This is a genomic window from Floridaenema aerugineum BLCC-F46, assembly GCF_041929345.1.
Taxonomy (GTDB): Bacteria; Cyanobacteriota; Cyanobacteriia; order Cyanobacteriales; family Aerosakkonemataceae; genus Floridanema; species Floridanema aerugineum.
This window is the reverse complement of record NZ_JBHFNQ010000255.1, coordinates 1-57,671: the sequence shown is the minus strand read 5'-3', so window position 1 is coordinate 57,671 and position 57,671 is coordinate 1. Positions and strand designations below refer to the sequence as shown.

The window sequence follows — 57,671 nt, the reverse complement described above, 5'->3', positions numbered from 1 at the left end:
ACTTAACAGCATCTGAAAAGACAAATACCCAGAAAGCAAGGTACTGGGGTTGAGTAAAGCTAGAATACGATCGCTACAATATACCTATCACTAATTGTGCCATTGTGCGATCGCCTCTCCCTTGCTTCCATCAAGTAAAATTGCTCGAAAGCTATAATAACTTAGATTCAAGTCAAAGATTTAAGTAAACAGGAACTTTATTATGTTATGGGTAATTCAAGAAAACTTATTTCAAGAAAGGGAATATGAAAATTTCTTGGATGCCTGCCTTCGACAAGGCATCAATTATTGTCAGGTTAAAATAGTTCCTTTCTCCCATAACCTAGTTCCAGAAATTACTGAACCAAATCCCATTTTAGCATTCGGTTCTACTGCCTTAGTGCGAATTTCCCAAGAGCGAGGCTGGTATCCGGGAGTATTCCATAATCAGAATTTTCACTTTAAAGTATGGTCGGAAGCTTGGGGGAAAAACATCTTAAATTACCAAGCTAAAATCTTTCCTATTTCTCAAATTGAAAAGGGGATAAGTGAGCTAAATAAATTTTTTGTGCGACCTTGTGAGGATTTAAAACATTTTAACGGCACAGTAATCGACAAAGAATATTTAAAGTCTTGGAAAGAAGAAGTATTTAGTAAATCAACTTATTTAACAGAAGATACAGAAGTAATGATTTCTCCTGTGCAAACTCTTTATAAAGAGTATAGATTTTTTGTAGTTGATAATCATTTAGTTACAGGTTCTCTCTATAAATTGGGTGGTAAGTTTTGTTTAGATGCAAATGTTGAGCCAGATGCTTACCAATTTGTCTCACAAATGATGGAAATTTGGCAACCTTCAAGGGCTTTCGTAATTGATATTGCTTTAACTGAGGAAGGTTACAAGATTGTGGAAATAAATTGCATTAATTCGGCAGGTTTTTATGCAGCAGATGTGAGTAAAATAGTAAATGCTATACAAACAATGAAATTTTAGATAGGACGCTAGAGAAAAATTTCATCCTGGTTTCATTTTTATGTGGAACACTTAAAGTTTAGTTGCTCCCTTGTAGTCAAGGACATTTCCCATGATGCGCCGAGCTAACCGTTCCCAACTTTATGCACCGCTTTTGAGCTTTCTGATACTAACTACTCCCGCAATTGTTCTAGCACATCCCGGACATGGTGGGCATGAATTTGAAACTGGAAATGAAGCCGCGCCATCTTCTGAGGCGATTCAAGTTGATGCAGAAACAGCAAAACGGCTGTCAATTAAAGTTGAACCAGTGAAACGGCAACTGTTAGCTGTTAGCATTAAAACCACTGGGCAAATTGAAACTTTGCCTAGTAAAAAAGTTGAGGTAACTACACCAATTTCTGGGGCAAAAGTTGTTGAGTTGTTGGTTGAGCCTGGTGCTTTTGTGAAAGTAGGGCAACCTTTAGCTGTTTTAGCTGCACCTGATTTGGTGGAACTGCGGGTGAACTCTCAGGAAAAACAAGTTGAGGCGCAAGGGGATTTGCAAAAAGCGCAAGCTGATTTAAAACTGGCGCAAGAAAACTTAGTGCAACAACGTCAAATCGCTGCGGCTGAAATCGAACAAGCTAGCACTGAAGTTAGGGTGGCGAAGGAAAAGTATCAGCGCGATAAAGATTTGGCGAGTGCGGGGGCGATTCCGCGACGCACAATGCTGGAGTCGGAGGCTCATTTGCGAGAGGGTGAGGCGCAATTGGTGAAAGCGCTGAGTCGTCGGGAAGTTTTGGCTGGGGAAGCGGAACTGAAACGATCGCAAACTGCGGTTGAGGTGGCGAAGTCGCGTTTGGGGTTGAGTGAAACTGCTTATCAGACAAGGTTGCAACAACTGGGAACTCGCCCTAATGAGAAAGGTTTGGTGGTGGTGACGGCGCGGATTTCTGGTGTGGTGGTGGATAGGGAGGCTACACTGGGTCAAGCTTTTGAAGATGCGGGTGGTAAACTAATGACGATCGCAGATGATAGCCAAGTTTTTGCCACTGCAAATATTTATGAAAAAGATTTAGATAAAGTTAAATTAGGTCAGCGTGCAATGGCAAGATTTGCCAGTTTACCTAATCGCACATTTAACGGCAGAATAACAGTTATTGGCTCAGTTGTGGAAGGGGAAACACGAGTTTTACCTGTGAAAATTGAACTAGAAAATCCTAGCAAAGAGTTAAAACCGGGAATGTTTGCAGAGTTAGAAGTTTTCACAGATCAAACAGCGAACCCTATTTTAGCGATTCCTAGTTCTGCGGTGGTTGATGCTAATGGAAAAAAACTTGTTTATGTGCAGAATGGTGATGCTTTTCAAGGTGTAGAAGTTACTTTGGGTGAAACTTCAGGGGATTTGGTGGAGGTAAAAACTGGTTTATTTGAGGGAGATTTGTTAGTTACTCAGCGTGCGCCGCAACTTTATGCTCAATCTTTGCGCGGTAGTAATTTGAAAGCTAAAAGTCAAAAGGAAGAAGTTAAAAGTAAAGCGGAAGATTCAGGAAGCAAGAATTTAGAATTGGATATCAAAAATGTTGCGCCTTTTTGGTGGATGATTCCGGGGGTTGGTGCGATCGCATTTGCGGCTTTTTGGTTAGGTCGAAGAACCAAACCTCAGATAACATCGCCATCTCATACAATAGTTTATAGTAGCAATAATGAGAAAGGTGAATTATCTGTGTTGGGGAAGGGGGAGAGCGATCGCACAGTATGATAGAGAAAATAGAAGCGATCGGGTAATCAGATGTCTTATAGCCAGTTTACCTTAGAGACAGTCGAACAAGCTTTTGGATTGAGTATTATCGAAAAGCTTGACTTGTTCACGAACGTTCCAGAAGCATCCATTAGCGATTTCCTAAAGCAATCTCTGGAATATAACACGCCTCTAGCGTTAGAAATTGCTACAGAAAAAGCACGTTCAGAAATGATTATTGCGCCAATTTTAATCGAACTAAAAAAACAATTTAATTCTCATGAACAATACCTAGAATGGGAATCTCAGCAGGAAATTCGGCATGAATATGTTGATGGGGAAATTTTGGCTATGACAGGGGGTACTATTCCTCATAACGACATTACGCTATTTTTTATAGGGACTAATCCCGATGTTCTTGCTGTTCCAAGCAAGTCATTAAGCCTTACTTTGGCCGCGTTGCACTAGGTTCTCTCTGGTCTTTTTTGATTGATTGTTCATCTGCTACCTGACTAATCTGCTGTTTTAAACCAAACAAGATCAGAGATAAATTTTTCCGCTGCATTAACAGTACTGTAATTCCCCAACTAATCAATAGGACGATCATTGAAGCTAGAAGTAGAAATATAGATTTGGCTTCGTGGACATAATCAGGATACAAACGAATTGCTACCGATTGAAATATTTCAGTAAAAAAGAGATGAATAAGATAAATTCCAAAGGAGCAATATCCTAAGCTTTTAATTAAAAAATACTCGTTGAACATGGTTGAAGCAGCGAGCGCAGCTATTAAAGCTGTAAAACCTCTTGACACTTCATAGATAGACTGTGGCATTATAAGATCACCGAAAGTGTTAAAAACCAAAAAAGTAAGTATCCATAGTAAGGAATATCGGTTGATTAGCTTAAAACAGCGTTGATTCACAGCCGGATGTGCTAAAAGCATTGCAACCATGATGTAGGGTAAACATCTCAAAGTCCAGAAAATTACAACTAGAAGTAATCGTAACAGAGGATGAGAATTTCCTCCAGGGAAGACAACAGCTAATAATGGTTCAAATGCAACATTAGCAGGGGTTTTTAGCTCATTCCCAGATAGTAAAACCACTTCGTAAATTAGCAAACTCACTAGAGCAAGTATCCCTAATTTTCTTACAGAAATATTTCTAGCGCTCAAAAACTCCACCAGCTTTATTAGCAAGGTTCCTATTGATAACAGAGGAAGGAAGTATAAATGGAAAGCTGCTCCCCCAAAGAAAACAAGAGACAGAGGATCTCCGAAGAGTCCCAAAAATTTGCTGGATTCACCAGCAACCAAGTACTTAGCAGATTTATAAATTAAGTAAAAGATAGACCAAACCCCGTAAGGAATTAAAAGGCGAAGCAACCTTGAACGCAATGGGTATGAACTTTGGGAGAGATAAAGTTTGTTAATTGCCAGATAAAAAGACATAGCAAGAAAGAAAGGAACCGCAAACAGGGCAAAATCAGTAATCTTTGACCAACCCGGAGACATTACTTTCACACTTTCATCAATGTGAAGAATTATGACAGCATAAATTGCTAAACCTCGAAATAAGTCAATGCCACCTAATCGCTTATGCTCTCTCATAGTGATTAACTCCTTTGAGCGTGGTTGAACTAGCTAAGTACGCATCAGACCATTCAAATAATTTCCAGAAAATTTTGTTAAATCATTCAGATTTAATCAGCTTCCAAAGTTCAGTGGGATCAGATGGTACAGGACCTGGCGCTGGAAATTGAGCCATAATTTCTAAGCGATATTTTTGCTGTCTTAGCTCTTCCTTCAGATCTTTGGTCGGATTGAGCAGAAAAATATCAATACCCTGATTAAAGTTAGAGGTTTCTAAAGCTTCATCGCGAACAAATAGGAGTTTTACGTCTGAATCCAGGTTATAAAAGAAGACTGTTCCTGGACGTTTTCGGTTGACTACGATAAGTGGGTCTTTAGCTTGATGGATGATCCGAGAGACTTGATTAGTGGATTCACCACCATACTTATTCCACCAAGTATCTGCTTGTGAAATGATTGAACAGAAGATGATTCCACTAGTTACTAAAGCGGCTGTTGTTAGCAACCAAAACTTTCTTTGCCAGCGGTTTTGAGTGAAATTCAGAGATGAAATTTTATAGGTAAGCAGATAAGTAACACAAATTTGTACTCCTAAAAAGCAGGGTATTAAGTATCGAGGCCAAGTTTGGCGGTTTCCCCCTAAGAGCAAATCAATAGCAATTAAAGGCAATCCTGTCGAGCCAATCAAGGTAAACACAAACAGATAGACTTGTTTTGATGTTTTAATAAATAGAAAATAAATAGAGTAAGCAACTAAAACTAAAACGAATGGGATCAGGAAATAGAGACCAAACTTCCCAAAACCAAAGTACTCACTAGTTCGTGGATCAATAAAGGAAAGGCTAATATTTTCAGACCATAATCTAATTGCCCCTGCAAGGGTTAACGTATGCTTTTTCATCCAGGCAGATGAACCCTGGAAATCGGAAAAGTGTCTAAGAACCAAAATAGCCCAAGGGAAAAAGGCGATCAGGCTAGCAAAGGTTGCCAGAAGAAAGTATCGGAGTTTGCTTGTCAGTTGAAAAGATTCGCTCAAAACCACATAAACTAAATAACCAAATAAAACAAGTACAAAAAAGTACTGCGAGTAAAGACCTAAAATTGAAGAGATTGCATAGGTGAACCAAGCAACCTTTTTTTGTGTTCGGATTGCCCAGAGTAAAGAAGCACCTGAAAAAAGTACAACTAGCGTGAGTAAGCTATAAGGTCTTGCTTCTTGAGCATATATAACTTGAATCGGAGATACTAACAGTAATACAGTTCCCACTATGCCTGCTAACGAGGATCTAAATAATTCCAGGCAGAGCCAGTACATACAAGGAAATGCAAGGATGCTAAGAACAGCAGAGATACTCCGCAGCACTGAAACTGAGTGTCCAAAACTTTCAACCCAGGAACGTGCCATCAGAAAGTAAAGAGGCGGATGAACATCTGTGTAAAGCTTTTGAAGAGTATCGCCTAGATTTCTGTCAGGATTAGGGTATTGATATTTTAGGAAATCTCCAACGCTAACGATTCCTTTTGTAGAAAGCTTATCAATCACTTCTGATTCAGACTCGCCTAAAATCACAGAAAAGGAGGAATAACCCGAAATTACAGAAAAGGTGTGAGTTTCATCAGCCCAGACAGGTTTTTTGTCAAGATTGACAACGCGAAAAAATAGTCCTAATGCTAATACTAAAGCCAGTAAAATCAATAACCACCGCTGGGGCGATCTACTTAATTCGGGTAAAGAACTTATCAAATATTTGTTAGCTTTCATCTTAGAACATCCTCGTTTTATTGTCTGAAACCTTGTACAATAACAATCCTGAACAACAAAGGAATTTAGGACACCTTGGATGTTTTATTAGCGTTCAAGAATCTATGCTAGGACTAAATTGTAAAAAATTTGTAATAAAAATAAGAATTTTTTGGGTCTTTCAGGTTAACTGGAGCTTATATTTAGTTAGAGATGTGAAACTCTAAATGTAAAATTCGTAACTCTAACTGTGAAATTTGGTTAGCTGTTTGCAAAAAAGCAACCGTATTGGCTCGAATCGGTTCTAGAGTCAGTTCAGTTTTAAGTACCTCAATGTTTTAGAACTGACCTGAATCTATTTCCGTTGAAGTTTATCATCGCACAGAAGGTAAAATGTGGCTTTATTATGCTTATACGAATGGGGATGAGATAGCATTAGAAAGCATTGAGTTTGAGTGTGCGATCGAACTTTTGTATGAAGGGATTGTATTTGATAATCAATAAAAATTTTACATTTAATTACTTAAGAAAAAAATTATGAACAAAATAATTCCAAAAACTGATACTCTTTACGATCGAGATTTTGTGGCGTGGTGTGAAGATACTGCGGCTAAACTCAGATGTGGATATCTGTGGTAAAAAAACAAAATTTGGCACTTTGGCAAGAACTCTATTAAAAATAAGGTCTAATTTCATCCTGATTTCATTGGGCTGTGTGAATGATTAAAAAAGGAATTCTCCGTACTGACACCATTACCTGATAAATGTTCAGCACAATTCTCAGATGGGTAATCGATCGCAGATGGCTAGTCGTTATCGCTACCGTTATCATTACTCTGTGGACGATTTACGTCATTCCCCAAATGCAACTGGATGTCTTCCCGCCCTTTGCACCGCCCCAAGTGGAAATTCAGACGGAAGCACCCGGACTCGCACCCGAAGAAATCGAATCTTTAGTGACATTACTCATTGAGAGTGCAATTAACGGAACGCCGGGGGTAACAGCAGTGCGTTCCTCTTCAGCTGTAGGAATTTCAGTTGTGAAAGTCATCTTTGACTGGGGAACCGACATTTATCAAGCTCGGCAATTGGTGACAGAACGATTGCAGCAAGCGATGAGCAAATTGCCAAAAGCTGTGGAAACACCGCAACTTTCGCCAACTACCTCTCCTGTTGGCACCATTCTTACTTATGCTTTTACTTCCGAAACTACACCTTTAATGGAAGTGCGGCGCATTGTTGATTGGCAAGTAACAAATCGCCTTTTAGCTGTTCCCGGTGTCGCGCAAGTTGTAGCTTATGGTGGCGATGTGCGGCAATATCAAGTATTAGTTGATCCCGCAAAGTTGAAAGCTTTTGATGTGTCGTTGCAGGATGTCACAAAAGCAGTAGAAGCAGCTAATACTAACGCTCCTGGTGGCTATTTAATCACACCTGATAAAGAAACTTTAATTAGAGGAGTTGGGCGAATTGAAGCTTTGGAAGATTTGAAATATTCTGCTATTACTTCGCGTCAAGGAACGCCCGTCAGAATTGCTGATGTGGCAGATGTGCAAATTGGTGCGGCTATTAAGCGAGGTGATGGTAGTTTAAACGGTCAAAAATCTGTTGTTGTGTTGGTAAATAGACAGCCTAATGCTGATACTCCCACTGTGACGAGGGCGGTAGAAGCGGCAATGAAAGAAGTTCAACAATCTCTTCTCAAAGATATTAAATTTACTGTCACATTTCGGCAGGAAGAATATATTAAATCTTCGGTGGAAAATGTGCGATCGGCATTAGTTGAAGGCAGCATTATTGTTGCTGTAATCCTGATTCCATTTTTGATGAATTGGCGAACTCTTACGGTAGTTTTGTTGGATTTCTTTCTCACTTGGCTAATCGCATTGTTATTCATGTCTTGGGTGGGATTGGGTTTAAATACGATGACTTTGGGCGGCTTGTCAGTGGCAATTGGTACAGCCATTGATGATGCGATCGTTTATGCCGAAAACACCTACCGCAACTTGAGAGAAAATAAACTATCTCTTAATCCCCGCCCAATAATGGATGTGATTTTTGATGGCAGCAATGAAGTCCGCGACTCTTTAATTGGTGCGACAGTAATTGGCATTGTCGTCTTCTCACCAATTTTTACATTGCCCGGTGTAGAAGGTCGAATTTTTACACCAATGGGAATTACTTATCTGGTAGTTGTGGTAATTTCTAGTCTGGAATCTTTGCTGATTTCTCCAGCATTGTGTGCCATCATTTTACCTAGCAAAAAAATGAGAGTAAGAGAACCTTGGTTGCCGAGATTTGCCAAGCGAGTTTATAGTTTCTTTTTAAATTTTTCGATGCGTCATTCAGGCATTATTTTAAGTTTGGCTAGTGCGGCAATGGTGGCAGCATTAATTATTTTACCTTCATTTGGTCGATCGTTCTTACCTGAGTTTCAAGAACAAACATTAGTTAATACCATCCTTCTCTATCCCGGCGTATCTCTTGAGGCGACAAATAGTGCGGCATTTGCGATCGAAGATGCGCTAAAAAAAGACCCTAATTTTGATTATGTTCAAGTGCGTTCTGGACGTGCCCCAGGAGACAGCGATGCAGCGGGAGTAAATTCAGCGCACATCGATATGGGTATTAGCGAAGCGGGAATGAAAAACCGGACAAAAACTTTAGAATTGCTGCGAGAAGAATTTGCCAAATTACCCGGAGTAGTACCCAATATCGGCGGGTTTATTTCTCACAGGATGGATGAGGTTTTATCCGGTGTGAGGAGTCAAATTGCTGTAAAAATATTTGGTTCTGATTTAGAGCAGCTGCGAGAAATTGGTGCCAAAGTTGAGGAGCAAATGAAAACAGTTGCAGGAATTGTAGATTTGCAACTTGAGCCACAAGTACCGATTCAACAAATACAAGTAAAGTTCGATCGCCAAGCTGCTGGCAGATACGGTTTAAATGTCGGAGAATTATCAGAAATTATTGAAACTTCTTTGAATGGGCAAGTAGTTTCTCAAGTTTTGGAAGGACAACAAACCTTTGATTTAGTTGTCTGGCTGAAGCCAGAAGCTCGCAATAATTTAGAAACAATTCAAAACTTATTAGTTGATACTCCGACAGGTAATAAAATTCCTCTAGCTCAAGTCGCTAGGGTGCAATACGGGACTGGCCCAAATACAATTAACCGCGAAAATGTTTCTCGGTTGATTGTTGTTTCTGCTAATGCTAAAGGGAGAGATTTGCGATCGGTTGTGAATGAAATTCAAGCCAAAGTTAAGCAAAATGTTCAAGTCCATTTTGGTTACTTTATTCAGTATGGAGGTCAATTTGAAGCCGAACAAAGAGCTTCACAAAATATTTTGGTGTTTAGTGCGATCGCCTTTATTATCATTACCGTCTTGATGTACCTTTCGGTTAAATCCATTGCTTCAACAGCAATGATTATGATTAATTTACCGATCGGATTGGTAGGAGGAATTGTTTCTGTAGCTTTGACTGGAAGCGTGATTTCTGTAGCTTCCTTAGTTGGCTTTGTGACATTATTTGGCGTAGCTACCCGCAATGGTTTGTTATTAGTAGATAACTACAATACCAAGTTTGCCGAAGGAATGCCTGCAAAAGATGCCATAGTCAAAGGTTCAATGGAACGGCTTAATGCTATTTTAATGACCGCTTTAACTTCAGCTTTGGGGTTAATACCTTTAGTAGTAGAAGGAGGGCCAGGGAAAGAAATTTTACAACCGCTTGCGATCGTCGTTTTGGGTGGATTATTTACTTCAACAGCATTAACTTTATTAGTTCTCCCAGCACTTTATTCTCAGTTTGGTAAATTATTAATCCCGAAACCAAATCAGCAAGAGGATAAGGTGATTATCAGTGATAAAGTTAAGGTCTGATGAAATAGCTTATCTCTTTCTCTTTCCTTCGCGTCCTTTGCGTCCTTTGCGGTTTCAAAATTTTTTAAACCGCAAAGAACGCAAAGAGCGCAAAGAAGAAGAAGAAGAGAGTATTAAAGGTTCAATTGTTTTATTTTAGGAGCAAAAACCATGAAGCCTGTCAAATCTTTGTTAATAGTTATAGGCAGCTTAAGTTTGATTTTGTTAGAAGGCTGTAGTAATAATAACCAAGCTACAAGCCCAGAGAGTAGTCCAACAAGTGCAAGTTCACCTGAGTCAACTGCACAACAAACTAATGTTACTAAAACTGAGTCTTCTGGTCATGCAGCAACACCTTTAAAAGGTGGTCAAGTTGTCGAGTCCGGGCCTTATCATTTAGAGTTTGTTCCACTTAAGGAAAGTAAGAGTGTTCATCTGGATTTCTATTTACAAAAAGGTGACAATCACGAAGCTATTCCTAATGCTAAAGTAGTGGCTCAAGTTCAATTGCCTGATGGAACTCAAAAGAGTATTCCTCTCACTTATGATGCTCAAGGAAAACACTATGCAGCTGTACTTTCTGAAACGGCACCGGGTCAGTATAATGTGAAAATTACTTCGGATATTGACGGTAAAAAGGTAGACGGACGGTTTAGTTTTAATCGGTAAATTCTGATTGATTTGATGATGAATAAATAAGTCATAAGATTAATGTGCTGTTTCTACCAATTAGCTAAAATAACAAAATCGATTACTGGTAGGAGGTAAAGGATGTCAGGCAAAAAATTACCAGATATTGGTATAAACAGCGAAAATGCCTTGCCACAACTTTTCATCAAACCACCCAAGCTTTCTAGCAGCGGGAAAATGTGGAGTGGGATTAGTTTAGAACAGCACTACCTACCACCAGGGGAAACTTCTGAATATTCTCTTAAACAGTTTGCTATCACTATTAATCTTGGTCAGACTTTTCAGATAGAAAGAATTGTGGATCGGCATCTCGAAAAAGGTTTAATGTTTACGGGTGCTGTTGGGCTTTGTCCAATTGACACTCCTCAAATAATTCGTTGGAATAGAGATGCTAACATTTTGATGCTTAGTTTAGAGGATGAATTACTAAGCAGTCATGCTGTAGAGTTATTGGATACCGATCAATATGAAATGTCACTTCATTTGATTACGCAAGATGCTTTAATTTATCAAATGGGATTGAAACTTCAGGAACAGCTGAGAACTAATGATTCAGATAGCCGTCTTTATGTTGAATCGGCTGCGACGTTTTTGGCTGTTCATCTTTTGCAAAATTACTCAATTCAAAAGGCTTTAGTTCGAGAGTATGCTGGGGGTTTACCAAAACAGCAGCTAAGAAAAGTAATTGATTATATCGACGCTCATTTAACACAGGATATTTCTTTGGATGCGATCGCAAATCATCTCAACATCAGTCGCTATCATTTTTGCCGATTGTTCAAACAATCTACTGGTTTAAGTCCACATCAATATGTGATTCAACAGCGAGTAGAACGAGCTAAACAACTATTAAAACGCGGTAAGTTGAGTATTGCTGAAACTGCGATCGCCTGTGGTTTTAACCATCAAAGTCATCTTCACCGCCACTTTAAACGGTTAACTGGTGTCACACCGGGAACTTTTCTCAATTCCTAGCAAGTTCGTGTAAAAACAGCAAAAACAAGCAAGATTTCTGGTTGATGGCTTGCCACTATTAAGGCATCTTTTTCAATTTTTTACGCTTTAGCAAAAGTTGCGTAAGTCATAAAACTGCAAATTTTTGACGGTTTTTGGAGAATATATGATGGACATCGTAGAAACAAGTTTTGCACTCGACGACTTGATCATCCCACTTGATGACCAAATTTGGACTCAAGACTCTCCTAGTATTGAAGGTGTTGCTGAAGCAGGAGACAGCTTTGGTCGAAGTTTAAGTTCAGGTGACTTTAATGGTGATGGTAGAGATGATTTAGCGATCGGTGTTCCCGGAGAAGATGTTGACTCTAACTCTAACTCGATCGTCAATGCTGGTGCAGTAAATGCTCTGTATGGCTCGGCTACCAGTTTAACTGGATCGGGTAATCAAATTTGGACTCAAGAAACTCCAAATATTGAAGGTGTCCCTGAGACAGGAGACGGCTTTGGTCAAAGTTTAGCATCGGGTGACTTTAATGGCGATGGTAGAGACGATTTAGCGATCGGTGTTCCCGGAGAAAGTGTTGGCTCTAACTCCAATGCTGGCGCAGTAAATGTGCTCTATGGCTCGACTACTGGCTTAACTGACACAGCTGACGACATCTGGACTCAAAATAGTTCAAATGTTGAAGGTGCTGCGGAAGCGAACGATCAATTTGGTTCTAGCCTGACAACCGGAGATTTCAATGGGGATGGTAGAGATGATTTGGCGATCGGTGTTCCCTTAGAAGAAATCGGTTCGATTTTCAATGCTGGCGCAGTCAATGTACTCTATGGCTCCGCTAGTGGCTTAACTGACACAGCTGACGAAATCTGGCATCAAAATAGTTCCAATATTGAAGGTGCTGCGGAAGCAGGAGATACTTTTGGTAATAGTTTGGCATCGGGTGATTTTAATGGTGATGGTAGAGATGATTTAGCAGTTGGTGTTCCGGGAGAAGATCTCGGTTCTACTTCCGCTACGGGTGCGGTAAATGTACTCTATGGTTCCAATAGTGGTTTAAGTGCAACAAATAACCAAATCTGGCATCAAAATAGTACAAATGTTGAAGGTGCTGCTGAGGCTGGAGATGTTTTTGGTCAAAGTTTAGCCGTTGGTGACTTTAATGGCGACGGTAAAGAGGATTTGGCGATCGGCGCTCCCGGAGAAGATATTGGCTCAATCTTCAATGCTGGCGCAGTGAATGTGCTTTATGGTTCCAATGATGGTTTAACTCCTACAAATAACCAAATTTGGCATCAAGATATTACTGATATTACAGGAGTGGCGGAAAACAGTGACCAATTTGGCGCAAGTTTAGCCGTTGGTGACTTTAACGGGGATGGGAGAGATGATCTGGCGATCGGTGTTCCTGAAGAAGATGTTGGCACAATTAATTCAGCGGGAGCAGTGAATATACTCTATGGCTCAAGTACTGGCTTAACGCCAATGGGGAATCAACTCTGGACTCAAGATTCTCCTGGTGTTCAAGGTGTGGCCCAGGCTAGCGCTCGCTTTGGTAGCAGTGTAACGGCTGGTGATTTCAACAACGATGGTTTTGCAGATTTGGCGATCGGCGCTCCTTTCGGCAGCATTGGCGGTACAACTAACATTTTATATGGCTCAGCTAGTGGTTTATTTGCTTAATTATTCTGGGTTTCCTGTTAGTTTCAGTTCACCTTGCTCTCATAAAATAATCCAATTTGCTCGTTGAAAGTTAGCAGAGGAGGCTTAGAATTAAGATAGTTGTCGCTGAAGTTTTAATTAGTAAATCGTTTTTGATTTTATGAGAGTTCTGTTAGTCGAAGATGAGCCAGATTTAGGTGCAGCGATTAAGCGGGTTTTGCATCAGGAAAAGTATCTGGTTGATTGGGTGCAAAATGGGATAGAAGCGGGGAATTATTTGTCAGATGAACACACTCAATATACTCTGGCTATCTTTGATTGGTTACTACCAGGAATCTCAGGATTAGAGTTGTGCAAAAAAGTGCGATCGCAACACAACCCCCTACCAATTTTAATGCTTACAGCTAAAGATCATGAGCAAGATAAAGTTGCTGGGTTGGATGCTGGCGCTGATGATTATTTGGTGAAACCTTTCGGAATGGCAGAACTTTTGGCAAGGTTGCGGGCTCTGCAAAGGCGATCGCCTCAACTCCAACCCCAAAAACTAACAGTGGGAAATTTAACTTTAGATTACAGCACTCGTACTGTTTGTTTTCAAAATACTAAAGGCGAAAAGCAGGTGATTTCTCTAACTACTAAAGAGTTTCAACTGTTGGAATATTTTATGAAACATCCTAGCTTTGTTCTTAGTACCGATCAAATTCGTAATCAGTTGTGGGAAATGAGTGCAGAACCTATTAGTAATGTTGTGGCGGCGCAAGTGCGTTTGTTGCGGCGCAAATTAGCTGCTAGTGGTTGTCCTGATTTGATTGAAACTTTACATGGTATGGGGTATCGTTTTAACCCTAATTAAGGCAATTTGTTAGTTACAAATATTGTCGGTTTGATCCCCCCTAACCCCCCTTAATCAGGGGGGAACCGGATTGAAAGTCCCCCTTTTTAAGGGGGATAATGGGGGATCTAAAACTAGGAACTTGAGTTAATTATGAATCAAAATAAACTGTTTAACCGAACTCGCACTCGCTTGGCTTTATCTTATGCTGGAGTGATGGGAATAATTTTAAGTTTGTCTGGATTTGGTGTGTATGAAGCGATCGCTCATGCTCATCGTGTAGCGATCGATCGCGAGTTAGAATCTGTAGCAGGAACTCTCCATGACAGCATTGAATTAAAGTTAAATCAACCCGGAGTTTTAGAACCAATTGTTGAGGAACTTTTACCAAATCTTTGTTTAGCAGGATCTAGCTGCATGACAAATAAAGCCAGTTCTTATCGTCACATTCTTAGCGCCATAAATCAAGGAAATTATTATATCCGTTTCTTTGATATTTCAGGTCAGTTGATTGCGATCGCAGGTGCTCATCCAGAAGGATTACCTTTAGTATTAAATAAGGAAAAATGGCAAACCCTTAAAGATAGTAAAGGCAACTTTTATCACCAAATTTCTATAACTTTACATACTCGCGATCATCGGAATTGGGGTTACTTTCAAGTCGGGAGAAGTCTGAAAGATTTCAATCATTATCTGAATAATGTGAAATGGATTATGAAATTGGGATTACCCACTACCCTGGTTTTAGTAGCTGTTTCTAGTTGGTGGTTAGCTGGTTTAGCAATGCAACCAATTTACCAATCTTACCAGCAAATTCAACAATTTACAGCGGATGCTGCTCATGAGTTGCGAACACCTTTAGCAGCAACACAAGCAACAATAGAATCCGCACATTCATTACCTGATTTAGATGAAAAAGAATTCCAAGATATCCTCGAAACAATTAGTCGGCAAAATCGAAGATTGATTCAGTTAGTCGCTGATTTGTTACTATTAGCTCGTTTAGAACAACAAGTTACACCAAAGCAATTTAAAAATTGTTTTGTCAATGATATTGTTAACGATTTAGTCGAGGAATTTGCCGCTTTAGCACTCTCGAAATCGGTAAGCTTAACTGCTGAAATACGAGTCAATAATCCACTCAATGTTATGGGGAATGAAGAACAACTTTATCGCTTAGTTTCTAACTTAATTATTAATGCTATTCAATACACTCCCGCTAAGGGTCAAGTAACAGTTATATTAGATAGTATTGACAATCAAGCTTTAATTCAGATTCAAGATACAGGTATTGGTATTCCAACTGCTGAACAAAAACGAATTTTCGATCGCTTCTACCGCATCAATAGCGATCGCTCTCGTCACACAGGCGGAGCGGGATTAGGATTAGCGATCGCCAAAGCAATCATTCAATCCCACAAAGGTAGTATACAACTACAAAGTGAACCAAACAAAGGTAGCACTTTTACTATTAAATTACCCTTATAAATTTTTTTTGGAACCGCAAAGAACGCAAAGAACGCAAAGAAAGAAGAAGAAAGAAGATCTTAACCTAAATTTGAGATTAACTCCCATTTTGGGCTAGTTAAAGTATTACGTAAACGCCAAGTTTTACCAGAAGAAAACATTTCTAAAACTCCAGTCTTTAAACCTTCGCGCAAATAAGGACTTTCTAAAACTGACCAATCTTTTAATATTCGTTCTTGACCATTAATAATAGCACGAGCAATACCTTGATCTGGTTGATAGGTCATTTCTAAACGATTTCCTGCTAAACTATTGTATGTCAATTTGCCGAGACTTTCCCATTCTCGATCGCCAATTTCACTTTGATCCAATGCCGCAGTTAAACGCTGAAAATCAGGATAATCGCTAACTCTAGCTATATCCGTAATCCAAGCAGTGCGATCGCCTTTCGCCACCAAAGCTTGATAATCTTTTTCCCGGCGACTTGTTGATACAGGAGAAAGTAAACTCATTTCTCCCCAAGGACGCACACACAACCAAACTTCGTAAATTCGCCAAATATACCAAGATTTATATCGCTTTGGTTCCCCAAAAGTTGCAGGTAAAACTAAATGCGATCGGTTAGGTACACCAGCATTTTTATCCTGTTCATTCAATCGCAATTGATAAATTACAGTACCATCTTTTTGCAGATATTGATCTCCCGGACTGCGCCCAGTTGCCATTGAATTATGATAAGTTCCCCCTAAACTAATCACAGCATTTTTTTCTCCTTTTGGGTCACGCACTACTAATTTATAAGTTGCGTATTGGGCATTAATTGTGCCTTTAACTTGATAGGATTTTCCCGGTATTAGCAAAGTAGATAAACTGTAGTCATTAGTAATATAAAAAGTTTCCCAAAATTGGTTATCTAGATGATAGCTGTAATATGCTGGATGACTAGCTAAAAGTTGAAAAGGTAAAGGAATTTCTTTTCTAGCTAATGCTTTAAATTCTGTTGGCGGACGGTAACTACTTAAACCAGCAAGTAACGCCAATGGTGCCACATTTTTACTCATTCTTTCGGCAACTTTGACATCATCTCCCCACCACATCCAAGCAACAGCTGATAATTCTTTTTGATCCCAAGTTCCGCGATCAAAACCTCGACTTTCTGCACCTCCCGCAGTTCCCCAACTTAAGCGCACCGCCATATTAGCAGCATACCAATCTAAAGCAGCTTTAGCTAATTCTTTTAATTCGGGAGTTTTGGCAAAGTCGTAAAGATTTAATAAGCCCCCAATGCTATATCCATAATAAGTAGAAGAGTGAAATTCCCCTTGTCCAATAGTTAGAAACTTATTAATTTCTGCACGCAACCAAGCTTCAATAGATGCAGCAGTCGCCGGATCGCTATTTGTCGATCCACTACCATCTATTAATGCTAAACCAGAAAGTCTTTGCATCATCATGTGGTTTTCTGTACCAGTTTCTAACCACTCTTTAATCCGAGGGGATTCCAGCATACTCCGATAAGATGCTGTTACATTGTCTGGCATTTTATCTCGAAAATAAAAGTAAATTGGAATATCAAAAGCGCTGCGAAAATGGTAAAGATCGGATTGGTCTTTATCCATATTTAGCAAGATATCCCAACTGTGTTGGCGATCGTACTTATCCCCCAAACTCAACCGCGCTAAAATTACAGGTAACAAGTATTTATGAGGATCGCCAATCTTTTCTCTCCGCCACCAAGCATCTAACTCATCTAAATTTAGGGCGGCGATTTTTTGGCGAATGGCAAGACTGCGAAGGGCAAAAGCAGCTTCATCATTCTTTGCTGAATTAACCTGATTTGCTACTAAATAATTATCTTGTTTAACAGGTAACTTACTGTTTACTGGAATACCGACAGCGCAAGCAAAACATATTAAACTAACTAAAGCAACGGTTGCAATAAATTTAATTTTCATTAACCAACTTTTTCGCTACACTACCATGTTAGTCATTGGTTATTCGTCATTGGTCATTGGTAAATAAATATTTACTCCTGACAAATGACAAATGACAAATGACAAATGACAAATCACCAGGAAAATATATGATTGACCTTTACACCTTCACAACTCCCAACGGTCGCAAAGCTTCTATTATGTTAGAAGAAGTCGGTCTTCCCTACAATGTGCATAAAATTGATATTACCAAAGGAGAACAATTTACACCAGAATTTATTGCTATTAACCCCAATAGCAAAATTCCTGCCATTGTAGATCGAGAAAGTGATATAACTGTTTTTGAGTCAGGGGCTATTCTGATTTACTTGGCAGAAAAAACCGGGAAATTGTTACCAACTGACCAAAAAAATCGCTTTCAGGTCTTGGAATGGTTAATGTTTCAAATGGGTGGTGTTGGGCCAATGTTTGGTCAATTAAACCATTTTAAAAAATTTGCACCGGAAAAAATACCTTATGCGATCGATCGCTACGAAAAAGAAACTTTGCGTCTCTATAGTGTCTTAGATACCCAATTAGCAGACAAGGAATTTATCTGCGGTGATTACTCTATTGCTGATATTGCTACTTATCCTTGGGTAGCAATTTATGAATTTCAAGGATTAACTTTAGATAATCACCCAAATCTGAAACGTTGGGTAGAAACAATACAGCAACGTCCAGCAGTACAAAAAGGAATGAAAGTACCAAGTTAGTTATGTAAATAGATCCCCGACTTCTTGAAGAAGTCGGGGATCTCGCCTCAAAATTAATACTCTTCTGAAAAATACTTTTCCACGCAACGCACAAAGATTTCTACACCCATTCCTAAGACAGTTTCATCAAAATCAAACCGGGGGTGATGATGGGGAAAAGCTAAATTTAAACTGGGATTAGCAGAACCTAAAAAGAAATAGCAACCAGGTACTTCTTGCAAGAAATAAGACATATCTTCTGCGCCCATTGTTTGGCATTCTGGTACTACTCCCGCTGGAGTTTCTACCACATTTACAGCTACAGACCTAACTAATTCCGCAATTGCAGCATCATTAATTGTTGCTGGATATTGTTTGCGGTAATCTAGTTCATATTTTGCGCCGTAACCTTCGCAAATTCCGGCAATCATTTGTTCCAATTTTTGGGGAATCATTTCGCCAACAGCAGGATTAAAATATCGCACTGTTCCCCCTATTTCTGCTTTGTCTGCAATTACATTAAATGCCGTTCCAGCATGAAATTTTCCTATTGTTACCACTGCCGAATCAATGGGATCGACATTGCGGGATACAATACTTTGTAAGTTATTAACTATTTGGGCAGCAACTAAAATCGAATCAACTGTTTGATGAGGCATTGCCCCATGTCCACCTTTGCCAAAAATTGTGCAAGTAAATGCTTCGGTAGCTGCCATTAATGCGCCTGTACGCACACCTACTGTCCCCATTGGTAGGACGTTCCACAAATGTAAACCAATTATCGCATTAACATCGGGATTTTTTAATACTCCCGCTTCAATCATCGGTTTTGCACCACCTGGGCCTTCTTCTGCGGGTTGGAAAATAATTTTTACTGTTCCGGTAAAATTTTGTCGATGTTGCTGAAGAAAGTAAGCTGTTCCTAATGCAATGGCGGTGTGTCCATCATGTCCGCAAGCGTGCATAATGCCGTCATGTTGCGATCGATAACTCACCTCATTCTCTTCTTTAATTGGCAAAGCATCCATATCCGCCCGAATCGCTAAAACTTTCGCTTTTGCGGATGTTTCCGAACTTAATTTTTCCCCTTTAATAATCGCAACAATACCTGTTTGTGCAATCCCAGTTTGATGCTCAATTCCCCATTCGGTTAACTTTTTTGCGATTAATTCTGATGTCAACTTTTCCTTAAAGGCAAGTTCAGGACGTTCATGTATACTTCTGCGCCATGCCACAAGCTGAGGCTGTAATTGTCGAATTTCTAGGCGAATTCGAGACAAGTCTACATTAAGAGAATTGGGTAATGTGGATATCATTTCTGAAACTTTAGTAGGAGAAATTTAGGTTTGGATATGGATTTTTGTTCAGATTTTTTGCTGCCTAGTTAAAGCAGGCTTCTGTTCACACCGCTAACTTCCCTGTACTATTGGGAGTTCTTCATACAGCTTAACACGATTACTCGTTGTCATTACAAGTCTGATTTATTTATTGTATACATTGTAGAGACGTTGTATACAACGTCTCTACAGCTAACTAAAAACGCCTCTACAGCTAATTCCTTTATGGTAGCCAAGGATATTGGCGAAAATCAGGTTTACGTTTTTCCAAAAATGCCTGTTTGCCTTCTGCTCCTTCTTCGGTCATATAATAAAGTAGAGTGGCATTTCCCGCTAGTTCTTGTAACCCTGCTTGTCCGTCACAATCGGCATTGAAAGCAGCTTTTAAACAACGAATTGCGATCGGACTTTTTTCCAAAATCTCCTGTGCCCATTTAATCCCTTCCGCCTCCAACTCTTCTACTGGAACAACACAATTAACTAACCCCATTTCTAAAGCTTGATTCGCATCATATTGCCGACACAAAAACCAAATTTCTCTAGCTTTTTTCTGCCCCACAATTCTAGCCAAATAACTAGCACCAAAACCGCCATCAAAGCTACCAACTTTCGGCCCTGTTTGACCGAAAATTGCATTATCGGCAGCAATTGTTAAATCGCAAATAATGTGTAAAACATGACCACCGCCGATCGCATATCCTGCCACCAAAGCAATCACAACTTTCGGCATCGATCGAATTAAACGTTGCAAATCCAACACATTCAATCGCGGCACACCATCATCTCCAACATAACCCGCAGTTCCCCGCACACTTTGATCCCCACCCGCACAAAACGCATATTTCCCATCAGTATGCGGCCCCGCACCTGTAAAAAGTACTACTCCAATATTTCTATCCTCACGGGCATCACAAAAAGCATCGTAAAGTTCAAAAACAGTTTTTGGACGGAAAGCATTACGTTTATGCGGACGATTAATCGTAATTTTAGCTATCCCGTCCATTTTGTGATAGAGAATGTCTTCGTAGGTTTTGACAGTTTGCCATTCAACTTGCATAGATGATTCTAAATTATTGACTCAAATTAAAGTATTACTCAGATCTTGCAGCCGGGGGGGTAGAACCTCCCTTTCTCTCGTTCCCTGGTTGAACAAATGGAACGAAAGAAAGAGGCGGGAGCCTCAAAAGTGCAAAATCTGAGTATTATATTTGCTATGGATGCGGAATCCCATTTAAAAATTTTCCCCAAACCTCCTAATACACAAAAATTACCCTTTGTCAATAGGCAAATTCTAATACCGAACAATTACCCAGAGCAGGCATCGATCGCGATCGAGGATGTACGGAAAAAAAACCCCAGTCAAGCTGCCATTTCTTACGATGTCAGCCCAACCCAAAAATTTCAAAATAGAAACATCATCAAATTGTGATTAGAACTTGTCCCAAGGAGTAGTGCAATGTTAATGTCTCACCAAATTTCCCAAACAGGTGTTGATCAAACAGAAACTTATCAGGTGTTGCACAACCAGGGATGTTTATTACTAAGTGCCGGATATTATGAAGAAGCACTTATATGTTTTGAGCAAGCAATTACCATCATGCCCAACCAAGCAGAATCTTGGTATCGCCGAGGAGAAGCGCTGGCAAATCTTACTGATTACAAATCAGCATTGTTAAATTTTGAACAAGTTTTAGTATTAGATCCGCAGCATCAACAAGCTTGGGCATTTCGGGGAACAGTTTTGATTTTTCTCGAAAGATATACTGAAGCATTGTCAAGTTGCGATCGCGCTTTACTTTTCAACCCAAAAGATTCCGAAACCTGGGTAATGCGCGGAGTTGCTTTACATCGTCTCAATCGTTATAAAGAGGCATTTAAAAGCTACGATCGCGCACTAGGCATCGAAAGAAAACCAATTTTAGAACAACTGTTTCAGCCCATTTTACCCTTAGTTAAACGGCTCAGAAGACAGATCCCCGCAATTCAGTTAGCTAGGTAACTTAACTTGCAGTTAAAACCAATCAAACTACTCAAGAAAGGGAAAAGGCAAACATTGTCTTTTCCCTCTTTTTATAGATATCAATAACTCCCTAATTACTCATAAAATATATCTAACTCTTTAAGTAAATTTATGAAACCTAAACTCGCTTTTTTCCTCAGCAAAAAGCAAACATTTTTAAGTATTTGCTTGCTCTCTCTAACTTTATTCAGTTGCACTAACCCCACCGAAACAAAGTCAGTTCTTGCTAGAGCTTCATCGATCGCTCAAAACCAAAACTCTGACCGCCAAGCATCTCTTTGGGCAAATAACTTCACCAATACTAATTGGATGGAAGAATGGGGCGTTAAAAAATCTGCTTCTTGGGGCTTAAAAAACATCGAACTCATGGAAAATTCCCAAAGCAAAATTACTAAATATCTGAGAGTCCGCTATCCAGCTGGATCTGCTAGTCCCACAGTCTCCAGAAAAGAAGAAGCACCTTTAGGCGGCGCTCAATTTTTCGCTCACTTAAATATGCAACCCCGCGATGCTTTGCGCTTAAGTTACTACGTAAGATTTTCCAATAATTTTGACTTTGTAAAAGGTGGCAAATTACCCGGATTATTCGGGGGAAAACTTAACACCGGAGGCAAAATTCCTGACGGAACAAACGGATTTTCTACCCGCTATATGTGGCGGCGCAACGGTGATGGCGAAGTTTATGCCTATCTCCCTACCAGTAGAGATCATGGCACTTCATTAGGTAGAGGTAACTGGCAATTTAAACCAGGAAATTGGCACTTTATTGAACAAGAGGTAATTCTCAATCAACCAGGAAAAAATGATGGCAGAATTCGGGTTTGGTTAGATGGCAAACAAGTACTAGAGCAGGATGAATTAACTTTTCGCACTACCAATGATTTGAAAATAGAAGGCATTCTTTTTTCCACCTTTTTCGGTGGCGGAGATGCTTCTTGGGCAACTCCTAAAGATGTCTATGCCGACTTTGCCAACTTCTCTGTAACTTCTGTAAATTACTAACACAAACTTGTAGGGCGAAGCATTCGGGCGACAATTTATGACTCAAACCCTAGATTTTATGTCCGAATGCTTCGCCCCTACAAAGGCAAATAATGCTTAACCGAGCAGTATTGCGTTGGATACAACGTCTCTACATTAGCTCTATCATTAGGGTGAATTAGTAATAATGTAACGCCCCATTAAACTAAGACAAAATTGCTCACTGAATCTTATTAATCTGATTTTGTCACGACAATGAAGTGAGTTTTTCCAGTTATTTAGCAGGACAAAAGATGATGTCATGGTTAAAATAAAATTTTAGCCATGACCCCATTTTTACTGTTAAGGAATTAGCCTCACATAGCAATTTTAATTACAAATATTACTAATGTGTTATTAAGCCCAATAATTCACGAGTTTGGGTTCCAACAATGCCGTCTACAATTAAATCCTTATCTTTTTGGAATTGCTTAACAGCTTTATCTGTAGCAGGGCCAAAAATACCATCAACCGCCATTTGGAAACCTACCTTAACTAAAGCTTTTTGAAGTTCGACTACATCTTTACCTTGCATGAATGGTTGTTGCAAACGTAGCGACCTTGGAGTAAAAGAAAACTGCTCATTCAAAGATTTATCGTTAATAATTAAACCCCGAACAGTTAAAGGCAAAGCCAAATCCCAGTTTTGAGAATTAATTATCTCTTGCAAAATATCCATGCGATAAACAGTTTTTCGTAACAAAGAATTGTTAGAATTTGCTAACCAGTCGCGCCGCACACTTATATAATGTTTAATCCAAGTTTGTTCACCAATATTAGCGACTGTACCAAACCTTTCGTTAGTACGATCGCACATCTTTGCCCAAGAACCATGAATCACGCTATCATACACCACAGCCACACCGAGAGCAGTTTGAATTCCTTGATCATTGGCAGAGTTTACACTAGGGTTCCAGTATATGCGATCGAAAAAAGTATCCTGAACACTTTGCATCACAGCATCTTTACCAGCCTGCCGTAATATATTGTGAAGGTTTTGGTCATTATTTAGCCCCCGATCTTTATTCTTCAGTCTGGGTAAATAAGAAGTTAATTGTGCAGCAAATTCGGCATTTACAGCATTACAATAATCTTTGATTAGCAGGTGAAGATTCCCACTATTAAGGGTCGTTTGGGAACGTCCATAAGTTAACCCACCTGGATCTTGCGGATGAGAGGTTACATTGGAGTAATCACCTAAGACTTTGCCTGTTTCAAAGATATTGACAATTGCTTGAACTGCTTTTTTTTGTAAATCGGTCAACATAAATTTCGTCCTTGATTGCGTGATAAGTTGGTAACTTGAGTAAAGGAAATGATGAGGGTTTGATTCATCATTTCCTCTGAAATTCAGACAAAAGATGGGTGATTAAGCAGCTAAAGTTTTAGCTAACTCGTCACCAGGAATGATAGTTGAGAAGAACACATACCTGTTATTTAACTGATAGCGACGGTCTTGCTTAATCAACCGCATAAAATCCTTGTGACTATTCCGAGATTGACCTACCAAACAACCAGCACTAGCAGCACCAACTTCTCTCAAGTCATAGCCCCAATGTTGATTAATACCGAATAAACCTTCATCAATAGCATCTCCGTTACGAATCCCATTCCTGTCAGCATCCCGATACACTTTCACAGCCAAACATTGAACTAAAGCTTCATGACGATCGGAATTTCCATGAGTTCCTACTTGCCAAGATCGGTATTGTCCAAAGGAAATTCTGGCTGCTCCTTTCAGATTCATTAGATTAAAAGTGTAGTAACGTCCCGGTTCAGTTGTTGCTAACCAGTTACCTACAATTTTGGGAATTCCAGAAGCTATTTCAATCACTATTCGACGGTCATTCCATTGATTAAAAGTATCTTCATTGGGTGTACCATCAGCATCCGCTCCTTCTATATAGACAATGTTGTAACGTTTTTCCCCAACAGCAACAAAGTAGTTTTTAGACTGCATATATTTGACAATGCGGCTGGGTAAGTCATTGCCTAATTTCAGAGGAACTACTTCCTTAACTTCTTTCAAAGCTTGGATAGTTTCCGGGCCTAATTCTGATTCAGATATTTGCCGCAAAGATTGGAATTCTTTGAGTGCTTGCAGGGAAAAACGTCCAAATTTTCCGTCTGCTGGTGGGTCAAGTAAACCTAAACGAATTAAGTTAGTTTGTACTTCTTTAGCTAATTGAGTATTCCGGGCTAAACTTTCCAAAGAAACAGATTCGACAATGGGTGTTACTTCTGTAGCTTGCATAGAAATCTCCTGAGATGTTAAGTATCAAGTAGTAATTTTTAGGAATTGGTTGATTCAAAATCTGATTCATTGGGGCCAGGTGCCCAATTAGGAGTGTAAACTTCGCTTTCTGCCTGAACTCGACCAACTAGAGTTGCTCCAGTTGTAGCCAGAAGTACGACAACTTTTACTGTGTCGTTGACCGTGAATTTTTTGGCTTCTACTGCTTCTCCAATAATGGGAGCGATGGCTGCGACTGCGGTTAAAGTTGCACCCCAAAAAGTTTTGCTTTGGAAGATGCTTTTAGCAGCTTTTTTAGGTAAATTTGATTGCTGTGTACTATCCATAATGATTTAGTTCACTGCCTTAACTGTTGAATTAAATCTAACCGCAGCTTTTAGTAAATGAAGTTGATAATAAGTGAGGAAAAATCATCTGTTTTTTAACCAAAAACACAATGCACATCCCACAAAATAGTGAGGACAGGTAAGAAAAAGTCATGTTACATTGCAACAGTGTTATCAGGCTGGTGGGAAAAATGACTGTTGAAGAAGCGCTACGCATTATCGATGTGGCTCTAAAGCCAACCAAGTTAAACGATGTTCAAGAACAAGTATTTCGGCAATCCTGGGAAGGACAGGGGTATTCAGGAATCGCAGAACTCATGGGCTACAATGCTGAGTACATCAAGAATATTGGTGCTGAGTTATGGCAATTACTCAGTCAAGCTTTCCGAGAGGACGTAACCAAACGCAACTTCAAGACAGTTCTGAGGCGCTGGTCATCACTAACTGATGTATCTGATGCTCAAGCAGAGACTCATCTATCAAAAATAGCTACCAATTATCACCAAGACTGGGGAGAAGCGCCTGATGTCTCAGTTTTCTACGGTCGCACTGAAGAATTATCGAAACTACAGCGATGGATTACTGAAGACCGCTGTCGCTTGGTAGCGTTACTGGGAATGGGTGGACTTGGCAAAACTGCTTTAGCAGGGAAACTGACAGAACAAATTCAAAATCAGTTTGAGTATCTGATTTGGCGAAGCGTCCGTTATGCACCTCCATTGAGCGGCATATTGTCAGATTTGAACACTTTTTTCGCCCAAGATGTAAAAATAGAAAAACCAGAAACAGTAGAAAGTCAAATTTCTTGTTTGCTCAATAGCTTACGCGCTCATCGTTGTTTGATCGTTCTGGACGATTGGGAGATGGTATTGCGAGATGGCGATATAGCTGGGTACTATCGCTCTGGCTATGAAGAGTATGGTCAATTGCTCAAGCGGGTGGCAGAAGAACGTCACCAAAGTTGTCTATTACTGATGTCGCGAGAAAAATCTGTAGATGTGGCTTCTTTAGCTGGTGAAACTTTACCTGTTCGGGCTTTACAAGTAAAAGGGTTAAAACCAGCAGATGCGAAAAAGTTGTTATTGACAAAAGGCTTTTCTGGTTGGGAAAATGGCTTAGATGAGTTGATTCAATTATATAGAGGGCATCCGGCTGCTCTAAAAGTTATGGCTACAACTATACAAGAGATATTTAATGGCGATATTTCGCAGTTTATCGGTCAAAGTTCTTTAGTTATAGGAGATATTTTTGCTAACTTAATTGACCAACATTTTGCGAGATTATCAAGTTTAGGGAAAACTGTGATGTACTGGTTAGCTATTGCAGGTAAGCCTGTGACTTTTTCTTATTTAAAATCAAAACTCTGGCCTAGTGTTTCTAGTTCGGAGTTACTAACAGTGCTGGAATCTTTGGTTAGGCGATCGCTAATAGAAAAAGAAACTAACGCCAATACCAATGAAGCTTCGTTTACTTTGCAACCTGTAATCATGAAATACACAGTTAAACAATTTATTGAATCTATGTCTCAAGATATCGCCAAAGTAATGAAAACTCACGATATTAATGAATTAGGGCTACTGCGAAGCCATGCTTTAATTGACGAACAAAACCTAAATGAAACCATTTTAAAAAGGTTTCAGGAACGTTGGCAAGGTAAACAAATAGAAATCCCACTTAAAAACTTACTTTTACAGTTGCAAGAATATGAATTTAAATTTAAAAGATACGCCGAAAAAAATATATTACTGCTATTAGGAGAAGTTAACAATTAATGGCAGATACAAAGATCAAATCAGGGTTATTGCTACAAAATCGTTATCAAGTTATCCGTCTCCTTGGTGGTGGTGGTTTTGGGAAAATTTTTGAAATAAATGATGGACAAGTTCCAAAAGTTTTGAAAGTTCTAGACCCACAAAATTTTAAAGATCCAGAAGTTAAAAGAAAAGCTCAAATTCTGTTTCAAAGAGAAGCGGAAATCTTGAGCAAATTGCAACATCCGGGAATTCCTCATGTTGAGTTAGAGGGATATTTTACTTGGCCTGAAGGTGGTAGCGAGCCATTACACTGTTTAGTAATGGAAAAAATTCCTGGGTCTAATTTACAAGAATGGCTGTCAGAGAGAGGGAATCAACCAATTACAACAGAAGAAGCTTATCAATGGTTGAGTCAGCTAGTAGAAATTCTTTCGTTGCTGCATCAATATCATTATTTCCATCGCGATATTAAACCATCAAATATTATGTTCAAATCCGATGGACAGTTGGTGTTGATTGATTTCGGTGCTGTTCGAGAAGTAACGAGTACTTATCTGCAACAACAGCAAGAAAATGTAACAGGTACAGTAATTATTTCTGCTGGCTATACTCCTCCAGAACAAGCAGAAGGGCGGGCTGTACTTCAATCTGATTTTTTTGCTTTAGGACGTACTTTTGTTTATTTGTTAACTGGTCAATCTCTGATAAATTTACCCAGAAATCCAGAAACGTGTGAGTTGATTTGGCGCGATCAAGCAGTTCAAGTTTCTCCTGAAATAGCAGATTTAATTGACTGGTTGATGGCTCCCTTTCCTGGTCAAAGACCACAAAGTTGCCAGGAAATATTACAGCGTTTAGCAAAAATTAAGCCTGGTTCATCTAAAACCAAGGTCGATTTACTACGCGATAAATTTCTAAAGCTTTCGGAAAAAGTTAATGTAAAGCATACTTCATTATTAGGTGGATTCGCCATTATATCGCTGTTAATAGGCAGTACCAGTTGGGGGCTTTTTTCACCTAAAGTAGCGAATTATTTCAACGATCGGGGATTAGCTCTTTCGCGAAATGGTAATTTTGAAAACGCTATGTTTTACTACCAATTTGCTTTAATGTTTGATGCAAAAATTGCCCAAACTTATCATAACATGGGATTAATTTATGAAGATACAGGACAACTTGATAAAGCGCGGTCTGCTTATAAAAATGCTATCCGATATGGTCTAAGTGCATCTTACAGTAATTTGGCAAGACTGTATAATTTAAATCAAGAATATACCACAGCAGTAGAGCTACTCCAGAAAGGTTTACCTCTGGCTAAAAATGAGGAAGTAAAATACGCAATGCTCAAAAATATGGGTTGGGCAAAATTAAAGTTGGGGCGATATCAAGAAGCTTTAAATCATTTACAAACAGCAATTCAGTTAGAGAGCGATCGCGCTCCAGCTTATTGCCTGAAAGCTCAGGTGATGGAACGCCAAAACAATAAGATCGCAGCTTTCTTAGCTTGGCGGAACTGCCTCAAGTACGCCAATGCAAAAAACCCAGATGAAAAGATGTGGATATCTATGGCATCATCTACTCTGAAAACTGAAAAGAGATAAATTATGAAGTACAATAAGTTGCACAAAAGGTTAACCATGAACAGTAAAAAACTGTCAAAATTTTTGGGCTTAATTATACTTTTGATCTTACCTTTATTATTTGCAGGTTCAGCAGTTGCTATTCATCTTAATAATCAACGATTAACTCATAGTTCTTTACGTCAATTTCGAGGTGAGATACTAATAGCTCAAGATTGTAGAGATGCTGAAACTGGTGAAGTTCGCGCTCCTACTGATCCGCTAATTCCTTATATTATCAGTCCGCGCCGTACTTTTATACTCAATAATCAGCCAAAGTTACGGTGGAATAAGGTTCCTGGCGTTAATAATTATACTGTTAGTTTGGTCAAAGGCGATCGCCCTATTTGGGAAACAACAGTTAATGGAAATGAGGTAGTATACCCTGGAGAACCCAAGCTAGAATCAGGAGTTGAGTATTCAGTAGTTGTTAAAGCTGAGAATGGTAAGTCATCTCAAGAGGAGAAATTAACTAATAGAGAGTTTAAATTGTTACCAAAAGCGGAAGCTGAAATGGTACAAAATGCCATCTCCCAACTAAATAAACAACAAACCACAGACAAAACCAAAGCTTTACTACGTGCTTACCTTTATATCGGTACTGAGTTAAAGTCTGAAGCAATAGACACATTAGAAGCATTAGTAAATGCTGGTACACAAGAAGCTACTATTTACCGTCGCCTTGGTGAATTATATTGGCAGTTAGGATTAACTTTGTGGGCTGAAAGTAACTATTTAGAGGCTGCCAAAAGAGCAACCGATCTGGGAGAGCAAGCGCAAGTACAAACAGCGTTAGGGGAAATGTATATTGCGATTAATAATCAATCCGAAGCGGCTCGTTGGTTAAGTTTAGCTATGAATAGTTACAAATCTTTGGGAAATATGCAACGAGTTAAGGAACTGGAAACCCAAATTGCTAAATTCAAGGTGAGTTTGTAGAGACTCCGACGCTTTTCCCAAGTATTGAGAAATTAAATTTATACAATTTTCTGGAAAAAGTCTTTCCTGTAGTGAATATTTTAATTAGTGAAGTGAGAGGCAAGAACTAAAATGAGTACAAAGAAATCTGCTAGTCAAATAGCAATTGAATTGCTACAGGAAGCTTACAACAAGTTTGAAGCAAAAAACTATAATGTTGCATTACACTTTTGCCAAGCTGCATTGGCTGATCCTCTATTAAGTAGTGGTGGTCAAGGAGATGGTGATAGTGGTAGTCAAGGAGGTGGTAATAGTGGTGGTCAAGGAGGTGGTGCTCCCAAGAGAAGACAATTTAATACAAGCTCAAGCGCAAAAAGAAACTTCCAACCGTTGAAGCAGTTATTTATTTAAAGCTGCTTTAGAGACGGCTTTTTCTATGTTTTTGAACTTTACTTACCTAAGCCTTTTAACAGCAATTTTAACTCTTTCGCTAAACGCGCCAGTTTTAGACCTACGCACAAAGTCTGAATTACTAGGAATAACTTCACAAAATTCAGAACCCAAACAGAGTCCAAGCACCAAGGAGTGTAAAACAGAAGCAGAGCAGTTACTTCAGCAAAGCGCTCAACTTTGGCAAAATAATAAGTATCATGAAGCTTTAGAAAGCTATCAACGAGTTTTAGCTATTTGTCAAAAACTTAGCGATCGCAAAGGCATTAGGGACACTACTTATGAAATAGGGCTAGTTTATGTTAGATTAAGTAACTATACTCAAGCACTCCAATTCTTCGAGCAGTCCCTAATTATTAGTAAAGAACTTGGTGACAAAAAAAGTCTTGGGAAAACTTTTGCAGAAATAGCAATGATTTATTATTACCAAGGACAATATTACCAAGCTCTTAAATTTGGGCAACAAGCTTTGGCTGTTGATCAAGAAATTGGTAACAAAGCAGGCATCGGGCATAACTTAAACAGAATAGGTTTATTCTATGAAGGTTTAAGCAACTATCCCCAAGCACTGAAATTTTATCAGCAGAGCCTTGCCATTGGTCAGGAAATTGACGACAAAGTACTCCTGGGGCGCACTTTAAATAATATTGGGATGCTTTACACTGCTATAGGCGAGAGTGCTAAAGCACTTGACTTTTATCAGAGAGCTTTGGTATTTCGCCGGGAAACTAAAAATTTAATGGGTGAAGCAAAAACTCTTCATAATATCGGGTGGGCTTATGAGCAGTTAAGTAACTATTCAAAAGCTCTGGAATTTTATCAACAAGCATTAGCTATTTCTCGAAGAATTGGCAACCGTGCTAGTACTGCACGCACTTTAAATAATATAGGAACCGTTTATCAAAAACAGGAGCAATATATCCAAGCTTTAGAAGTATTAAACCCAGCACTAGTAATTTTTCAAGAACTTGGTGAAAACTCATGGATAGGTAACACACTTGAGACTATTGGTAATGTTTATAAAGGTTTAAATCAATTTCCCCAAGCGTTAGATTCTTACCAAAAAGCTTTAGCAATTATTAGGGAAGTTGGCGATCGCCGAATTGAACGTCTTATCCTGAGTAACATCGGTGAAGTCCTAGTTAAAGAAAATCAGCTAGAAATGGCGATCGTCTTTTATAAACTATCCGTTAATGTTACTGAATCAATTCGTCAAGAATTGCGCTCTCTCCCTATTTCCCAACAACGTTCTTACACTACCACTGTTGCTGATACCTATCGTCGTCTTGCTGATTTATTGCTCCAACAAGACCGAGTTTTAGAAGCACAACAAGTCCTTGATTTGCTCAAAGTCCAAGAATTAGAAGATTATTTACAAAATGTCCGAGGAACTCAACAAACCGCTCAAGGAATTCCTTTAAATCCCCAAGAGCGACAAATTAATGATAAATACAATCAGATTTTGAATCAAGAGATTCAGCTAGGTAGAGAATTAGCTGAATTGCAAAAAATTCCTTTAGCCGATCGCACACCCGAACAACAACAGCGAATTGCTCAACTGAATCAAATTCAACAAGAAATTAATGGAAAATTTCTTCAATTTATTAATTCACCTGAAATTATAACTCTTGTCCAACAACTTAGTCCCAGCACTAGAGAACAAAATATTAGTTTAAACCAACTTAATACAATACGAGCGGATATTTTAAGACAATTGCAACCAAAAGCTGTGTTACTATATCCGTTGATTTTAGAAAATCGCTTGGAATTAGTTTTAGTTGCTCCTGATGCTCCGCCGATTCATCGCAGTGTCAATGTCAAAAAAGCCGACCTAAATAGAGCTATTGTAGAATTTAGGATGGCGTTGGAAAATCCCAAATCTGATGCTAAAGCTCCAGCATTAAAGTTGTATAATTGGTTAATTAAACCAATTGAAAAAGATTTAAAACAAGCAGAAGCTAAAAGCATTATTTATGCTCCAGATGGACAATTGCGTTACATTTCTTTAGCTGCTTTATATGATGGCGAACAATGGCTAGTGCAACGCTTTGTTACTAATAATATTACTGCTATGAGTTTGACTAAATTTATCAGACAACGTAGAGCGCAACCTCAAGTTATGGCTGGTGCTTTTGCGACTGGTCGTTATAACTTTAAAATGGAAGGTACTCCCTTGGCTTTTGATGGTTTAAAATTTGCCGGAGTAGAGGTAGAAAATATAGCTGCTATAATGCCAGGAACCATAAAACTTTTAGACCGTGAATTTAGTAGAGAAGGTACTATTCCCCGTTTAAATGACTTCTCAATTGTGCATTTAGCAACTCATGCTATGTTTGTCACGGGAAAACCAGAAGACTCGTTTATTGTATTAGGAGATGGAAGTTTATTTACTTTGCGTGATATTCAACTTTTGTCACTGCCAAATGTAGATTTAGTAGTACTAAGTGCTTGTCAAACTGGAATCGGTGGAAAATTAGGGAATGGGGAAGAAATTTTAGGTTTTGGTTATCAAGTGCAACAAACTGGAGCCAAAGCAGCGATCGCTTCTTTATGGAAAGTTAATGATGGTGGTACCCAAGCTTTGATGACAGCTTTTTATGCAGCATTGCAGTCAGATAATAATTCACTTGCTCTAGCGTTACAAAAAGCACAAATAGCACTTATTACAGGTAATGACATAACACTAAGTAAATCTCAATATCAAACTGTCCAACAACGCACACGCAGTAATTTACCATCAGCAGTAGCTAATGCTCTAAGCCATCCTCATTACTGGGCACCTTTTATTCTCATTGGTAACGGATTATAAATGAGCTTGTCGAGAGGTCGAGAATTGCTGAAATGTTGAGTAACAAGACTGCTCCAGTGAGGATTTTAATTATTAATAAAAAGCCCTAATTAATCACAAAAAAAATTAGGATGCAGGAGTAATTTTTCCTGAATCCCGATTATTTATTTAAGCTAATAGTTAATAGTTATTAACTAGCAATACTAAGCAAAAATCTCAGAAGGTGGAGAGTAAACTCGATATTGTCTGGTTAATCCCTGAATAACATTACCCATGTAAGTATTTCCAGAGTTAGAGATGTTCTTTTCTCCAATACCCCATTTTGCTTGGTCAATTGGGTTATTGACGATCGTATTTGCTGACACAGTATTTCCTGTAGAGAAGGTAGCATTGTCATCATCGATGTAAATTTCTGAGTAACCACCTTTAAGTACTTGCGAGTTATTTAGCAGTTTGTTACCACTGACAATATTGTTAGCAGAAGACCGGAGGCGAATTCCATAAGTGGAATTATATTCCACAATATTGTTTCTGTACTCGTTGTAGTCACCTAGATAAGAGTAGATACCACTAGTTTTGTTGTATCTGGAAATATTACCTTCAAACAAATTGTAATCAGAAGTTCTCGATGGGTCGATCGCTCCTGGTTGAACTGTGATTCCGTTACCACTTCCACCAGTACCATTGTAGGTAGCAACGTTGTTAAAGAAGTTTGTATGTTTGGTAGCAGTTACAACATTAATCCCATGACGTTTGTTGGAATCAGCAATGTTGTCCGCAACCAAAGAATACTCTAGATTATCAATGGTAATTCCGTCTTGACCGTTATGATCTGCGAGAGAATCTTTGATTGTTAATGCAACAGTGGGAACAGGAGCATAAGCATTTTCGTGGGGGTCGAAACCGTAGTAGGCAAAGTTAGTTACGCGCAAGTCTTCAAAAGTGCTATTGCCATAAGTTCCAAAGTTACCGTAGGCGTTCCGAGTTGAGGTTTGATTGCTCTTATTACCGTCTAATTTCAAGTGACGAATATTTTGATTGTAGAAGCGAGGAACTGCGATGTTTTCTTCTGCGGAGTGTAGTGCAGAACGCAACATTCCCGCATCTTCAAATTCCACATTATTTGCCTGTTTCAGAACAGTATTCCAACCGACACCAGAGAGATTAACGTTATCGTAGGTAATCAAAACATTGTCAGCAATGTTGAAAGTTCCAGGTAAAAGTAAGACTGTTCCTCCACCACTCATTCCGACTTGTGCGATCGCCTGATTAATCACAACTTGGTCATTACTACCAGTAGCAGTGAAATCAGCACCACCTTTATTTACAGTATCTTTCGCCGCCACCGCAACTGTCTTAGTCCCATCATGAGGTTGGAAAACAATACTGTATTTTTCATCATTATCGTAAATCGGATTACCCGTCATTTCCCCCGGTTTCACATTGACAAAATAAGTACCCTCTGCCAAAGTTTCGCTAATTAAACCTTCAGTTTTTCCACTATCACTTTCCGTCCAAGTAGTCCCTTTATTAGTCGAAGACTTCAGAACTGAACCATCACTCTTCAGCAGTTCAATAGTAGTTCCCGCAGCTAAACCATTGAGGAATATGCTCACAGTTTCTTGCTTGCCAATACTAAATTTATAGAAGTCATTAGCATCGAATTCCCCAACATAATCAGTAATCTTTTGGTAATCAGTTAAACTGCCAATATCACGAGCAGCTTCCTTAGTATTGCCAGCGCCATCGTTAGCTTTGTAGTCAACTTTTACATACTGAGGAGCTTGAGTAATTCCCGCTAAAGGATCGCCTACTGCTGAGTCCCAAAAAGTCCGACCTGTTTGACTAACACTGTAACTTTCTTTAGAATTTAGCCCTTGAATTCGGCTTGTTTTGTATGTTCCTTGGATCGTGTTGTCTTGATAACTGTTGTAGTCGTTACCCGGAGCTTTTTCTTCTATTCCGTACTTCGCAACTACTGATTTGTTGTTCAGGATAGTATTGTTTTGGGCGACATTGTTAGTTGAGTAAGTAGTTTGGTTTGTGGTTGTATTCAAGTAATGGTTAACCAGTATTTCGCCGTAACCTCGATGCCTAGATTGTGAGTTATTCAGCAATTCATTTTCCGAAATTGTGCTGTTAGATGCACCTTTCAAATGAATACCGCTTTGCCCATTTTCTTCTACAATGTTATTTTCAAGCTTGGTACCTTTTGCTAATTCTAAATAAATCCCATCTCGTTGATTGAATTTAACGGTGTTGCCCTCTAAGATGTTATTGTCAGAAGTTCTCTCTTTTTCACTTCCTGACTGCACCACAATTCCCCGAAAACCGTTATTAGTAACAACATTATTTCTGATCATGTTATTTTCAGAGTCAGTAACTAAATTTATGCCATGTCGGGTATTTGCATCACTGATATTACCTTCAACTACTGAATTGACAATGTTATCTAATGTGATTCCATCTTGACCATTGCGATCGGCTAAATTGTCTTTAATTGTTAATCTCTGTGTTGGTACTTTAGCATCACTATTTTCATGAGGATCTAAACCGTAATATTTGAAACTATGAACGCGCAAGTCTTCAAAGCTACTATCTTGGTAAAATCCAAAGTTGCCGTAAGCGTTTTTGGAACTGGTTTGATTTGCTTTGTTACCATCCCAACTCATGTGCCGAAAATGCTGGTTAACATAAATTGGTTTAGCAATATTTCCCTTACCTGAATCAGCAGCAGAACGAACCATTCCCGCATTAGTAAATACCACATTGTTCCCTTGTTTGAGAACAGTATTCCAACCAACCCCTGTTAAGGTAACATTATCATACAGCGCTAAAACATTGTCGGTAATATTGTAAGTGCCATCCAATAAAAGTACAGTTCCACCACCAGCTTTGCCAACTTGTTCGATCGCTTTATTAATCTCAACTTGGTCGCTACTACCATCAGTTAAAATGTCAGCACCACCTTTATTTTTGGTCGTAGAAGATGCTACCGCAACTGTTTTTGGTGCATCATGGGGCTGGAAGATTAAGCTATACTTTTCTCCTTGATCGTAAAGTGGATTACCAGTGATTTGATCCAGGTGAGAAACTCTAACTTGGTAATCACCAGATGCTAAAGTTTTGGTAATTAATCCCCCTGTTGTCCCACTATTACTCGCCGTCCAAAGTGTGCCTGAATTTACTGAACTATCAATCAGTGTTCCGTTATTATCAAGGAGTTCTAGTTTCGTACCTGCTGACAAACCACTGAGAAACATACTGACAGTTTGTTGTTGTCCCAAACTGAACTTGTATAAATCAGTTGGATCGGAGATACTAACAAACTCACTCTGCTTGTTGTAATCGGTTAATGAACCTAATTGAAATTCCATAATTCACCTGCAACTTGCAACTAATTTGCTGATTTATCAATCGCGCTTACCAATGGGATTCCTTACAGAGCCAGCCTTTCAAAAATTAATCAAATTTATCGATCGCTCTAAGTACAAGAGAGCCATTTTTTCGCAATACTTAGTAGAAAGACTTGACAATTTGCTATGACGATAACTTGCTGGAGAGATTTACTCCTTTAATAATTGTATTGACCGCATTCTTTTGCGAAATCTGTTCATCTAAACAGAGATTTTGGGCCAGATCATTTCCGCTTCCAGAATCTACACAATTCGGATTGCCCTCTATAGCTATATACTCCACATAGACGCTCTGGGTATTGTTGAGCACTAAAGCGTGAGGCTGACTCTGTTCAAACTCAATATTTTTCAGCGTCACTTTCTCCACTCGATCTAGCACAATACTGTCTACTTTGTAGTTCAACTCAGATTCTGGCTGAGGGGGAACAACTTCTAGAGAAAAACGACTCAATTCAATATTATGTACTCTACCAATAGATGAGTTAGCTGCTGAAACTTTCCCGATATTGGAATTACTAGCCTTAACATCTTTAGTAATGTTTGCTGGTTTGATAGTAATAAAAGAGTCGGGAACTTGTTCAGTTACATGAGCTTTAATTACTGTGCGTCCAGCACCCTGACCTTTAATAATGATATTGCTGTGGTTAATTTCTACAGGACGGAACAAATCTAATTCCCCAATCGGTAAATTAACTTGAATTATCCCTTGTAATGGTAAACTAGCAATCAATTTTTGCAGTGCCGCACCATCATCTTTCCCATCATTAGGTAGAACACCGTAGTCAATAGCTTTGACAATTTCCCTTGGTGTCGGTTTAGCTTGCACATTAACCTGCCACACAAAATTAGGAAGATCGTAAGCTGGACTGAACACCCTAGCCATTGAACATAACAAAATGCTAAAGCCAAACAATTGTGCGTAGTAAAGAAAGTTAGAAGTGCTCAGTTTCAACCATTTACCAAAACCTGTACCTGCAATATCACTCTTTTGGTTGCCACGATTAGACCATTTTTGCTTTGCCAAGTTCATCTGTGTATAAATTTTGATTAATGATGAACTCCACTGGGAGGCAAGCATATATAAAAGGTGAATTGGTTTAAGGTAGTCATCTCTACCGATCGAAAAAAGAATTAAACTCAAACCGCGAGTAAAGAGAAGCCAAAAAAAGATTAAACCAAGTTGTACCCAGTTGCCTGTTAGAGCATAAATAATCATTAATCCAGGCGCAATCAAAGCTGTCCAAATACTCAGTCTTTGATCGAGGATACAGTACCAAATAAACCAACCAACTTTATGTGGGCCAAGAGCAAGGGCACGACTACCATTACGTAGCATATTTCCGAACCAACGCCGCATATTTTGATAAGCACGCATCGGTACAGAACCAGAAATGGTTTCGATCGTATCAACCATCGCATCTGGAACATACATCATGTCGTACCCTTCTTTTAGTACCCAGTACCAAGTACTTTTGTCATCGCCAGAAAGAAACTTAAATTCGCCCCACAACCAGTCATTGAGCATATCCTTTTCTAACAAATCGGCGAAGCTAGGATTGAGCGCAGCTTCCGCTCGATATAAAGAAAAACGCCCTGTCAAACACAAAACTTTCTTAGCAAGTCCGTGCGAACACATATACAAATGTCTTTGGGCAAATCGTAAAACTAACCATTCTTCAAAAAACTTGGAACCTAAAACTGTGGCACGTTCATCGGTAGTTAATGCACCGATTTTAGGGAACATATTAAAAAATGGTAAGCAACCTTTGAGGACACCCGGGTTAATTACTGCATCTCCATCCATTAAACCAACAATCGTGTTTTTCGGTGGGTTGGAACGAGCGAGTAATCTCAAACCTTCTGCTAATGCCTTGCGTTTCCCCCCAGCTGGGTCAAGCATTGGCAGATATTTAATGTACTTGTGTTCTGGGTCTTCTTCGTCGAGAATTTTCCCGATCGCTTCAATTTCTTCGGGCGTGGTAACTACAATGACAATTGTTGGATTAATCAGACTTTTTGCATTATCTGCGATCGCCCGAAATACTTTATCCGTAATCCAAGGTTGCTCTCTAAAAGTCGGTGCAATCAAACAAGCTGTGGGTAATTCTTCCAAGGGTATTCTGTTAGCTTTGCGTCGCCAACCAGCAAATACCCATTTGCGATAATACCAACTCCGAAGTAACTGAAAGCCAAACCAACTCCAGCGAACAGCACCCAAAGTTCCTACTGTTACTGCTGCCCATTCACCATAGACTGCTATTTGTAGCTGAGGACTTAAGTAATAGAGTCCAGCAAATCCACAGGCAGAGATCAACAGTAATGCCAGTAAATTGAGATAAAGTTTCGCTGTTGTGCAAAGATTTGCGGATTTACTCATAATGGCTTTCTAGCCCTCAGTTCTCGACTCGGCTGTTTGGGATGTGGCGATCGAATTACAATTGCAAAGGATGAAGAATTACCCAGCATCAGCTATGACAAATGTCCTACACTAAGCAGCAACTTGAGAAAGAACTGACTCCTCGATCGCTACTCTCGAATATAGTTCCCAACGAGACAAATCTAAAACAGGCATCTGACCATAAAGTGAAGACATCGCTGCACTAAACACCGGATGTTGTTTAGAAAGCACAATCCCATCACATTCCGTCAACACTTGATTCAAATCCGAACTTACCAACTGATGAATTTGGGGTAACTGCCGTTCCAAATACTCCAGATTGCTGCCTAACATTTTATCAATTTGCACATCTGGGTCATAAACCATCATTGGCACACCATCACGCCACAAATCACGAATCAGCGCAATGATTGGGCTTTCCCGCAAATCATCTGTACCACCTTTAAAGCTTAAGCCCAAAATCGCGATCTTTTTGGCTTGCATTTCATGAACCTTAATTCGTGCTGCCTCAATGTGCAATGTATTAGAAGGCAGAATCGAATCGACAATTGGTACTTCTACACCTAAACGACGTGCATTGTACGCTAGCGATCGCAAATCCTTCGGCAAGCAAGAACCACCAAACGCAAATCCCGGCATCAAATACTTCGGTGAAATATTCAGCTTATAGTCTGCACAGACCAATTGCATAATCGCATTGCTGTCCAAACCTAAAGCATCACCAATCCGACCGATTTCATTAGCAAAACCCACTTTCAGCGCATGGAAAGAGTTATTAATCACCTTCAACAATTCCGCTTCTTCCAAACCAACGTGATAAATAGGTGCTTTAATACTTTGGTACAAAGCCGCTACAAAATCACCACTAGCAGGATCTAACTCTCCAATCACCGTGTAAGGTGGTTCGTAGAAATCTCTCACAGCTGTCGTTTCTCGTAAGAATTCCGGGTTAATCGCTACACCAAAATCTTCTCCAGCTTTGCGGCGAGAATATTTCTCGACGATTTTAGTTAACAGATTCCGCGATACTCCGGGAAATACTGTACTCCGTAATACCACTACATGATATCTGTCAGAATTTCTTAATCCTTCGCCAATTTCACGGGCGGCACTTTCAATGTAGGTCATCACAGGGGAACCATCTGGGGCGCTAGGTGTTCCCACACAAATCAGTGACACATCTGCCCAAGGTACATATTGCTTGCCGCTGTTGACTGCTTTCAAGTTGCCCTTTTTGATTCCCGAAGCAATCAAATCATCTAGTTCTGGTTCCACGATCGGGCTGCGCCCTTCGTTAAAAGCTTTCACTTTTTCGCTGTTGGTTTCTACACCAATAACTTCATGACCCATTTCGGCAAAGCAAGCTGATACGACTGTACCTACGTATCCTAAGCCCCAAACTAAAATTCGCATAATCGCACCTTACTCTATGTTTATACAGGGATGAAATCTTTTGTCTGATTAGTTTCAGACTGTTTGTTGTGTACCTGAAGTAAGATTACTGGATTTTTTCGCCTATAGTTAACTTTTTTCTGCTTCTTCATGAAAAAAATATATTTTGCTTCTTCCTGCTAAGACTGCTTCATAATAAATCCACAATTAAAGTACTTTAAAACACTAGATTACAGGCAGTATGTTCTTCACTATTACTTAAGGCATAAGGAAGTTTACGCAAATAGTTAAATGTGATTTTTACTATTTTTTAATATTACCAAAAAACAATAAATTTAGCACAAAAAATTTTTGAGAAAGGATTTTTTTCAGCATAAATTTGCGAATAATTAGCAAATTAAATCTATCTTTCAGCAGATGTAAGACCGAAATCAAGTTACTAAGAAACCCTGGTTTAAGGACTGGGGCTGGGGGCTGTACTTCCCTGAAAATCAGGCAAGCAGGACTAGTACCCCTGAGAACTCACGCATTTCGCCAATTAATTAGGTTTATGAATCACCCAGAGTATGAGAAAGCCTAGAAAACCTGAAAAAAATAATTTATAGATGAGCTTATAGCGAGATTTACTACTATAGTAAGAATAACATTATTTCTCGCAATTTGTTCCTTTTGGTAGATTTTTAAAATTTATAGTTGATATTTACTGGGTTAGTTTATGCTCAGTTTCTATCCTTTATTTGGAAAAATTTTAGTTTCGGATTAGGGTCTCGAATAAACTTTTCTCCAGCCAAAATTTGAATTATTTTCAGGAATAAATTTTGCTCAAAAAAGGGAAGAGGAAACGAATATTTCCTCTTCCCTAATCCCGGCTTGGGCTGGTAGCCAGAAAATGATTTGGCTTCTCTGGTTAGATGCGTTAAAATGAATACTATGTTTATACAGGGATGAAGTGCTTATTAAGGATGGCTCTCAGACAGTAGTCTGTGCAGATCTGTAAGATTACCGAATCCCTTTTCTATTTGAAAAGGCTCCCAGGCAGAGGTAGAGAAATAGGGACTTAGGGAGACTTCCGTGAGCCGTCAGCCAAACGGTGGGGAGGTAAGCCCCCCATCCCCCCATCCCCCCATCCCCCCAATCCCTACTCCCCAGTCCTCAATCAATTCTGACCAGGTAAGCGGAAATTACTTAATCCCAAGCTTTGCCAATTGGGTAAATTGAAGGGTTTTTTCTGAAAAGTTAAACGAGTTAACTGTCCCACGCCACAAAACTGGTTAGATTGGCTGTATTGCGGTGGCGGCGGAATTCTGACTGTGACTCTTGCTAGAGGCTGTCCTGCTAAATTAGGAGGGACGCTGGGTGAGAGAGCTTGCGCTTGAGTAGATGGTAATTGTTGCGCGATACCTTGACCGCTAATAGGTTGAATTAAGTCAATTTCTCCGGCAATAATTTCGGGATAACCTGCTATTTCTACGCTAACGGGTTTCTGCATTTGCAAATTGCTGACTTCGTTGGCGGGGACTACTGCTTCTACCCAAAGTTCGTTGCAGTCTAACATGGTCAAGATCGATTCTGTGCGATTGATTTGTTCTCCGGCTTCGCGAAAGGTCCTGTAAACAATTCCCGCAGTTGGTGCAACTACTTCGTGATCTTGTCTAGCTAAATAACGTCTAGTCGTGCTGACTGGTTGTAGAATTGAACTTGGTTTAAACGCTTGAGTTTGCTTGAGTCGTTCCCTGCTATTCTCTACTTGGGTTGTTAGTGTAGTAACTAACACCGTTTGGGTCTGGATTAACTGCATTAACTTAGTGCGCTGATCCAACAGGCTGGTGCTGTTGTTATTCAAGGTTACGCCTGTTTGGAAAGCTTGCAAAGAATCTTTAGCAGCGGTCAAATTTGCTTGTGCTTGTTGAACTTCGGCGGTTACTGACTGCCAAGCAAAACGTAGTTGATCGACTTTTTGCTGAGGAACAATGCCATCTTTGACTAACTGTGTATAGCGTTCATAATCTAAACGAGCCGCTGTCGCTTTCGCTTTTGCTGCCTCTAAAGCTGCATTAGCTTGAGCTACTTCTTTTTCCGCCAGTTGTACATTCACCTTACCTAACGAATTATACTGTTGGTCTAGGTCTAATAATTGACTTCTCAGTATTGCAAGAGTTTGTTGAGCAGATTCTAATTGGCTGAGGTTAGTCTGTAGTTCCCCTTCAATTTGCAAGCGTTCTTGCTGAAACTGATTTTGTTGTTGTTTTTGCTCTTCTTGGGTGCGTTCGATTTGCAGGCGAATTTGTTCTTGCTGAGGACTAGGATCGACACCTATGCGGGCTAATACTTGTCTCGATCGCACTGATACACCCGGTCTGGCATAAAAAGCTTTCACATTGCCATCTATCGGAGAGCGTAATTCCGTAGTCCGACCATTAATTAAGCCATTTTCGACAATATAATGTGCCAGTCGGTAGGAAATTAAACTAACTCCGATACTAGCAACCGCCAATCCCAACAATACAAACATCGTACCCGTCGCCAGTCTTCGCCAAGGAATCGGTTGCTTCGGTTTCACAGGTGTGGCGAATGACTCTTGTACATCAATTTTTTGTATCATGTTTTACATTCTTCTACTAATGAACATCTAGGAATTAGGCAAAAATCAGCATTACATATCCTCAATCAACCACTCTGAAGAAAGTTCGCCTAAATCTATCGGAATACTGACCGCTTTGCCCAAACGGGGTCGATCGCGTGTTTGTTCAATAAAATCTTGCACTTGTAACGTGGCACCCCAGGCTAGCAAATAGCTGACAACCGTATCTAAACGTGCCATGTATTCTGCTTCCGTTAGGGGGAAGGAAGCTTGCTCTAAATACTTCCACATTATTTGGACAAAAATTTTGCCTTGAGTCCGCCTTAATTGTATATCGTAAGAGCGTCCCCACTTATTCAGCAATAGTTGACGTAAATTTGCTCCGGTCATGACCTACTTTAATAATTAAAGGCTTTATCCGTTAATGTCAAGAAATTATGAGAGGGGCATCAAAAAATGTAATAATACCAGATGAAAGTTGTAAACCAGTCTCTCAAAGGATTTTTGGGAGATTGCCCTCACGGGAAATTACACTTCACCATCCCAATTCTGAAAAGTTTTGGGGTGTGAACTACAAGGTTGTTAATTAAAAGATACAGACTCCAGCATAGGTTATGGCTCAAATTTCGGGATCTGCTGACGTGCCTGATATGGGTCGTCGTCAGTTTATGAATCTTCTAACTTTCGGCACTATTACAGGAACTGCTTTGGGGGCACTGTATCCAGTCGTCAAATACTTTATTCCTCCAACAAAAAGTGGTGCTGGTGGTGGTGTAATTGCTAAAGATGCTTTGGGCAATTCGATCGTCGCTAGCGAATACCTGAGTTCTCGCAATCCAGGCGATCGCTCTTTAGCCCAAGGACTCAAAGGCGATCCCACCTACATTGTGGTAACAGAAGACAAGCAAATCGCAGATTACGGCATCAACGCCATCTGCACCCACTTAGGCTGCGTCGTTCCTTGGAATATCGCTGAAAACAAATTTAAGTGTCCCTGTCATGGTTCCCAGTATGACAGCACTGGTAAAGTGGTCAGAGGCCCTGCACCTCTGTCTCTAGCATTGGTTCACGCCACTGTAGAAGATGACAAAGTTAGCTTTACACCTTGGACAGAAACCGATTTCCGCACTGGTGAAGAACCTTGGTGGGCATAGAAATTTTAAATTTTAGATTTGGGATTTTCCATTGATTGAGCAAGTCAAAAATCTAAAATTTAGTAATTGAAGCCTTCAATGTATTGATTAAAAGCTTGTCACGGATCTATTTGTAACAGATGAAAAAAGCTTGTTTAACGGCGACCTTGGTGAATAGCCAAAAAGCGATCGCCAAACTGTTCTTAGTGGCGATCGCCACCGTAGGACTTTTCCTCACCTCCGATCTCGTCGTACCTCAATCCGCTGCTGCATACCCCTTTTGGGCGCAACAAACCGCACCAGAAACTCCTCGCGAACCTACAGGACGCATTGTTTGCGCTAACTGTCACCTCGCAGCTAAATTCACAGAAGTCGAAGTTCCTCAGTCCGTTCTCCCAGACACAGTATTTGAAGCAGTCGTTAAAGTCCCCTACGACACCTCAGCACAACAAGTACTCAGCGATGGTTCTAAAGGCGGTTTGAACGTCGGCGCTGTGTTAATGTTACCTGAAGGCTTCAAAATTGCCCCAGAAGACCGCATTCCCGAAGAAATGAAGGAAAAAGTCGAAGGGCTATACTATCAACCCTACAGCGAAGACAAAGAAAACGTTGTCATCATCGGGCCATTGCCTGGGGATCAATATCAAGAAATTGTCTTCCCAGTCCTCTCTCCCGATCCGAAAACTGACAAAAACATTCGCTTCGGTAAATATGCCGTTCACGTAGGCGGAAATCGCGGACGCGGACAAGTTTACCCCACAGGCGATAAGAGCAATAATAACGCTTACAATGCTTCGGCTGCAGGCACAGTCTCTAAGATTACCGCAATTGAAGATGGTGGCTACGAAGTAACCATTAAAACCGAATCTGGTCAAACTGTAACCGAAACAATTCCTGCTGGCCCAGAATTAATCGTTACTGAAGGCGAAACCGTAAGTGCAGGCGCACTTTTGACCAATAATCCCAACGTCGGCGGTTTTGGTCAAGATGACGGCGAAATTGTGTTGCAAGATCCTAATCGCATTAAATGGTTAATGGCTTTCTTTGCAGCAATTATGCTTTCCCAAACTTTCCTCGTTTTGAAGAAGAAACAAATCGAAAAAGTACAAGCCGCAGAAATGAATTTCTAAGTTTGGCTTTTGAGTCTATTGGGAAAATAACTAACAAGGCGGGTAATTTGCCCGTCTTTTTTATCGAAAGACTTCAGTGTTACACTTAATATTGAGAGGTATGTAAGATGAGCAAACCTAACTTTAAAGCAATGAGTCAGAAAGATTTACAAGCTTACGTTCTTGCTCACCGAGACGATCGAGAAGCGTTTTATGCTTATGTAGACAAACTACACGCAGAAGCTACCTGGATTGAAATGCCACCATTAGAATCACCCGAAGATCTAGATAATTATCCTGAGTTTGTTGAGCGTATTCGTAAAAATTCTGATTCTAATTCTTGATTGGCAAAATTAGAGCGATCGCTTTATTTAGGCTACAGTAAAAGATATATTTTCTAGAACTACATTAGGAACATTCCCTCCACCTAAAACCTTTGTAGCATCTAAAACTTCTATACCTACTAACAACTCATTTTTACCAATATTTAAAGCAATTTCTTCAGTTAGTTGTAAAGTGCGGCACTGATGCTCACCTTCCGCAAGCCTAATGTAAAGAGCATCAATTTCTGAATCATAACTAATTTTCATAAATACCTCAAAAGTAAAAAGTATAAACTGTGATAACCACTAACTCAGTATCAGTTTCGGTAACAATGGGTACTACTTTCTTTACAGAGTAGAACTGACCTTGCCAATCATTATTATACTGAAAAATGGCTTGATATTTGTATCTACCGTTTTTCGCTGGTTGGCGATTACCTGTAACAATGGTATCAATAATTTCGGCTTCATTTGTACCTCTTTCAATTGCTTGCTCTTGAGCGTGTTTAGTTAATCTAATGGGTTTCACTTTGGTTAATCTATATTTAGGATACGGCTGATAAAAAATTGGGTTTCTGGCAATGAAATAGAAACCCAATTGCTTAAATTTTAAATGTCAAGAAAGCACTTTGGCGTAGCCTGTCGTAGCATTCGCAAACCGTAAAACAGCAATTAAATCTATCGATAAGTGCGATAGTTAATACTGGGGAAAATATTATCTATTCCCTCAACTTTTTGTAACCAACCGCTATCGATTTTCCCAGCATTGATGTCATCATAAAGCTTATTAAAGCGCATCAAATGCGATCGCGTCCGGCGCACCGCATAAGGAACCATCGTCCCAGTTCGCATAATAAACGCCCAATCAGAAGACTGCGCCAACAACAACTCCCGCGCCGCCTGATTTAGAGCCCGCCATTCCAACTCATCAGCAGGTTCCCGCTTAGCCAACTCAATCATTCTCTCAGCAGCCTTATGTAAATAAGGATAAATCCAAGCATTAGTTTCATTCAACCAATACTCATGGAAACCCTTATAACCCCAACTCGACTGAGCCAACCGAACCACTTGTTGAGTCGGATATTTTCGCAGATAATCAGCTAAATGAGTCATTTGGTATGTACTTTGCTCATGCCAAGACTTACGAAACAGCGAATCTAAAAACCAAGGCCCTTCATACCACCAATGACCGAACAATTCGGCATCATAAGGAGAAAGTACGATCGGTCTTTTCTGCATCACATTATATAGATGCCTCACCTGCTGCTCCCGGTTGTACATAAAATTACCCCCGTGTTCCGCAGCCTTTTCCCGCGCCCAATAAGGATCGTAAAGGGCTTTCTCTCCCAAGCCTAACCCCCGACCAGTGATTTTATGGTACTTAATCCCCGTATTCTTCCGTTGACCATTGGGCATAATGTAAGGCTTGATATATTCATATTCCGCCTCCCAACCTAAATCCTTGTAAAATTCTCGATATTCGGGATCGCCGGGATAACCCAACTGAGAAGACCAAACTTGGTGTGAAGACTCATGATCCCGACCAAAAGCTGCAATACCCGACTCCGTAAACACCGGAGTATAAGTCCCAAAGCGCGGACGAGGGCGACCATAAAGCATCGCGTGTCCATCAATAATGAAATAGCGTAAACCAGCATCAGCCAGCATTCGCTCCAAACCATAATAATAAGCACATTCAGGCAACCAAATCCCTCTAGCCGGACGACCAAAACTTTCCTCGTAATGTTCGCAAGCAACCTTAATTTGTGCCCAAACAGCTTGCGGGTACATATTCATTAAAGGCAAGTAGCCGTGAGTCGCACCACAAGTGATGATCTCCAAGTTATTGCTATCTTGGTATTGCTTAAAAGCCTTCACCAAATCGCCGTCATAACGTTCCCAGTACTCGCGAGTGTTCTGAAAATCCTTAGCGTAGAACTCTGACAAGTACAGGAGATGACCGTGATGACGGTTATGTTCGATTTCCTTTTCGACCAGTTCTTGTAATTTGCCTAAGTGATGATCGTAACGTTCTTGTAGCAGAGGGTCACGCAGCATTGACACCAGAGGCGGTGTCAGCGTCATCGTGATTTTGAAATCAATACCGTCTCGTTTTAATCCCTCAAATATGCGTAACAAAGGAATGTAAGTTTCTGTAATGGCTTCATAAAGCCACTCTTCTTCTAAGACATAATCACTCTCAGGGTGCCGCACAAAAGGTAAGTGGGCATGAAGAACAAGGGCGAGGTAGCCAATAGCCATAGTGAATGAGCCGTGTTGAAATAGGGTCAAACTGCGGCAGTAAAGGGAAGCTTTTGCAGTATTTTAAGATTTTAGTCGAAACCAGCCAGAGAAGAGAAATGTAGTCGCAACTTTGCTAAAATTTGCTGATTTCATGGGGGGTTGGGGACTGGGAGAGTTTTGAGTTTTGAGTTTTGAGTTTTGATTTTTGATTTTTGAGTTAGAGAGCCTTCTTGCCCCTTCTTGCCCCTTCTTGCACCTGGAGCACCCCTGCCCTGTTGCCTTCCCTCTAGTTTTTATTAAAATTCCCTTATGTTGTCTCCCACTGCAAATTTATGCAATTAAAAGGATTATCGCCTAGACTAGTTAGCCAAAGAGAGGAATTAACCTTAACTTCCTCATTAGACCCAGTGCAGTTGGACAACATGAAAAGCCAACTGGATGAAATTTTTATAGCTTTGGAAGCATTAGCCGGAGTTGATGAACAGGCAATATTGGCAGCAGCAAATGCGTTAAATATCCAATCAACAGCCCAGGAGAGAATTAACCTGTGGTCAAGACACCAGCCTGTGAGTGAAAGTGTTGAGGTAGAGGAGAGTGAAAGATTGAATGAGGAAGATTTGCGATCGCTAGTCTTAATTATCAGCCATCTAGCCAAACAACACCAAGAACTAATTCGTCGTGCCGTCGCCCTCCTAGAACAACTAACAGAAGAAAAACGACAACTTAACACCTCCAGTTTGCTAGACGACTACATCAAAACCTTCAGCAAGCTATACTCTGAGGGCATGAAACACCAACAGACATTATCACCCGATGCCTTAACTCAACAAGCACTTAAAAAAATCATGGATTTACTTTTCTACAGTACATCCAGCGGACATCAGCGCCTCTGGTACTCCCTGTTGGAAAAAACACGCTAATAAACCACTTACTCCAAAACTTTTAAGTTTTCACTAATTAACTCAAAACTCAAAACTCAAACCTCAAAACTCAAAAATTGCCATTATGTCCTCCAACTCAGTTCTGCGACGCTACACCCCACCCACCTGCACCCTAGAAATAGTTTCCCAAAGCTCACCCCTATTTCGCTCTTTTGGTCGTTCGGCCGACAAACACCTCAACTTTTCCCTCAACTTCGACGATCCAAGACTACCTGAAGAAAAGCGAATCACCATTCATGGCAGCAAAGACCAATTAGAAACACTTCACCAAGAAGTAAAAGCCTACATCCAGCATTTTTTAATCGAAAAACCCGAAAACTTCCCCGGATGGCACTCAGTATTCACCACCCAAGAACAAACACCAACCACCACCGAAGCAGAAACACAAAGCGAAATAACTCAGTTAAACCCAGAGGAAAAAGAGATTATCACCATCTCTAGCCAGCAGGATATCCCCAGCGAACCACCAGAAACAGCCGAAACAGCCGAAACAGACCAGTCTCCTCCCACCCAAGAGAATTATCAACCAATCACTACCTCTAGCACAACCAATTTACCCCCCCAAAACCTGCATTTCCCGAAAGCAAACGGTGGCATTTACTTACAGCCTCGCAATCTACTTTCCCACGATTTGTTCCTGGGTTCTCTAGCTAGTCCAGAATCAGGGTCAGCAATTAACCTTAGTTTGCTGCAATTATTCGACTTAGCCACCGCCCTGGAAGAATACAAAGCTGAACAAAAAGGTTTACCCAATAGCCGCCGCACCTCTGAGCGTAAACTTCCTCCCTACTGGGCAATTTCTGCTGCAATGGTAACAGTAACAGTTGGCTTAACCGCAGGTGTTGCCAAAATGCTAGACCAAGGGAAACGCACTCCCGAAGCAACTCCCGCCGTTATTAACCCTACAACTACAACCGACCCAAATCAAACCAATCCTAATCCGCTACTACCACAACCACAAATTGCTGCTGTTCCCTCACCTTTACCAGCACCAACGCCAGGAGTAGCAACTCCACCTACAACTTCTGTTCCAACTCTACCATCTCCACCCGGACTACTAGGCAACCAAACTCCTAACCCCACTGCTACACCACCGCTAGGAAACAACACTCCTGGTACTCCTACTCAAATTCCACCTGTGGCGGTAGCTCCTAACACTCCTACATCCCCGTCAGGAAATAATAGCGCACTTCCAACTCCCCCCGGAGGATTGCCACTAGGAACTTATCGCATTGGTAGCACACCTACTAGCGTACCCAGCGTTCCTCCTAATCCCGTTACTACATCACAGGGAACAATTAGTATCCCTGTGAATAACACTCCCACAACAGCTAGCACCAAAAAACCATCTGTCAATCCCACACCAATAGCTCAAGTAACACCACAAACTAGAACTACTCCAGAAACTAGAACTACTCCACAAGCTAGAACTACTCCACAAGCTAGAACTACTCCACAAGCTAGAACTACTCCAGAAACTAGAACTACTCCAGAAACTAGAACTACTCCAGAAACTAGAACTACTCCACAAGCTAGAACTACTCCCCCTAGCCCAACTGTTGTACAGATGTTTCCCAGACAAACACCAGCCCCACTATCACCAGTACTATCCAACCTTTCGACTACACCACTAGCTGCAACTCCCCTACCTTCTGCACCACTAGCTATAAATCCCCTTTCTTCTGCTTCTGAGCCAAATACTCAGACTCAGGAGAAGCCTACTCCCACCGCAACGCAAAAGCCAAAGGAAAATCCTCAGTTGGCTGGATTAGGTCATCAATTGGGAAATTCTACTGCTGAACCAATGCTTTCTAATACACTCAGAGGACAGCAAAATGGTCAAGCTATGGAAAGATTAGATAAAAAGGATTCGGAAGTTACAGCTACGGAAACCTCTGGGGCTTCGACTATGGCGACTTTGACTACTGACACTACTCCCAAAAATAACGCTGCTGGGAATGCTAGCAATAGTAATTCTCTGTTCGATCAAATACCACAGGTGGCGGAAGCGAGACAGTTTTTTCAGCAACGCTGGCAACCACCTTCTAGTTTGACTCAAGATCAAATTGAGTACACTTTAGCTCTAAATGCTGACGGTACGATTAAGCAAGTAACTCCGCGAGGACAAGTAGCACAAATTTACTTAGATCGGACCCAAATACCTTTGAAGGGTGAACCTTTTGTTTCTCCCGTTGATGGCGGAAGAACTCCCGAAATTCTGTTGATTCTGCACAAGAATGGTAAGGTAGAAACCCGTTTACAGACTTTGAATTGATTTCCTTACAGAATGACACGGGAGCATGAAAGCCACCATGATTTATCTGGTGGATGAAATGCGACATGAGCGAATTTATTCGCTGTCAAGATTTCTGGTTTTGAATATAGCGTTTCACTGTTTCATTGCTAACATTACCAGCCGTAGAGACAAAGAGCGAATGGTAGATTATTAAATGCCGATGTAAATGGGTCATTTAATATTACCAGAAAAGTAATTCCTGATGTCTTAGACCAAGGAATAAAGGGTTTGCCGTTTAAAGAAAGTGGTGCACGGACCCACTACGAATGACTAACCTTTCCGCCTCTTGAGTAGGTTTGAGTAGGTTTTGTTGAGCGGTAGATGCACTTTAAAGGACAAATTGTGATTTACTAAATTTTTATTTCTTAAGCGATAAACAGGTTAGATAGTTAAACAGACATTGTTTCCATCTGTGAAGCTTTGTAGCTGTCAACATAGCTTGGTTCTACCTCCTCTAGCCCAGAAGGTTGAATAGCTTCTATGGGCATGACCTCTGTTACTTTTAGTACCTCGCTCTGCAAATTGAAGATTTCTTCTAAGCTTTCCCAAGATGTGGCGAAGGGAGGTAGAGCTAGGGAACAGGCTTTCCAACCACCTCGAACGGGAACACCAAGCTGTTGGCAATTTCCACCACGTCTTCCTTCTGGGGTGTAAAACCGACAAGACCTACAGGCTGAAGTAACTGGATTGAGCGCCATCTGATTTCTCTACTTCTTTGCAGCGATCGCTGCGGAACTTTATTTCTGATCTAGTTATCGCAAATTGCCAGGAGACAAGATTTGGCTTCAAATATTTATCCTGTCTGGGTTGTAGCGATCCCAAAGACAAATTAAATTTTAGATTATCTTCACTTTTACGTTAATAAACTTATACATAATGTAAGTGAGAACTCGGTTAATCTCTATAAGAACAAACGCGGGATCAATGCAAACTTTAAGTGGCTGTCTTATCATAGTTGAATGTCTTTACTCTAGAGATTACACTTATAAATAAATTTATCCCGCAATATTGCTGAAGAAAGATTTTTCAGTTACTTTATCTAGTAAAATGAGAAATGGTATTTGGGGATCGGGTAAATACTGGGGAATAGTTGTGTGTTGCTCCCTACTTTTCCAGGGCCAGAAAAGCCTATTTAAGTTAAGTTACTGTAAATTACAGCAAATCTCTGATTAATAAAAATCATACTTAAGTAAGAGACGTTATCTATAGTGGGTGTAAAGTAGGAAAATTCAGGTAGGTCATACTGCACGCGGTCATAGAAGTATTACAACTAACTTGTATAAGCTGAACTAGCAACAGTTAGCAGTTTTATCTACGATAATTGTCCTTACTACCCAAGAAGTTTAGCCATGAGTAAGCTTTCACCTGTTGAGCCATTGCCAGAAACAATCCTGAACCAACCTTGCTCTCCGGTGGTTCAGGGTGTACTTAGCTGTTTAGATGTGCAGCTAGAGGAAGAAATAGCTCAGTACCGCCGTAAACGAGCGAGCAAACAAGTGCGTCAGAAAGGTGCGACTAGGAGTAATGTTGGTAACAAAGGTTTGGATTTGATTTCTGTTCCTGCTTGGGAAAACCAGGTACAAGTACCTACTTTGCCAGTAAAAGAGTTTGTGGCGCAGCCGTTATTAAATGATAATTTAGCTGAGGTAAAAACAACGCCTTTACCCGATCGCGAGGAAACTGCTACTGCTGCAACTATATTGAATGGAAAAGCTTTTGTGGCAGGAGAAGCAAAACTAGAATTGCCAAGTCCTAGTCTGGGTTACAGAAACCCTGTGGTGGCGAAACAGTTGCCGGATGAGTATTTACAATCGTCGGAAGCGCTGCGGAAAAATCTCGATGATGATGAGTTTGTTGAATCAACGGCAACCCCCAATAATAAGCTGATGACTCCTTTGGGGATTGGTTCGATGCTGCTGTTGTTGGTGGGAGCAGCTACTTTGGGTTATGTGGCGATGAATCCGGCTACGATTAGCCATTTAGCTAGAAATAAGCAGTCTGAGAATGCTTCTATAACAGCGGCTTCTGGTGGCTTGAATGCTGGTGGGATTCCGAATACGCCTAATTTAGCGGAACAGGAGTTTGTGGAATTGAATCTGAAAACGCTAAGTACGGTGAATCCAAGGGGTTCTGCTATTAGTCAGGTGGCACCGGGAGCAACAAAAACTCAAGTTCCTGTAAATCCTCCTGCGCCGTTACCTAGTCCGGCGGCGGTTACTAATAGGTTGGATTTACCTTCGGCTTTGATCCCGCCTGCGGTGCAATCGGGTATTCTTCCTCCACAGTTAGGACAACCACCGATTCCGACGACTGGGCCTTCGGTGGTGAGTTCACCGAAGGCTGCTGCTACTAGTAAAACTCCCTTGAAAAATCCTACTGCTACGAAGAAGGTTGAGAATAAGTTTTTGGTGATCGTGTCTTATGGTGGCGATCGCAGTTTAGCCCAAGCCCGCAAAGTTGCGCCACAGGCTTTGGTACGCCAACTAAGTCAAGGTAGAGCAATTCAATTGTCTGCATTCCCTGATGAAAAAGCCGCACAAAAGAAAGTGCAGGATTTGCGGAAGCAAGGAATTTCGGCAAGAGTCTATCGGCTTTAGTCGGGGACTCTTGACTCTTGACTCTTGACTCTTGACTGGGGAAGTTTTGAGTTTTGAGTTTTGAGTTTTGAGTTAGGGAGAGTTTGGGGAGTGAGAGAGTTTTGAGTTTTGAGTTTTGAGTTAGAAAGAGTTGGAGAGTTTTAAGTTTTAAATTCTCCTCCGCTCCTCTGCCCCTGAAGCTCCTGAAGCCCCTGAAGCCCCTGAAGCTCCTGAAGCTCCTGAAGCCCCTGAAGTTCCTCTGCCCCTGAAGCCCCTGAGACTTGTAGCATAAGAATTAGGAATTTATGGGAGCAGCGGTGATGGGATTGATCGATCGCATCGTGCGCGTGATTCGTGCAAATATCAATGATTTAATTAATAAGACGGAAGATCCTGAGAAGATTCTAGAACAGACGGTTCTGGAGATGCAGGAAGATTTGATTGCGCTCAGACAAGCGGTAGCAGCAGCGATTGCGACTAAAAAACGCACGGAACGGGATGTTAATCATGCTCAATCTCATGCTGATTCTTGGTATAGTCGCGCTCAATTGGCGCTAGAAAAGGGAAGTGAACAATTAGCTAGAGAAGCTTTAGTCAAACGTAAATCTTACTGGGAAACTGTTCAAGCTTTACAAGGGCAACTTACTTCTCTAGACACTATTATTAATAAGCTCAAGCAAGACTTGAGAACTTTGGAGGGTAAGATTGCTGAGGCAAGAATGCGGAAGGATATGTATATTGCTCGTGCGCGATCGGCCCAAGCAGCGGCGAAAATGAATGAGTTAATGGATAGATATAATCCAAGCGGGACTCTTCAGGCTTTTGAGCGCATGGAGGAGAAGATTCTGCAATTGGAAGCACGCTCAGAGGTAATTGAAAATATGGGAAGTCGGGAGTTAGAAAATAAGTTTGCGGCTTTAGAAGCGGAAAATGATGTTGATGCTGAGTTGGCTCAAATGAAGCAAAGAATTGCGGGTGTCTCTGAGACTCAGTTACCTGGGGCTGGTCAGTCGTCTGCTGCCAAAAAGTTAGGTTTTGATGCAGAATGAGAACAACGTGCTCTCGACTGGAAAATTCCTAAATTGGACAGACAAGCTTGTTGTTTCTAGTAGTTACACTGGAATTAAGGCGGCCTATTTTCAGTCGCGATGTTAGTCTGTTGTGTAATTCCCTGGAAGAAGCGGCTTACACTTGAACTTATATAGTTGTTTAGTGACTGAATTAATTTGGCAGATAGCCAACTGAATTCTCGCTCAGGTTAGGATCTTGCCAACAGTCTGTTTTAATCGCCCCTTGTACACCCCGAAAGGAAAAGTAAAGTTATGGGATTGTTTGATCGCATTAGCCGAGTAGTCCGAGCGAATCTTAATGATGTAGTTAGTAAGGCTGAAGACCCGGAAAAAATTCTCGAACAGTCAATTATTGATATGCAGGAAGACCTGGTGCAGTTGCGTCAAGCAGTTGCTCAGGCGATCGCTACGCAAAAACGCACCCAGCAACAGTATAATCAAGCTCAAACTGAAGCTAATAACTGGCAGCAACGAGCACAGCTGGCTTTAACTAAAGGTGATGAAAATCTCGCTAGGGAAGCTTTACAACGGAAAAAGGCTCAAACTGAAACTGCTACCGCTCTAAAAAGTACTTTAGATCAGCAAACGACTACTGTAGATACCCTCAAGCGTAATTTGATTGCTTTGGAAAGCAAAATTTCTGAAGCTAAAACTAAGAAGGATATGCTCAAGTCTCGGATTGCTGCTGCTAAGGCCCAAGAGCAAATCCAAAATGCTGTTGGTAAGCTAGGTACTAGTACGGCAATGGGTGCTTTTGAGCGCATGGAAGAAAAAGTGCTGATGATGGAAGCGCGTGCTCAGTCGGCGCAAGAGTTGACTGGTAACAATTTAGAACAGCAGTTTGCGGCTTTGGAAGCTGGTAGTGATATTGACGATGAGTTGATGGCAATGAAGGCTCAGTTGGCTGGTACTCCTCAGAATCAAGCGGCTTTGCCTGGTACTGCGAAATCTAGCACTACTTCTGGTAGCACTCCATCAAATTCGGCAGTTGATAAAGATTTGGAAGAACTAAAAAGACAAATGGATCAACTATAAGTCAATAAATTTTTTAAATAGCATGAGCCTGGATAGATAAATGTTTCTATACCAGGCTTAATTTCTGGAAGCATTATGAAACCATTGAAAGTATTTTTGTTACTGATCCCTGGTGCGGCGATTTTGTTTGTTTTGGCGATCGCTACGATTTTGTTTACACCGTTTTTAGATGAAATCAATAAGTTTGATATTCGGAATCATCTAAGCGAACGAGTGAAGCAGGTTACAAAAATAGATATGCCGAAAAATGCCAAAGTTATAAATATTAAGTCTGGAAGTACTTTCTTTGGCAAGGGATATAGTTCTATTGTTTTAGGGTTAACATCTCAGGAAACACAGGCTTTGATTGAAAAGGTAAAAAATCTCCCGGATTGGAAATGGAAATTTTCCTCTGAATGTTTATCTACTACTAAAAACCAAAACTTAAATCCTGAACAACTGAGAGATTTGGATGGTCAAAAAAATGCTTACAGACTTAATAAGTTGGAAGCGGGATTTAACCGCCAAGCTGTCTTTTGTCCAAAACAAAATAGGATGCTAGTTAGGGAAGATAATTATTAGCTGCGTTAATGTAAAGCATTTTAGGGAAAATTCCGTTACAATTTGGAGTATTATTCAATTTCCCTGAAGCAATCCCTTCTCACTTTCAGTTTGGCAGTTGGTACTATGCTCAATGATCTTTTTCCGTTTAGCTTTTCTGTAAATACTACTGCGATCGCAGGTGCTGGTTTATGGTCACTAGCTTTATATTTAGGCTTTTGGCAATTAAGCGAATGGATTATGGATCAATTGAAACGCTGGTTTAATTTTGCTGAACGCAGTCTCTACACTTCGGAGGCTGAGTTTGAAAAGACTCGTCGAGCTAGAGAATCACAAAATGCTTTTTACGCATCTATCTTTAGTATTATTCCTTTTTTGGTAGCAGGTGGAATCTGTAATTATGGCGTAGAACTTACTTTAGGTAGCAGTTGGGCGATTAGTATGGGAATGTTGGCTTGTGTTGGTTGTGGGATTTATGAATTGGGTCGCCGAGATGGGATGAAATAGGGACAAGGTGACAGGGTGACAAGGAGAGTTAAATTTCACCATTCTCCTGTACGCCTCTGGCTTCTGCTAACTCTTGTTGAACTATTTGGGCAATTTTGTTAGCTGCGCCTGATTGACCTCGGATGGCTCGGAGGCGATCGCTCATTTCAAGCAATCTTTCTGGGTTTTCTAAATAATCTACCACCATTTTAGCCACAGTTTCCGGTTGTAAATTTCCCACTAATTCTGGAACAATTTCGGCTTTTGCCCAAATATTAGGCCAAGCAAATAATTTTTTATTTCGTAATACTAACCAGTTAATTATAAGAGCGAAAATTGAACCTAAAACTGGGGCATTTGCTAATAACCCTGGTAAACCATCCCAACTTCGCATTGCGTCTAATTGTTGGGTGGGAATTAAGACAAACATTGGCATGGCTAAAGCACCTAATTCGGCGGTATTTGCTCCGACAGTTGTCAGACAAAGACGGCATTGGGATAATAATTTATATGCGGGAAATTCAGTGCATAATTCTACAGTTAAACCGCTTTCAGTTTTGAGGAAATATTGATTTGATTCTGGAGAAAAGACTAATTCAGCACTTGACCAACCCAGCTTTTTAATGATAGGATTTTGTTGAGTATCGGCAAATTTAGCTAAGGTTTGAATGTCTAAAGTTCGAGCAACAAAGATGATAAATTTGGTGGTTGGTCTTAAGGTGTGGATTTGTTGAGCGATCGCCAACCCCAAAGGCACACCCTGAGCCAATTTAGCAGGCTTCGACCCTGGCAACAACCCAATCAATTCAATCTTGCCCCACTGCCCCACTGCCCCACTGCCCCTCTGCCCCTCTGCTCCCTGAACTTCTGCCATTAAATCACCAACTACGGTAAATTTATCAGCATATTTTTGGGGAGATTTAGCGATAACTTTAGGTGTCATGGCGGCAAATCTGTCAATCCATTGATGCCAACGTGCGTCCCATTCGGCATAAATAACGGTGCGATAATTTAAGCGTTTGCCAATAATTACAGTGTAGAATTGATCGCCACCTAAAAAGAGAACTACGCCATTTTTTCGCCAATCCCAATTTTGAGCGGTTTTACCTGTTAAGAGAAAGGAGAAAAAGTGTTCGGGGGGTTGGATGCGATCGATCTCCGGGTAACTTTCGGCAATTTCGACTTCTTTGCCGCTGGCGTTGGGACAGGGGGATAAAATTAGGGAGATGCGGTATGATGAGCGATCGTTCCCCAAAACTTGCCGTAAAGATTTAACCACTGGACGCACCCAAGTAGCTAATTCTCCGGGGCCATTAGAAAGAATTAAAATATCAGATGGTTGCATAAACATTATGGCTCTCCCGGATTTATGGTGATAACAAAATCTTATTTAAATGTAGGGTGTGTTAGGCACGGGCGATAAATTCAGCATTTCAACCCATAAATAAGTTCCCGTGCCTAACGCACCGTTTCCCTAGTTTGTAACACTAATGAA

At 40.3% G+C, this 57,671-nt stretch carries 47 protein-coding genes and 1 pseudogene; 30 read left to right on the top strand and 18 right to left on the bottom strand.

Annotated features, from left to right (window positions below; genetic code table 11):
- Positions 1-202: 202 nt before the first annotated feature.
- The 3 genes from ACE1CC_RS34390 to ACE1CC_RS34380 all read left to right on the top strand — a co-directional run bounded on the left by ACE1CC_RS34390 (position 203) and on the right by ACE1CC_RS34380 (position 3,143).
- Positions 203-973: an ATP-grasp domain-containing protein gene (locus tag ACE1CC_RS34390; protein ID WP_413274929.1), complete on the top strand. Its 771-nt coding sequence runs from the start codon at positions 203-205 to the stop codon at positions 971-973.
- A 94-nt stretch (positions 974-1,067) separates the two neighbouring features.
- Entirely contained in the window at positions 1,068-2,696 is a 1,629-nt protein-coding gene (locus ACE1CC_RS34385; protein WP_459563955.1) for an efflux RND transporter periplasmic adaptor subunit, read from the top strand.
- Positions 2,697-2,726: 30 nt separating this feature from the next.
- The gene (locus ACE1CC_RS34380; protein WP_413274927.1) at positions 2,727-3,143 is read left to right on the top strand and encodes a Uma2 family endonuclease; all 417 of its coding nucleotides are present in this window, start codon (positions 2,727-2,729) and stop codon (positions 3,141-3,143) included.
- Here the strand turns inward: ACE1CC_RS34380 and ACE1CC_RS34375 are convergent.
- Positions 3,121-4,287: an acyltransferase family protein gene (locus ACE1CC_RS34375; protein ID WP_413274926.1), complete on the bottom strand. Its 1,167-nt coding sequence runs from the start codon at positions 4,285-4,287 to the stop codon at positions 3,121-3,123. The two genes, ACE1CC_RS34380 and ACE1CC_RS34375, sit on opposite strands and share 23 nt — an antisense overlap.
- 82 nt (positions 4,288-4,369) lie before the next feature.
- Complete coding sequence (locus ACE1CC_RS34370) at positions 4,370-5,965, bottom strand: glycosyltransferase family 39 protein (RefSeq protein WP_413274925.1); 1,596 nt, start codon at positions 5,963-5,965, stop codon at positions 4,370-4,372.
- Between the two features lie 393 nt (positions 5,966-6,358).
- On the opposite strand from ACE1CC_RS34370, the pseudogene ACE1CC_RS37045 reads away from it, so the two are divergent.
- From ACE1CC_RS37045 to rppB, 8 genes and pseudogenes are all read left to right on the top strand, one after another.
- Positions 6,359-6,514, top strand: a pseudogene (locus tag ACE1CC_RS37045) (Uma2 family endonuclease); the annotation flags it as partial.
- A gap of 260 nt (positions 6,515-6,774) precedes the next feature.
- Positions 6,775-9,894: an efflux RND transporter permease subunit gene (locus tag ACE1CC_RS34365; protein ID WP_413274924.1), complete on the top strand. Its 3,120-nt coding sequence runs from the start codon at positions 6,775-6,777 to the stop codon at positions 9,892-9,894.
- Positions 9,875-10,033 (top strand): hypothetical protein, encoded by a 159-nt coding sequence (locus tag ACE1CC_RS34360; protein WP_413274923.1) that lies wholly within the window; start codon positions 9,875-9,877, stop codon positions 10,031-10,033. Before ACE1CC_RS34365 ends, ACE1CC_RS34360 begins: the two co-directional genes overlap by 20 nt.
- Positions 10,034-10,044: 11 nt before the next feature.
- Positions 10,045-10,542 (top strand): hypothetical protein, encoded by a 498-nt coding sequence (locus ACE1CC_RS34355; protein WP_413274922.1) that lies wholly within the window; start codon positions 10,045-10,047, stop codon positions 10,540-10,542.
- Positions 10,543-10,644: 102 nt separating this feature from the next.
- Positions 10,645-11,538: a helix-turn-helix domain-containing protein gene (locus tag ACE1CC_RS34350; RefSeq protein ID WP_413274921.1), complete on the top strand. Its 894-nt coding sequence runs from the start codon at positions 10,645-10,647 to the stop codon at positions 11,536-11,538.
- A gap of 145 nt (positions 11,539-11,683) precedes the next feature.
- A complete protein-coding gene (locus ACE1CC_RS34345; protein WP_413274920.1) occupies positions 11,684-13,204 on the top strand; it encodes an FG-GAP repeat protein in 1,521 nt (506 codons plus the stop codon).
- Between the two features lie 139 nt (positions 13,205-13,343).
- Complete coding sequence (gene rppA, locus ACE1CC_RS34340) at positions 13,344-14,036, top strand: two-component system response regulator RppA (RefSeq protein ID WP_413274919.1); 693 nt, start codon at positions 13,344-13,346, stop codon at positions 14,034-14,036.
- 132 nt (positions 14,037-14,168) lie between these two features.
- Complete coding sequence (gene rppB, locus ACE1CC_RS34335; protein WP_413274918.1) at positions 14,169-15,503, top strand: two-component system sensor histidine kinase RppB; 1,335 nt, start codon at positions 14,169-14,171, stop codon at positions 15,501-15,503.
- Between the two features lie 59 nt (positions 15,504-15,562).
- Here the strand turns inward: rppB and ACE1CC_RS34330 are convergent, their stop codons facing one another.
- Complete coding sequence (locus ACE1CC_RS34330) at positions 15,563-17,437, bottom strand: hypothetical protein (RefSeq protein ID WP_413274917.1); 1,875 nt, start codon at positions 17,435-17,437, stop codon at positions 15,563-15,565.
- A gap of 128 nt (positions 17,438-17,565) precedes the next feature.
- Here ACE1CC_RS34330 and ACE1CC_RS34325 point away from each other — a divergent pair, with 128 nt between their 5' ends.
- Positions 17,566-18,171 (top strand): glutathione binding-like protein, encoded by a 606-nt coding sequence (locus tag ACE1CC_RS34325; RefSeq protein ID WP_413274951.1) that lies wholly within the window; start codon positions 17,566-17,568, stop codon positions 18,169-18,171.
- A 53-nt stretch (positions 18,172-18,224) separates the two neighbouring features.
- On the opposite strand, the gene ACE1CC_RS34320 is transcribed toward ACE1CC_RS34325, so the two are convergent.
- Both ACE1CC_RS34320 and menB read right to left on the bottom strand, forming a co-directional pair.
- On the bottom strand, positions 18,225-19,466 hold the full coding sequence (locus ACE1CC_RS34320; protein ID WP_413274916.1) for a M20 metallopeptidase family protein: 1,242 nt from the start codon (positions 19,464-19,466) through the stop codon (positions 18,225-18,227).
- A 244-nt stretch (positions 19,467-19,710) separates the two neighbouring features.
- Entirely contained in the window at positions 19,711-20,544 is an 834-nt protein-coding gene (gene menB, locus ACE1CC_RS34315; protein WP_413263237.1) for a 1,4-dihydroxy-2-naphthoyl-CoA synthase, read from the bottom strand.
- A 96-nt stretch (positions 20,545-20,640) separates the two neighbouring features.
- Between menB and ACE1CC_RS34310 the strand changes: the two genes are divergently transcribed.
- From ACE1CC_RS34310 to ACE1CC_RS34300, 3 genes are all read left to right on the top strand, one after another.
- Entirely contained in the window at positions 20,641-20,916 is a 276-nt protein-coding gene (locus ACE1CC_RS34310) for a hypothetical protein (protein WP_413274915.1), read from the top strand.
- 27 nt (positions 20,917-20,943) lie between these two features.
- Positions 20,944-21,486, top strand: a complete 543-nt coding sequence (locus ACE1CC_RS34305; RefSeq protein ID WP_413274914.1) for a tetratricopeptide repeat protein — start codon at positions 20,944-20,946, stop codon at positions 21,484-21,486.
- Between the two features lie 132 nt (positions 21,487-21,618).
- Positions 21,619-22,509: a polysaccharide lyase gene (locus tag ACE1CC_RS34300; protein ID WP_413274913.1), complete on the top strand. Its 891-nt coding sequence runs from the start codon at positions 21,619-21,621 to the stop codon at positions 22,507-22,509.
- Between the two features lie 364 nt (positions 22,510-22,873).
- On the opposite strand, the gene ACE1CC_RS34295 is transcribed toward ACE1CC_RS34300, so the two are convergent.
- The 3 genes from ACE1CC_RS34295 to ACE1CC_RS34285 form a co-directional block, all read right to left on the bottom strand.
- Positions 22,874-23,794, bottom strand: coding sequence for a chitosanase (locus ACE1CC_RS34295; RefSeq protein ID WP_413274912.1), 921 nt, complete (start codon positions 23,792-23,794; stop codon positions 22,874-22,876).
- 102 nt (positions 23,795-23,896) lie between these two features.
- The gene (locus tag ACE1CC_RS34290; RefSeq protein ID WP_413274911.1) at positions 23,897-24,781 is read right to left on the bottom strand and encodes a peptidoglycan-binding domain-containing protein; all 885 of its coding nucleotides are present in this window, start codon (positions 24,779-24,781) and stop codon (positions 23,897-23,899) included.
- 38 nt (positions 24,782-24,819) lie between these two features.
- Positions 24,820-25,107, bottom strand: coding sequence for a hypothetical protein (locus ACE1CC_RS34285; protein WP_413274910.1), 288 nt, complete (start codon positions 25,105-25,107; stop codon positions 24,820-24,822).
- Positions 25,108-25,298: 191 nt separating this feature from the next.
- Here ACE1CC_RS34285 and ACE1CC_RS34280 point away from each other — a divergent pair, with 191 nt between their 5' ends.
- The 5 genes from ACE1CC_RS34280 (at position 25,299) to ACE1CC_RS34260 (ending at position 32,657) form a co-directional block, all read left to right on the top strand.
- Positions 25,299-26,879, top strand: a complete 1,581-nt coding sequence (locus tag ACE1CC_RS34280; protein WP_413274909.1) for an NB-ARC domain-containing protein — start codon at positions 25,299-25,301, stop codon at positions 26,877-26,879.
- A complete protein-coding gene (locus tag ACE1CC_RS34275; protein WP_413274908.1) occupies positions 26,879-28,462 on the top strand; it encodes a protein kinase domain-containing protein in 1,584 nt (527 codons plus the stop codon). The genes ACE1CC_RS34280 and ACE1CC_RS34275 overlap by 1 nt, the downstream gene beginning before the upstream one ends.
- A gap of 36 nt (positions 28,463-28,498) precedes the next feature.
- The gene (locus tag ACE1CC_RS34270; protein ID WP_413274907.1) at positions 28,499-29,419 is read left to right on the top strand and encodes a tetratricopeptide repeat protein; all 921 of its coding nucleotides are present in this window, start codon (positions 28,499-28,501) and stop codon (positions 29,417-29,419) included.
- 111 nt (positions 29,420-29,530) lie between these two features.
- Positions 29,531-29,809, top strand: coding sequence for a hypothetical protein (locus ACE1CC_RS34265; RefSeq protein WP_413274906.1), 279 nt, complete (start codon positions 29,531-29,533; stop codon positions 29,807-29,809).
- A gap of 25 nt (positions 29,810-29,834) precedes the next feature.
- Positions 29,835-32,657, top strand: a complete 2,823-nt coding sequence (locus ACE1CC_RS34260) for a CHAT domain-containing protein (protein WP_413274905.1) — start codon at positions 29,835-29,837, stop codon at positions 32,655-32,657.
- Between the two features lie 182 nt (positions 32,658-32,839).
- On the opposite strand, the gene ACE1CC_RS34255 is transcribed toward ACE1CC_RS34260, so the two are convergent.
- The 5 genes from ACE1CC_RS34255 to ACE1CC_RS34235 form a co-directional block, all read right to left on the bottom strand.
- On the bottom strand, positions 32,840-36,013 hold the full coding sequence (locus tag ACE1CC_RS34255; protein ID WP_413274904.1) for a right-handed parallel beta-helix repeat-containing protein: 3,174 nt from the start codon (positions 36,011-36,013) through the stop codon (positions 32,840-32,842).
- A gap of 163 nt (positions 36,014-36,176) precedes the next feature.
- Entirely contained in the window at positions 36,177-38,429 is a 2,253-nt protein-coding gene (locus tag ACE1CC_RS34250; RefSeq protein ID WP_413274903.1) for a glycosyltransferase, read from the bottom strand.
- 111 nt (positions 38,430-38,540) lie between these two features.
- The gene (locus ACE1CC_RS34245; protein ID WP_413274902.1) at positions 38,541-39,863 is read right to left on the bottom strand and encodes a nucleotide sugar dehydrogenase; all 1,323 of its coding nucleotides are present in this window, start codon (positions 39,861-39,863) and stop codon (positions 38,541-38,543) included.
- A gap of 1,135 nt (positions 39,864-40,998) precedes the next feature.
- Positions 40,999-42,444 (bottom strand): HlyD family secretion protein, encoded by a 1,446-nt coding sequence (locus ACE1CC_RS34240; RefSeq protein WP_413274901.1) that lies wholly within the window; start codon positions 42,442-42,444, stop codon positions 40,999-41,001.
- A 51-nt stretch (positions 42,445-42,495) separates the two neighbouring features.
- A complete protein-coding gene (locus ACE1CC_RS34235) occupies positions 42,496-42,813 on the bottom strand; it encodes a DUF3067 family protein (protein ID WP_413274900.1) in 318 nt (105 codons plus the stop codon).
- 224 nt (positions 42,814-43,037) lie between these two features.
- Here ACE1CC_RS34235 and petC point away from each other — a divergent pair, with 224 nt between their 5' ends.
- The 3 genes from petC to ACE1CC_RS34220 all read left to right on the top strand — a co-directional run bounded on the left by petC (position 43,038) and on the right by ACE1CC_RS34220 (position 45,009).
- Positions 43,038-43,577 carry a cytochrome b6-f complex iron-sulfur subunit gene (gene petC / locus ACE1CC_RS34230; RefSeq protein ID WP_413274899.1) on the top strand — a complete coding sequence of 180 codons (540 nt, stop codon included), beginning with the start codon at positions 43,038-43,040 and terminating at the stop codon, positions 43,575-43,577.
- Positions 43,578-43,696: 119 nt separating this feature from the next.
- Positions 43,697-44,686, top strand: a complete 990-nt coding sequence (gene petA / locus ACE1CC_RS34225; protein ID WP_413274898.1) for a cytochrome f — start codon at positions 43,697-43,699, stop codon at positions 44,684-44,686.
- A gap of 107 nt (positions 44,687-44,793) precedes the next feature.
- A complete protein-coding gene (locus ACE1CC_RS34220) occupies positions 44,794-45,009 on the top strand; it encodes a DUF6887 family protein (protein WP_413274897.1) in 216 nt (71 codons plus the stop codon).
- 27 nt (positions 45,010-45,036) lie between these two features.
- On the opposite strand, the gene ACE1CC_RS34215 is transcribed toward ACE1CC_RS34220, so the two are convergent.
- The 3 genes from ACE1CC_RS34215 to ACE1CC_RS34205 form a co-directional block, all read right to left on the bottom strand.
- Complete coding sequence (locus tag ACE1CC_RS34215; protein WP_413274896.1) at positions 45,037-45,255, bottom strand: DUF2283 domain-containing protein; 219 nt, start codon at positions 45,253-45,255, stop codon at positions 45,037-45,039.
- A 7-nt stretch (positions 45,256-45,262) separates the two neighbouring features.
- Complete coding sequence (locus ACE1CC_RS34210; RefSeq protein ID WP_413274895.1) at positions 45,263-45,517, bottom strand: DUF4258 domain-containing protein; 255 nt, start codon at positions 45,515-45,517, stop codon at positions 45,263-45,265.
- A gap of 149 nt (positions 45,518-45,666) precedes the next feature.
- The gene (locus tag ACE1CC_RS34205; RefSeq protein WP_413274894.1) at positions 45,667-47,250 is read right to left on the bottom strand and encodes a glycoside hydrolase family 57 protein; all 1,584 of its coding nucleotides are present in this window, start codon (positions 47,248-47,250) and stop codon (positions 45,667-45,669) included.
- Positions 47,251-47,564: 314 nt separating this feature from the next.
- Between ACE1CC_RS34205 and ACE1CC_RS34200 the strand changes: the two genes are divergently transcribed.
- Positions 47,565-48,152 (top strand): DUF3038 domain-containing protein, encoded by a 588-nt coding sequence (locus ACE1CC_RS34200; protein WP_413274893.1) that lies wholly within the window; start codon positions 47,565-47,567, stop codon positions 48,150-48,152.
- Positions 48,153-48,237: 85 nt separating this feature from the next.
- On the top strand, positions 48,238-50,448 hold the full coding sequence (locus ACE1CC_RS34195; RefSeq protein ID WP_413274892.1) for a DUF4335 domain-containing protein: 2,211 nt from the start codon (positions 48,238-48,240) through the stop codon (positions 50,446-50,448).
- Between the two features lie 410 nt (positions 50,449-50,858).
- Here the strand turns inward: ACE1CC_RS34195 and ACE1CC_RS34190 are convergent, their stop codons facing one another.
- A complete protein-coding gene (locus tag ACE1CC_RS34190) occupies positions 50,859-51,167 on the bottom strand; it encodes a hypothetical protein (RefSeq protein ID WP_413274891.1) in 309 nt (102 codons plus the stop codon).
- A 651-nt stretch (positions 51,168-51,818) separates the two neighbouring features.
- On the opposite strand from ACE1CC_RS34190, the gene ACE1CC_RS34185 reads away from it, so the two are divergent.
- The 5 genes from ACE1CC_RS34185 (at position 51,819) to ACE1CC_RS34165 (ending at position 56,197) form a co-directional block, all read left to right on the top strand.
- Positions 51,819-53,066, top strand: coding sequence for an SPOR domain-containing protein (locus ACE1CC_RS34185; protein WP_413274890.1), 1,248 nt, complete (start codon positions 51,819-51,821; stop codon positions 53,064-53,066).
- 284 nt (positions 53,067-53,350) lie between these two features.
- Complete coding sequence (locus ACE1CC_RS34180) at positions 53,351-54,094, top strand: PspA/IM30 family protein (RefSeq protein ID WP_459563954.1); 744 nt, start codon at positions 53,351-53,353, stop codon at positions 54,092-54,094.
- Positions 54,095-54,367: 273 nt separating this feature from the next.
- Positions 54,368-55,150 carry a PspA/IM30 family protein gene (locus tag ACE1CC_RS34175; RefSeq protein ID WP_413274889.1) on the top strand — a complete coding sequence of 261 codons (783 nt, stop codon included), beginning with the start codon at positions 54,368-54,370 and terminating at the stop codon, positions 55,148-55,150.
- Between the two features lie 75 nt (positions 55,151-55,225).
- Positions 55,226-55,711, top strand: coding sequence for a hypothetical protein (locus tag ACE1CC_RS34170; RefSeq protein WP_413274888.1), 486 nt, complete (start codon positions 55,226-55,228; stop codon positions 55,709-55,711).
- Positions 55,712-55,816: 105 nt separating this feature from the next.
- Complete coding sequence (locus ACE1CC_RS34165) at positions 55,817-56,197, top strand: hypothetical protein (RefSeq protein WP_413274887.1); 381 nt, start codon at positions 55,817-55,819, stop codon at positions 56,195-56,197.
- Between the two features lie 28 nt (positions 56,198-56,225).
- Here ACE1CC_RS34165 and ACE1CC_RS34160 read toward each other — a convergent pair whose 3' ends face one another.
- Positions 56,226-57,521 (bottom strand): glycosyltransferase family protein, encoded by a 1,296-nt coding sequence (locus ACE1CC_RS34160; RefSeq protein ID WP_413274949.1) that lies wholly within the window; start codon positions 57,519-57,521, stop codon positions 56,226-56,228.
- Positions 57,522-57,671: the final 150 nt, after the last annotated feature.

What these genes read in the sequence shown, in the direction of transcription:
- ACE1CC_RS34280 (WP_413274909.1), top strand. Translation starts at nt 25,299, where the DNA reads ATGACTGTTGAAGAAGCGCTACGCATTATCGATGTGGCTCTAAAGCCA.
- ACE1CC_RS34215 (WP_413274896.1), bottom strand. Translation starts at nt 45,255, where the DNA reads ATGAAAATTAGTTATGATTCAGAAATTGATGCTCTTTACATTAGGCTT.
- ACE1CC_RS34175 (WP_413274889.1), top strand. Translation starts at nt 54,368, where the DNA reads ATGGGATTGTTTGATCGCATTAGCCGAGTAGTCCGAGCGAATCTTAAT.
- ACE1CC_RS34220 (WP_413274897.1), top strand. Translation starts at nt 44,794, where the DNA reads ATGAGCAAACCTAACTTTAAAGCAATGAGTCAGAAAGATTTACAAGCT.
- ACE1CC_RS34260 (WP_413274905.1), top strand. Translation starts at nt 29,835, where the DNA reads ATGTTTTTGAACTTTACTTACCTAAGCCTTTTAACAGCAATTTTAACT.
- ACE1CC_RS34185 (WP_413274890.1), top strand. Translation starts at nt 51,819, where the DNA reads ATGAGTAAGCTTTCACCTGTTGAGCCATTGCCAGAAACAATCCTGAAC.
- ACE1CC_RS34195 (WP_413274892.1), top strand. Translation starts at nt 48,238, where the DNA reads ATGTCCTCCAACTCAGTTCTGCGACGCTACACCCCACCCACCTGCACC.
- rppB (WP_413274918.1), top strand. Translation starts at nt 14,169, where the DNA reads ATGAATCAAAATAAACTGTTTAACCGAACTCGCACTCGCTTGGCTTTA.
- ACE1CC_RS34355 (WP_413274922.1), top strand. Translation starts at nt 10,045, where the DNA reads ATGAAGCCTGTCAAATCTTTGTTAATAGTTATAGGCAGCTTAAGTTTG.
- ACE1CC_RS34330 (WP_413274917.1), bottom strand. Translation starts at nt 17,437, where the DNA reads ATGAAAATTAAATTTATTGCAACCGTTGCTTTAGTTAGTTTAATATGT.
- ACE1CC_RS34255 (WP_413274904.1), bottom strand. Translation starts at nt 36,013, where the DNA reads ATGGAATTTCAATTAGGTTCATTAACCGATTACAACAAGCAGAGTGAG.
- ACE1CC_RS34205 (WP_413274894.1), bottom strand. Translation starts at nt 47,250, where the DNA reads ATGGCTATTGGCTACCTCGCCCTTGTTCTTCATGCCCACTTACCTTTT.
- ACE1CC_RS34270 (WP_413274907.1), top strand. Translation starts at nt 28,499, where the DNA reads ATGAACAGTAAAAAACTGTCAAAATTTTTGGGCTTAATTATACTTTTG.
- menB (WP_413263237.1), bottom strand. Translation starts at nt 20,544, where the DNA reads ATGCAAGTTGAATGGCAAACTGTCAAAACCTACGAAGACATTCTCTAT.
- ACE1CC_RS34170 (WP_413274888.1), top strand. Translation starts at nt 55,226, where the DNA reads ATGAAACCATTGAAAGTATTTTTGTTACTGATCCCTGGTGCGGCGATT.
- ACE1CC_RS34310 (WP_413274915.1), top strand. Translation starts at nt 20,641, where the DNA reads ATGGAACGAAAGAAAGAGGCGGGAGCCTCAAAAGTGCAAAATCTGAGT.
- rppA (WP_413274919.1), top strand. Translation starts at nt 13,344, where the DNA reads ATGAGAGTTCTGTTAGTCGAAGATGAGCCAGATTTAGGTGCAGCGATT.
- ACE1CC_RS34365 (WP_413274924.1), top strand. Translation starts at nt 6,775, where the DNA reads ATGTTCAGCACAATTCTCAGATGGGTAATCGATCGCAGATGGCTAGTC.
- petA (WP_413274898.1), top strand. Translation starts at nt 43,697, where the DNA reads ATGAAAAAAGCTTGTTTAACGGCGACCTTGGTGAATAGCCAAAAAGCG.
- ACE1CC_RS34190 (WP_413274891.1), bottom strand. Translation starts at nt 51,167, where the DNA reads ATGGCGCTCAATCCAGTTACTTCAGCCTGTAGGTCTTGTCGGTTTTAC.
- ACE1CC_RS34390 (WP_413274929.1), top strand. Translation starts at nt 203, where the DNA reads ATGTTATGGGTAATTCAAGAAAACTTATTTCAAGAAAGGGAATATGAA.
- ACE1CC_RS34325 (WP_413274951.1), top strand. Translation starts at nt 17,566, where the DNA reads ATGATTGACCTTTACACCTTCACAACTCCCAACGGTCGCAAAGCTTCT.
- ACE1CC_RS34320 (WP_413274916.1), bottom strand. Translation starts at nt 19,466, where the DNA reads ATGATATCCACATTACCCAATTCTCTTAATGTAGACTTGTCTCGAATT.
- ACE1CC_RS34295 (WP_413274912.1), bottom strand. Translation starts at nt 23,794, where the DNA reads ATGTTGACCGATTTACAAAAAAAAGCAGTTCAAGCAATTGTCAATATC.
- ACE1CC_RS34290 (WP_413274911.1), bottom strand. Translation starts at nt 24,781, where the DNA reads ATGCAAGCTACAGAAGTAACACCCATTGTCGAATCTGTTTCTTTGGAA.
- ACE1CC_RS34240 (WP_413274901.1), bottom strand. Translation starts at nt 42,444, where the DNA reads ATGATACAAAAAATTGATGTACAAGAGTCATTCGCCACACCTGTGAAA.
- ACE1CC_RS34160 (WP_413274949.1), bottom strand. Translation starts at nt 57,521, where the DNA reads ATGCAACCATCTGATATTTTAATTCTTTCTAATGGCCCCGGAGAATTA.
- ACE1CC_RS34250 (WP_413274903.1), bottom strand. Translation starts at nt 38,429, where the DNA reads ATGAGTAAATCCGCAAATCTTTGCACAACAGCGAAACTTTATCTCAAT.
- ACE1CC_RS34345 (WP_413274920.1), top strand. Translation starts at nt 11,684, where the DNA reads ATGATGGACATCGTAGAAACAAGTTTTGCACTCGACGACTTGATCATC.
- ACE1CC_RS34285 (WP_413274910.1), bottom strand. Translation starts at nt 25,107, where the DNA reads ATGGATAGTACACAGCAATCAAATTTACCTAAAAAAGCTGCTAAAAGC.
- ACE1CC_RS34165 (WP_413274887.1), top strand. Translation starts at nt 55,817, where the DNA reads ATGCTCAATGATCTTTTTCCGTTTAGCTTTTCTGTAAATACTACTGCG.
- ACE1CC_RS34380 (WP_413274927.1), top strand. Translation starts at nt 2,727, where the DNA reads ATGTCTTATAGCCAGTTTACCTTAGAGACAGTCGAACAAGCTTTTGGA.
- ACE1CC_RS34245 (WP_413274902.1), bottom strand. Translation starts at nt 39,863, where the DNA reads ATGCGAATTTTAGTTTGGGGCTTAGGATACGTAGGTACAGTCGTATCA.
- ACE1CC_RS34180 (WP_459563954.1), top strand. Translation starts at nt 53,351, where the DNA reads ATGGGAGCAGCGGTGATGGGATTGATCGATCGCATCGTGCGCGTGATT.
- ACE1CC_RS34265 (WP_413274906.1), top strand. Translation starts at nt 29,531, where the DNA reads ATGAGTACAAAGAAATCTGCTAGTCAAATAGCAATTGAATTGCTACAG.
- ACE1CC_RS34350 (WP_413274921.1), top strand. Translation starts at nt 10,645, where the DNA reads ATGTCAGGCAAAAAATTACCAGATATTGGTATAAACAGCGAAAATGCC.
- ACE1CC_RS34305 (WP_413274914.1), top strand. Translation starts at nt 20,944, where the DNA reads ATGTTAATGTCTCACCAAATTTCCCAAACAGGTGTTGATCAAACAGAA.
- ACE1CC_RS34235 (WP_413274900.1), bottom strand. Translation starts at nt 42,813, where the DNA reads ATGACCGGAGCAAATTTACGTCAACTATTGCTGAATAAGTGGGGACGC.
- ACE1CC_RS34300 (WP_413274913.1), top strand. Translation starts at nt 21,619, where the DNA reads ATGAAACCTAAACTCGCTTTTTTCCTCAGCAAAAAGCAAACATTTTTA.
- ACE1CC_RS34385 (WP_459563955.1), top strand. Translation starts at nt 1,068, where the DNA reads ATGCGCCGAGCTAACCGTTCCCAACTTTATGCACCGCTTTTGAGCTTT.
- petC (WP_413274899.1), top strand. Translation starts at nt 43,038, where the DNA reads ATGGCTCAAATTTCGGGATCTGCTGACGTGCCTGATATGGGTCGTCGT.
- ACE1CC_RS34375 (WP_413274926.1), bottom strand. Translation starts at nt 4,287, where the DNA reads ATGAGAGAGCATAAGCGATTAGGTGGCATTGACTTATTTCGAGGTTTA.
- ACE1CC_RS34275 (WP_413274908.1), top strand. Translation starts at nt 26,879, where the DNA reads ATGGCAGATACAAAGATCAAATCAGGGTTATTGCTACAAAATCGTTAT.
- ACE1CC_RS34200 (WP_413274893.1), top strand. Translation starts at nt 47,565, where the DNA reads ATGCAATTAAAAGGATTATCGCCTAGACTAGTTAGCCAAAGAGAGGAA.